General features: G+C 43.6%; 54 protein-coding genes and 1 tRNA gene (1 of these 55 cut by a window edge). 8 read left to right on the top strand and 47 right to left on the bottom strand.

Features of this window, described 5'->3' with window-relative positions; genetic code table 11:
• Positions 1 to 60: 60 nt before the first annotated feature.
• The 8 genes from eno to MHB66_RS15925 form a co-directional block, all read right to left on the bottom strand.
• Positions 61 to 1,353: a phosphopyruvate hydratase gene (eno, locus tag MHB66_RS15890; protein ID WP_003212752.1), complete on the bottom strand. Its 1,293-nt coding sequence runs from the start codon at positions 1,351 to 1,353 to the stop codon at positions 61 to 63.
• A 31-nt stretch (positions 1,354 to 1,384) separates the two neighbouring features.
• Positions 1,385 to 2,920: a 2,3-bisphosphoglycerate-independent phosphoglycerate mutase gene (gene gpmI / locus MHB66_RS15895; RefSeq protein WP_034280952.1), complete on the bottom strand. Its 1,536-nt coding sequence runs from the start codon at positions 2,918 to 2,920 to the stop codon at positions 1,385 to 1,387.
• A complete protein-coding gene (tpiA, locus tag MHB66_RS15900) occupies positions 2,913 to 3,674 on the bottom strand; it encodes a triose-phosphate isomerase (RefSeq protein WP_017359213.1) in 762 nt (253 codons plus the stop codon). The genes gpmI and tpiA overlap by 8 nt, the downstream gene beginning before the upstream one ends.
• Before the next feature lie 30 nt (positions 3,675 to 3,704).
• Positions 3,705 to 4,889 carry a phosphoglycerate kinase gene (locus tag MHB66_RS15905; RefSeq protein WP_024426073.1) on the bottom strand — a complete coding sequence of 395 codons (1,185 nt, stop codon included), beginning with the start codon at positions 4,887 to 4,889 and terminating at the stop codon, positions 3,705 to 3,707.
• A 213-nt stretch (positions 4,890 to 5,102) separates the two neighbouring features.
• Positions 5,103 to 6,110 (bottom strand): type I glyceraldehyde-3-phosphate dehydrogenase, encoded by a 1,008-nt coding sequence (gap, locus tag MHB66_RS15910; RefSeq protein ID WP_007500174.1) that lies wholly within the window; start codon positions 6,108 to 6,110, stop codon positions 5,103 to 5,105.
• 31 nt (positions 6,111 to 6,141) lie between these two features.
• Entirely contained in the window at positions 6,142 to 7,179 is a 1,038-nt protein-coding gene (locus MHB66_RS15915; RefSeq protein WP_034280955.1) for a sugar-binding transcriptional regulator, read from the bottom strand.
• 309 nt (positions 7,180 to 7,488) lie between these two features.
• A complete protein-coding gene (locus tag MHB66_RS15920; protein WP_046313496.1) occupies positions 7,489 to 8,862 on the bottom strand; it encodes an amino acid permease in 1,374 nt (457 codons plus the stop codon).
• Positions 8,863 to 9,001: 139 nt separating this feature from the next.
• Complete coding sequence (locus MHB66_RS15925) at positions 9,002 to 10,195, bottom strand: ornithine--oxo-acid transaminase (protein ID WP_046313163.1); 1,194 nt, start codon at positions 10,193 to 10,195, stop codon at positions 9,002 to 9,004.
• A gap of 209 nt (positions 10,196 to 10,404) precedes the next feature.
• On the opposite strand from MHB66_RS15925, the gene MHB66_RS15930 reads away from it, so the two are divergent.
• Positions 10,405 to 11,844 (top strand): sigma-54-dependent Fis family transcriptional regulator, encoded by a 1,440-nt coding sequence (locus MHB66_RS15930; RefSeq protein ID WP_046313160.1) that lies wholly within the window; start codon positions 10,405 to 10,407, stop codon positions 11,842 to 11,844.
• A 30-nt stretch (positions 11,845 to 11,874) separates the two neighbouring features.
• Here MHB66_RS15930 and MHB66_RS15935 read toward each other — a convergent pair whose 3' ends face one another.
• Complete coding sequence (locus tag MHB66_RS15935; RefSeq protein WP_046313158.1) at positions 11,875 to 12,612, bottom strand: FadR/GntR family transcriptional regulator; 738 nt, start codon at positions 12,610 to 12,612, stop codon at positions 11,875 to 11,877.
• Between the two features lie 172 nt (positions 12,613 to 12,784).
• A complete protein-coding gene (gene rpoN, locus MHB66_RS15940) occupies positions 12,785 to 14,083 on the bottom strand; it encodes an RNA polymerase factor sigma-54 (RefSeq protein ID WP_046313156.1) in 1,299 nt (432 codons plus the stop codon).
• Positions 14,084 to 14,153: 70 nt separating this feature from the next.
• On the opposite strand from rpoN, the gene yvfG reads away from it, so the two are divergent.
• Complete coding sequence (gene yvfG, locus MHB66_RS15945; RefSeq protein ID WP_024423509.1) at positions 14,154 to 14,369, top strand: protein YvfG; 216 nt, start codon at positions 14,154 to 14,156, stop codon at positions 14,367 to 14,369.
• A 20-nt stretch (positions 14,370 to 14,389) separates the two neighbouring features.
• Here yvfG and MHB66_RS15950 read toward each other — a convergent pair whose 3' ends face one another.
• The 19 genes from MHB66_RS15950 to MHB66_RS16040 form a co-directional block, all read right to left on the bottom strand.
• Positions 14,390 to 15,715: an MATE family efflux transporter gene (locus MHB66_RS15950; protein ID WP_046313155.1), complete on the bottom strand. Its 1,326-nt coding sequence runs from the start codon at positions 15,713 to 15,715 to the stop codon at positions 14,390 to 14,392.
• A gap of 140 nt (positions 15,716 to 15,855) precedes the next feature.
• Positions 15,856 to 16,671 carry a nickel import ATP-binding protein NikE gene (gene nikE, locus MHB66_RS15955; RefSeq protein WP_046313152.1) on the bottom strand — a complete coding sequence of 272 codons (816 nt, stop codon included), beginning with the start codon at positions 16,669 to 16,671 and terminating at the stop codon, positions 15,856 to 15,858.
• Positions 16,672 to 16,684: 13 nt separating this feature from the next.
• Positions 16,685 to 17,500 carry a nickel import ATP-binding protein NikD gene (nikD, locus tag MHB66_RS15960; protein WP_200896499.1) on the bottom strand — a complete coding sequence of 272 codons (816 nt, stop codon included), beginning with the start codon at positions 17,498 to 17,500 and terminating at the stop codon, positions 16,685 to 16,687.
• Positions 17,501 to 17,504: 4 nt separating this feature from the next.
• A complete protein-coding gene (nikC, locus tag MHB66_RS15965) occupies positions 17,505 to 18,338 on the bottom strand; it encodes a nickel ABC transporter permease subunit NikC (RefSeq protein ID WP_046313150.1) in 834 nt (277 codons plus the stop codon).
• Positions 18,335 to 19,279: a nickel ABC transporter permease subunit NikB gene (nikB, locus tag MHB66_RS15970; RefSeq protein ID WP_041115631.1), complete on the bottom strand. Its 945-nt coding sequence runs from the start codon at positions 19,277 to 19,279 to the stop codon at positions 18,335 to 18,337. Before nikB ends, nikC begins: the two co-directional genes overlap by 4 nt.
• 18 nt (positions 19,280 to 19,297) lie before the next feature.
• Complete coding sequence (gene nikA, locus MHB66_RS15975) at positions 19,298 to 20,920, bottom strand: nickel ABC transporter substrate-binding protein (protein ID WP_046313147.1); 1,623 nt, start codon at positions 20,918 to 20,920, stop codon at positions 19,298 to 19,300.
• Between the two features lie 149 nt (positions 20,921 to 21,069).
• The gene (locus MHB66_RS15980; RefSeq protein ID WP_041115629.1) at positions 21,070 to 22,248 is read right to left on the bottom strand and encodes an aminotransferase class I/II-fold pyridoxal phosphate-dependent enzyme; all 1,179 of its coding nucleotides are present in this window, start codon (positions 22,246 to 22,248) and stop codon (positions 21,070 to 21,072) included.
• Positions 22,248 to 22,934, bottom strand: coding sequence for an acetyltransferase (locus MHB66_RS15985; RefSeq protein ID WP_046313145.1), 687 nt, complete (start codon positions 22,932 to 22,934; stop codon positions 22,248 to 22,250). Before MHB66_RS15985 ends, MHB66_RS15980 begins: the two co-directional genes overlap by 1 nt.
• A complete protein-coding gene (locus tag MHB66_RS15990) occupies positions 22,897 to 23,490 on the bottom strand; it encodes a sugar transferase (RefSeq protein WP_080943491.1) in 594 nt (197 codons plus the stop codon). Before MHB66_RS15990 ends, MHB66_RS15985 begins: the two co-directional genes overlap by 38 nt.
• A gap of 20 nt (positions 23,491 to 23,510) precedes the next feature.
• Complete coding sequence (locus MHB66_RS15995; protein WP_041115628.1) at positions 23,511 to 25,025, bottom strand: MATE family efflux transporter; 1,515 nt, start codon at positions 25,023 to 25,025, stop codon at positions 23,511 to 23,513.
• A 28-nt stretch (positions 25,026 to 25,053) separates the two neighbouring features.
• Positions 25,054 to 26,076 (bottom strand): polysaccharide pyruvyl transferase family protein, encoded by a 1,023-nt coding sequence (locus MHB66_RS16000; RefSeq protein WP_041115919.1) that lies wholly within the window; start codon positions 26,074 to 26,076, stop codon positions 25,054 to 25,056.
• Positions 26,077 to 26,087: 11 nt separating this feature from the next.
• Positions 26,088 to 27,110, bottom strand: coding sequence for a glycosyltransferase (locus tag MHB66_RS16005; protein ID WP_041115627.1), 1,023 nt, complete (start codon positions 27,108 to 27,110; stop codon positions 26,088 to 26,090).
• 27 nt (positions 27,111 to 27,137) lie between these two features.
• The gene (locus MHB66_RS16010; protein ID WP_034280988.1) at positions 27,138 to 28,241 is read right to left on the bottom strand and encodes an EpsG family protein; all 1,104 of its coding nucleotides are present in this window, start codon (positions 28,239 to 28,241) and stop codon (positions 27,138 to 27,140) included.
• Between the two features lie 14 nt (positions 28,242 to 28,255).
• Entirely contained in the window at positions 28,256 to 29,386 is a 1,131-nt protein-coding gene (locus MHB66_RS16015) for a glycosyltransferase family 1 protein (RefSeq protein WP_041115625.1), read from the bottom strand.
• Positions 29,379 to 30,218, bottom strand: a complete 840-nt coding sequence (locus MHB66_RS16020; RefSeq protein WP_046313141.1) for a glycosyltransferase — start codon at positions 30,216 to 30,218, stop codon at positions 29,379 to 29,381. Before MHB66_RS16020 ends, MHB66_RS16015 begins: the two co-directional genes overlap by 8 nt.
• Positions 30,211 to 31,359 carry a glycosyltransferase family 4 protein gene (locus MHB66_RS16025; protein WP_046313137.1) on the bottom strand — a complete coding sequence of 383 codons (1,149 nt, stop codon included), beginning with the start codon at positions 31,357 to 31,359 and terminating at the stop codon, positions 30,211 to 30,213. Before MHB66_RS16025 ends, MHB66_RS16020 begins: the two co-directional genes overlap by 8 nt.
• Entirely contained in the window at positions 31,325 to 33,199 is a 1,875-nt protein-coding gene (locus MHB66_RS16030; protein ID WP_046313135.1) for a nucleoside-diphosphate sugar epimerase/dehydratase, read from the bottom strand. The genes MHB66_RS16025 and MHB66_RS16030 overlap by 35 nt, the downstream gene beginning before the upstream one ends.
• A 165-nt stretch (positions 33,200 to 33,364) precedes the next feature.
• The gene (locus MHB66_RS16035) at positions 33,365 to 34,048 is read right to left on the bottom strand and encodes a CpsD/CapB family tyrosine-protein kinase (RefSeq protein ID WP_024423527.1); all 684 of its coding nucleotides are present in this window, start codon (positions 34,046 to 34,048) and stop codon (positions 33,365 to 33,367) included.
• A complete protein-coding gene (locus MHB66_RS16040) occupies positions 34,038 to 34,769 on the bottom strand; it encodes a Wzz/FepE/Etk N-terminal domain-containing protein (protein ID WP_024423528.1) in 732 nt (243 codons plus the stop codon). Before MHB66_RS16040 ends, MHB66_RS16035 begins: the two co-directional genes overlap by 11 nt.
• Before the next feature lie 257 nt (positions 34,770 to 35,026).
• Here MHB66_RS16040 and MHB66_RS16045 point away from each other — a divergent pair, with 257 nt between their 5' ends.
• On the top strand, positions 35,027 to 35,497 hold the full coding sequence (locus tag MHB66_RS16045) for a helix-turn-helix domain-containing protein (RefSeq protein ID WP_024426096.1): 471 nt from the start codon (positions 35,027 to 35,029) through the stop codon (positions 35,495 to 35,497).
• A gap of 86 nt (positions 35,498 to 35,583) precedes the next feature.
• Here MHB66_RS16045 and MHB66_RS16050 read toward each other — a convergent pair whose 3' ends face one another.
• The 4 genes from MHB66_RS16050 to MHB66_RS16065 form a co-directional block, all read right to left on the bottom strand.
• Positions 35,584 to 35,808 (bottom strand): phage holin, encoded by a 225-nt coding sequence (locus tag MHB66_RS16050; RefSeq protein ID WP_024423530.1) that lies wholly within the window; start codon positions 35,806 to 35,808, stop codon positions 35,584 to 35,586.
• A gap of 144 nt (positions 35,809 to 35,952) precedes the next feature.
• The gene (locus tag MHB66_RS16055) at positions 35,953 to 36,852 is read right to left on the bottom strand and encodes an iron-hydroxamate ABC transporter substrate-binding protein (protein ID WP_080701164.1); all 900 of its coding nucleotides are present in this window, start codon (positions 36,850 to 36,852) and stop codon (positions 35,953 to 35,955) included.
• Between the two features lie 20 nt (positions 36,853 to 36,872).
• On the bottom strand, positions 36,873 to 37,874 hold the full coding sequence (locus tag MHB66_RS16060; protein WP_046313133.1) for an iron ABC transporter permease: 1,002 nt from the start codon (positions 37,872 to 37,874) through the stop codon (positions 36,873 to 36,875).
• The gene (locus tag MHB66_RS16065; protein ID WP_200896498.1) at positions 37,871 to 38,899 is read right to left on the bottom strand and encodes an iron ABC transporter permease; all 1,029 of its coding nucleotides are present in this window, start codon (positions 38,897 to 38,899) and stop codon (positions 37,871 to 37,873) included. The genes MHB66_RS16060 and MHB66_RS16065 overlap by 4 nt, the downstream gene beginning before the upstream one ends.
• Positions 38,900 to 39,222: 323 nt before the next feature.
• Between MHB66_RS16065 and MHB66_RS16070 the strand changes: the two genes are divergently transcribed.
• Positions 39,223 to 40,632 (top strand): polysaccharide deacetylase family protein, encoded by a 1,410-nt coding sequence (locus MHB66_RS16070; RefSeq protein WP_046313130.1) that lies wholly within the window; start codon positions 39,223 to 39,225, stop codon positions 40,630 to 40,632.
• A 216-nt stretch (positions 40,633 to 40,848) separates the two neighbouring features.
• Here the strand turns inward: MHB66_RS16070 and abc-f are convergent, their stop codons facing one another.
• The 8 genes from abc-f to MHB66_RS16110 form a co-directional block, all read right to left on the bottom strand.
• A complete protein-coding gene (gene abc-f, locus MHB66_RS16075) occupies positions 40,849 to 42,408 on the bottom strand; it encodes an ABC-F type ribosomal protection protein (protein ID WP_200896502.1) in 1,560 nt (519 codons plus the stop codon).
• Positions 42,409 to 42,740: 332 nt separating this feature from the next.
• Complete coding sequence (locus tag MHB66_RS16080; RefSeq protein WP_046313126.1) at positions 42,741 to 43,511, bottom strand: dipeptide/oligopeptide/nickel ABC transporter ATP-binding protein; 771 nt, start codon at positions 43,509 to 43,511, stop codon at positions 42,741 to 42,743.
• Positions 43,505 to 44,323 carry an ABC transporter ATP-binding protein gene (locus MHB66_RS16085; protein ID WP_046313123.1) on the bottom strand — a complete coding sequence of 273 codons (819 nt, stop codon included), beginning with the start codon at positions 44,321 to 44,323 and terminating at the stop codon, positions 43,505 to 43,507. The genes MHB66_RS16080 and MHB66_RS16085 overlap by 7 nt, the downstream gene beginning before the upstream one ends.
• Positions 44,286 to 45,173 carry a nickel/cobalt ABC transporter permease gene (gene opp1C / locus MHB66_RS16090; RefSeq protein ID WP_034281011.1) on the bottom strand — a complete coding sequence of 296 codons (888 nt, stop codon included), beginning with the start codon at positions 45,171 to 45,173 and terminating at the stop codon, positions 44,286 to 44,288. Before opp1C ends, MHB66_RS16085 begins: the two co-directional genes overlap by 38 nt.
• 5 nt (positions 45,174 to 45,178) lie before the next feature.
• Positions 45,179 to 46,108 (bottom strand): nickel/cobalt ABC transporter permease, encoded by a 930-nt coding sequence (gene opp1B, locus MHB66_RS16095; protein ID WP_034281013.1) that lies wholly within the window; start codon positions 46,106 to 46,108, stop codon positions 45,179 to 45,181.
• A 15-nt stretch (positions 46,109 to 46,123) separates the two neighbouring features.
• Entirely contained in the window at positions 46,124 to 47,764 is a 1,641-nt protein-coding gene (gene nikA / locus MHB66_RS16100) for a nickel ABC transporter substrate-binding protein (protein WP_046313120.1), read from the bottom strand.
• Between the two features lie 119 nt (positions 47,765 to 47,883).
• Entirely contained in the window at positions 47,884 to 49,053 is a 1,170-nt protein-coding gene (locus tag MHB66_RS16105; protein WP_342490561.1) for a macrolide family glycosyltransferase, read from the bottom strand.
• A gap of 634 nt (positions 49,054 to 49,687) precedes the next feature.
• A tRNA-Arg gene (locus MHB66_RS16110) sits at positions 49,688 to 49,763 on the bottom strand.
• A 253-nt stretch (positions 49,764 to 50,016) separates the two neighbouring features.
• On the opposite strand from MHB66_RS16110, the gene clpP reads away from it, so the two are divergent.
• A complete protein-coding gene (gene clpP, locus MHB66_RS16115) occupies positions 50,017 to 50,613 on the top strand; it encodes an ATP-dependent Clp endopeptidase proteolytic subunit ClpP (protein ID WP_024427684.1) in 597 nt (198 codons plus the stop codon).
• Between the two features lie 57 nt (positions 50,614 to 50,670).
• On the opposite strand, the gene MHB66_RS16120 is transcribed toward clpP, so the two are convergent.
• Complete coding sequence (locus MHB66_RS16120; RefSeq protein ID WP_041107909.1) at positions 50,671 to 51,249, bottom strand: TIGR00730 family Rossman fold protein; 579 nt, start codon at positions 51,247 to 51,249, stop codon at positions 50,671 to 50,673.
• A gap of 137 nt (positions 51,250 to 51,386) precedes the next feature.
• Between MHB66_RS16120 and MHB66_RS16125 the strand changes: the two genes are divergently transcribed.
• A complete protein-coding gene (locus tag MHB66_RS16125; protein WP_034281021.1) occupies positions 51,387 to 51,728 on the top strand; it encodes a MazG-like family protein in 342 nt (113 codons plus the stop codon).
• 27 nt (positions 51,729 to 51,755) lie between these two features.
• On the opposite strand, the gene MHB66_RS16130 is transcribed toward MHB66_RS16125, so the two are convergent.
• The gene (locus MHB66_RS16130) at positions 51,756 to 53,378 is read right to left on the bottom strand and encodes a SulP family inorganic anion transporter (RefSeq protein WP_024423544.1); all 1,623 of its coding nucleotides are present in this window, start codon (positions 53,376 to 53,378) and stop codon (positions 51,756 to 51,758) included.
• A 37-nt stretch (positions 53,379 to 53,415) separates the two neighbouring features.
• The gene (locus MHB66_RS16135; RefSeq protein ID WP_041115915.1) at positions 53,416 to 53,997 is read right to left on the bottom strand and encodes a carbonic anhydrase; all 582 of its coding nucleotides are present in this window, start codon (positions 53,995 to 53,997) and stop codon (positions 53,416 to 53,418) included.
• A 553-nt stretch (positions 53,998 to 54,550) separates the two neighbouring features.
• Between MHB66_RS16135 and MHB66_RS16140 the strand changes: the two genes are divergently transcribed.
• Entirely contained in the window at positions 54,551 to 55,528 is a 978-nt protein-coding gene (locus tag MHB66_RS16140; protein WP_046313109.1) for a D-glycerate dehydrogenase, read from the top strand.
• 178 nt (positions 55,529 to 55,706) lie between these two features.
• Entirely contained in the window at positions 55,707 to 56,195 is a 489-nt protein-coding gene (locus MHB66_RS16145) for a ribonuclease (RefSeq protein WP_024423547.1), read from the top strand.
• A gap of 53 nt (positions 56,196 to 56,248) precedes the next feature.
• On the opposite strand, the gene MHB66_RS16150 is transcribed toward MHB66_RS16145, so the two are convergent.
• The 3 genes in view from MHB66_RS16150 to whiA are tightly spaced (at most 38 nt apart) and all read right to left on the bottom strand, a layout consistent with a single transcriptional unit that may run on beyond the window.
• Entirely contained in the window at positions 56,249 to 56,992 is a 744-nt protein-coding gene (locus tag MHB66_RS16150; protein ID WP_046313107.1) for an arylamine N-acetyltransferase, read from the bottom strand.
• A 38-nt stretch (positions 56,993 to 57,030) separates the two neighbouring features.
• Positions 57,031 to 57,288, bottom strand: a complete 258-nt coding sequence (locus tag MHB66_RS16155) for an HPr family phosphocarrier protein (RefSeq protein ID WP_024423549.1) — start codon at positions 57,286 to 57,288, stop codon at positions 57,031 to 57,033.
• 26 nt (positions 57,289 to 57,314) lie between these two features.
• On the bottom strand, positions 57,315 to 57,671 hold the 3' end of the coding sequence (whiA, locus tag MHB66_RS16160) for a DNA-binding protein WhiA (protein WP_034281025.1). It continues 594 nt past the right edge of the window; the window shows 357 of its 951 coding nt (coding positions 595-951); its start codon lies off the right edge, out of view; the stop codon is at positions 57,315 to 57,317.

Here is a 57,671-nt window from a genome sequence, read left to right on the forward strand (position 1 = left end):
ACACAAAAAAACGCTGCGTCCCGCTCTCATGAAAGAACGGAACGCAGCGCATAGCTGACATTATTTATTCAAGTTATAGAATGTTGCAATGCCGTGATATTGTGCTGTTTCAGCCAATTGATCTTCGATGCGAAGTAATTGGTTGTATTTCGCCACACGGTCCGTACGAGACGGAGCACCTGTTTTGATTTGTCCAGCGTTTGTTGCAACAGCGATGTCTGCAATCGTGCTGTCTTCAGTTTCACCAGAACGGTGAGAGATAACAGCTGTATATCCTGCGCGTTTTGCCATTTCGATTGCATCAAATGTTTCAGTTAATGTACCGATTTGGTTTACTTTGATCAGGATTGAGTTACCAACGCCGTTTTTGATTCCTTCAGATAGCTTCTTCGTATTTGTAACGAACAAGTCATCTCCTACTAGCTGAACCTTGCTGCCAAGGCGCTCAGTTAATAGTTTGTGACCTTCCCAGTCGTTTTCATCAAGGCCGTCTTCAATAGAGATGATTGGGTATTTCGATACCATATCTTCATACCAGTCAACCATTTCAGCAGATGTTTTCACAACACCTTCGCCTGATAAATGATATTTACCGTCTTCTTTGTTGTAGAACTCAGAAGATGCAGCATCCATTGCAAGCTTCACTTCTTCACCTGGTTTGAAGCCAGCTTTTTCGATCGCTTCAACGATTGTTTGAAGTGCTTCTTCGTTAGAACCAAGGTTTGGAGCGAATCCACCTTCGTCACCTACAGCTGTGTTTAAGCCTTTTGCGCTTAATACAGATTTCAGGCTATGGAAGATTTGAGCGCCCATGCGAAGTGCTTCACGGAAGTTCGGTGCACCTACAGGCATGATCATGAATTCTTGAATGTCTACGTTGTTATCCGCATGCTCTCCGCCGTTGACGATGTTCATCATCGGTACTGGAAGCGTTTTGGAGTTGAATCCACCAAGGTATTGATACAGTGGAATTTGTAAGAAATCAGCAGCCGCACGTGCTACAGCGATAGATACACCAAGGATTGCGTTTGCGCCTAATTTCCCTTTGTTTTCTGTTCCGTCAAGTTCGATTAACATTTTGTCAATCGCTACTTGTTCTGTTACATCAAAGCCTAAAAGCTCTGGTGCAATGATTTCGTTTACGTTGTTTACAGCTGTCAGAACACCTTTTCCAAGGTAACGGTCTTTGTCTCCGTCACGTAGTTCTACTGCTTCATATTCACCAGTAGAAGCACCACTTGGAACAAGCGCACGGCCAAAGCCGCCAGATTCTGTGTAAACTTCTACTTCAACTGTTGGGTTACCGCGAGAGTCTAATACTTCGCGTGCATATACGTCAACAATGTATGGCATGTTTAATTTCTCTCCTTTTGAATCAATTTTTTTATTTCTGAATTAATGATGTTCCTGTCATCTCTTTTGGTTTCTCAAGACCAAGTAAGTCTAAAAGCGTTGGAGATAGATCGGCTAAAATACCGCCTTCTCTAAGCGTCGCACCTTTTTTCGTCACGATGACTGGTACAGGATTCGTTGTATGTGCAGTATGCGGCTTTCCTTCTTCGGTAATGAGCACGTCTGCGTTACCGTGGTCTGCCGTGATGATGGCATGTCCGCCTTTTGCCAGGATTGCGTCGACTACAGCTCCTAAGCACTCATCTACTGCTTCAATAGCTTTGATTGTTGGCTCAAGCATACCTGAATGACCAACCATATCCGGGTTAGCAAAGTTCAGGATGATCGCATCATGCTTGTCAGCATTGATGTCTGCAACAAGTGCATCCTTTACCTCATAAGCGCTCATTTCCGGCTTGAGGTCATAGGTTGCCACATCTGGTGAATTGATTAAGATGCGGTCTTCACCAGGAAATTCTTCTTCACGTCCACCACTCATAAAGAACGTCACGTGAGGATATTTCTCTGTTTCAGCAATCCGCAGCTGTTTCAATCCGTTTTGAGAAAGCACTTCTCCTACTGTGTTATCCAAATTCACTGGTTTGAAGGCAACATAACCATCAACCGTTTCACTGAAGTGTGTGAAGCAGACGAAGTGTAAATTCTTCGGATGAGCTTCTCCGCGGTCAAACGAGCGGAAATCTGCATTTGTGAAAGTGTTCGAGATTTGGATGGCACGGTCTGGACGGAAGTTATAGAAAATCACAGAGTCACCGTCGTTTACTTTGGCAACCGGCTCACCATTTTCTCTCGTAATGACAGATGGAATAACGAATTCATCGTAGATTCCATTTTCATAGGAGTCATCAACGACATCATAAATGTTTTGATAACTTGGGCCTTCACCATATGCCATCGCGCGGTACGCTTTCTCCACACGATCCCAGCGTTTGTCACGGTCCATTGAGTAATAGCGTCCAGAAAGTGTTGCCACTTCACCGACACCGATTTCTTTGATTTGATCTTCCAGCTGTTTCAAGTACACTTTGGCTGTCTTCTGACCAACATCACGTCCGTCCAAGAAGCCATGAATGTATACCTTTGTTAAGCCTTCTTTTTTCGCCAGCTTCAGCAGGGCAAAAAGATGCTGGATGTGACTGTGCACACCGCCGTCTGACAAGAGTCCAAATAAATGAAGCGCCTTGTCATTCTCTTTTGCATAAGTCATTGCATCTAGGAACGTTTCGTTTTTCTCAAATTCCCCTTCACGGATGGCAACATTCACCCTTGTTAAGCTTTGATACACAATACGTCCTGCACCGATGTTCAAATGCCCAACTTCAGAGTTTCCCATTTGACCTTCTGGGAGGCCTACTGCCTCACCTGAAGCCGTTAAGGTTTGATGCGGAAATTCATTCCAGTAGCGGTCAAAGTTCGGTTTTTTTGCTTGTGCGACAGCGTTACCGACTGTTTCGCCTCTTAAACCGAACCCGTCTAAGATGATTAATGCAGCTGGTTTCTTACTCATATTGACCTTCCTCCAATAATTGAACGAAAGACTGAGGTTCTAAGCTTGCGCCGCCTACCAAAGCACCGTCAATATCGGATTCTGCCATATATTCTTTAATATTTGCCGGCTTCACGCTTCCGCCATATTGAATGCGAAGGCTGTCTGCCGCTTCTTGACCAAATTCGCTTGCAACGGTTTGGCGGATGTGTGCGCAAACGTCGTTTGCATCTTTCGCTGTAGAAGATTTTCCTGTACCGATCGCCCAGATTGGCTCATATGCAATCACAGATTCAGCGACTTGCTGCTTCGTTAAACCAGCTAGTGCTTTCTTCACTTGATCAGCGACAAGTTCATTTGTTTTGCCAGCTTCACGCTCTTCAAGCGTTTCACCTACACAAATGATTGGAACGATGCCATGCTTGAATGCAGCATGTGCTTTTTTGTTCACTGTTTCATCTGTTTCAGCAAAGAATTCACGGCGCTCTGAATGCCCAATCACTGAATAGCCGATGCCTAAATCTTTTAGAGCAGCAGGGCTGATTTCACCAGTGAATGCACCATTTTCTTCAAAGTGCATGTTTTGTGCACCAATTTTAAGGTCTGTTCCGTTTGAAAGGCTGTTTAACTTTTCAAGGAAAAGAGCTGGCGCACAGACAATGGATTCCACTTTGTCAGGAGATGGAATAGATGACTTGACTTCTTCAACGAAGCTGACTGCTTCGCCAAGTGTTTTGTTCATTTTCCAGTTCCCAGCTATAATTGGTTTTCTCATGATTGACACTTCCTTATAGCAGTTTTGGTCTTATTTATCGTTTAATGCAGTAACACCAGGAAGTTCTTTGCCTTCCATAAATTCAAGTGAAGCGCCGCCGCCTGTAGAAATATGGCTCATCTGATCGGCAAGACCAAATTTCTCAACAGCTGCTGCTGAATCTCCACCGCCAATGACAGAATATGTATCTTTTGCTTCTGCCAGTGCTTCTGCGATAGCTTTTGTTCCTTTAGCGAATGCATCGATTTCAAATACACCCATTGGTCCGTTCCAGACAACAAGTTTGCTGTTTTTAATAACGTCAGCATACTTTTCTCTTGTCTCTGTTCCAATATCAAGTGCTTCTAGATCACTTGGAATTTCAGAGATTGGCACAATGCTTGTATTCGCATCATTTGAAAAGTCGTCGGCTACCAGAACATCTGTTGGAATCAGGAAGTTCACGCCTTTTTCCTTTGCACGGTCCATAAAGGATTTCGCTAAATCTACTTTGTCTTCTTCTAATAGAGATTTCCCTACTTCGTGGCCTAATGCTTTCACAAATGTGTAAGCAAGTCCGCCGCCGATGATGAGGTTGTCCACTTTATCAAGAAGACTTTCAATCACACCGATTTTATCCTTTACTTTTGCGCCGCCGATAATCGCTGTAAATGGGCGATCAGGGTTTGAAATGGCTTTTCCTAAAACCTCAAGCTCTTTTTGCATGAGGAAGCCTGAAACAGCCGGAAGATAAGCTGCAATACCAGCTGTCGATGCATGTGCACGGTGTGCAGCACCGAACGCATCATTGACATACACATCGGCTAAATCAGCAAATGCTTTTGATAATTCAGGATCGTTCTTTTCTTCACCAGGATAGAAACGAACGTTTTCAAGCACTAGCACATCTCCTTCTTTTAAGTCAGAAATTTGCTTTTTCACGTTGTCGCCGTAAGCTTCATCTGCTTTTTTCACTTCTTTTCCAAGAAGCTCTTGCAGACGTTTTGCCACAGGTGTCAGACGCAGTTCTTCAGTAACTTGACCCTTCGGACGACCCAAATGACTAGCTAGCAGTACCTTTGCGCCTTGTCCTGTTAAATACTCAATTGTTGGTAATGCTGCGCGGATACGAGTATCATCCGTCACTTCTCCGTCCTTCATCGGAACGTTAAAATCTACGCGGCAGAACACAACTTTACCTTTTACGTCAATGTCTTTTACTGATTTCTTATTCATGCTCGTCAGGAGATCCTCCTTTATTCTGGTTTCCTTACGCATTGGACAAGACTCTCTTTATCCTTTTCCCATTTTGCCCTCATCAAAACGAGAAATCGTGCAGAACGGATAAAAACAGAGAAAAAGGGAAAGGGATGCTTCCCCTTCCCTTGTCCGTCTTCATTATATCGTGTCTCTAGGAAAGAACCAAGTGAGTTCCTTCAGTGTGAGAAATTAAAGACCTTGTTTTGCAATGTAAGCTGCAAGGTCAACAACGCGGTGAGAATATCCGCTCTCGTTATCGTACCAAGAAATCACTTTCACCATGCTGCCTTCCATTACCATTGTAGAAAGAGCATCGATTGTTGAAGAGTTTGCATTACCATTGTAGTCACCAGATACTAATGGCTCTTCGCTGTAGCCAAGGATTCCTTTAAGTTCTCCTTCAGCTGCTTCTTTAAGTGCTGCATTTACGTCTTCAGCTGTTACATCTTGGTTTAATTCAGCCACAAGGTCAACTAAAGAAACGTTAGGTGTTGGAACACGCATAGCGCCACCGTTTAATTTACCTTTAAGTTCAGGCAATACAAGTGAAACAGCTTTCGCAGCACCTGTAGAAGTTGGGATGATGTTTTCCGCAGCTGCACGAGCACGACGGTAGTCTTTGTGCGGAAGATCAAGAATTTGCTGGTCATTTGTGTATGAGTGAACAGTTGTCATCATACCGCGTTTGATACCAAATTTATCGTTAAGTACTTTTGCAAATGGAGCTAAGCAGTTTGTCGTACAAGATGCATTAGAGATGACATCGTGGCTAGCTGCATCGTATTTGTCTTCGTTTACACCCATAACGATTGTGATATCTTCTTCGTTAGCAGGAGCAGAGATGATGACTTTTTTAGCGCCAGCTTCTAAGTGTTTCGCAGCGTCTGCACGTTTTGTGAAGAATCCAGTAGATTCAACAACGATTTCTACGCCTTGTTTACCCCAGCTTAATTTCGCAGGGTCACGCTCAGCTGATACTTCGATTGTTTTACCGTTCACTACTAAGTTTGTACCGTCTACAGAAACCTCTGCATCTAGTTTTCCGTGAACAGAGTCATATTGTAAAAGGTGTGCAAGCATGTTAGCATCTGTTAGATCGTTAACCGCTACTACCTCAACTTCAGGATTATTTAATGCTGCACGAAATACGTTACGTCCAATACGTCCAAATCCGTTAATACCGACTTTTACTGCCATGATGTTTCCTCCTTTTATAGGTCACAATGTTTTATATTGAGGGATCAATTGACTCCCTTAATAACTCTTTTGCGGCTCCTTCGTCTGTGACGAGAACCGTTCGGCGCGGTTTTTTGAAATAAGCTTCAATCGCCCCCGCCTTTGATGATCCACCTGCAACAGCAATGATGTGTGGAATGCTTTCTAGATCATCTAGCTGCATACCGACGGAGTGCACTTTGTGTACGACCTCACCATCACGATTAAAGTAATAGCCAAAGGCCTCTGTCACTGCGTCATGCTCATCAATCTTTTTTAAATCTTCAGCTGGTGTATTTCGTCTCATCGCCATTGTTTTTGCTTCACCAATACCATGAATAAGCATCGTGGACGATTTAATCGTTTGAAGCACTTCTTTGACGGACGGCTCTTCAATAATGGAAGAGTAAGCACCTTCTGACAGCTGCCCTGGAACAAACAGCAGTTTGTAAGTACCGGAAGCTTTTTCAGCCATGTGGGCACAAATGGTGTTTGCCTGATTTTTTACATTCTCCCCAAGACCGCCTCTCGCAGGGACAAACATCATATCGCGGTTTTTGGCATCAGGGGTCATCATTTCGGCAACGGCTTCCATCGTCGTTCCGCCAGTGACGGCGACGATATTATTTCCAGTAAACCTTTTTTTCATGCATTGGACAGCAGCTCTTCCCATTTCTTGCTTCACCCACGGGGATTCGTCACTGTCACCAGAAACGATCATGACTTCTTCCAGGCCTAACTTTCTCTTTAATGTATTTTCCAAAAAGGTTAAACCTAAAACGTCCTTCATCATTCCTTCAAGCATTTCAAGCAAAGCGTGACCCTCACTCGTCAGCATCATGCCGCTCGTTTTGACATCCAGCAGATTTTGTTCTTTTAAAAACTGAACTTCAGCACGTAAGATGCGCTCGCTGAGACCAAGACTCGTCGCAAGGCTTCTGCGGCCAATTGGTTCAGCTAATCTGATGTACTGCAAAATGTCGTAGCGTTTTTGCATAACAATGAGAAGATCTGGCAATAATTTTTTTTGAGCTTCCAATAAATGATTCATGGCTAACGACCCTTTCTTTTCACGTTGGACCAAAAACGTCCCACTGTGACAAAAAACGTCCCGCCACAGCCAAAAAAAATCAATCCCTGCTTTCTTTAATTATTTTAACAGGATAATCTTGCATTTTCAACTCTTACAAACACATTTAGACAAAAAATAGACACATTTTCACCGATAACCTGCTTGTCATCAAGGTTCTTGCTATGATATTTCTTTTCAAAATATTTATTTTCTTTTATATAGAATGTATTCACGATGCAAAATGTGCATGCTGGTGAGATCAGCATGCACATTTTTTTCAGGATTTGCTTATGTTTTTGTGATGGTTCCAAACTGTTTTGCCTCTTCTTTCGGTTTGATTTTGAGATAATAAATGATGTAACAGGCAGCCATGAACGGAATTCCGCAATAAAGACCGATCCGCTGATCCTCGATAAAAAACAAGCTGATGAGGACAATGCCAAATGCGATAAAGCCTGCTAATGGGACAAATGGATAGAGCGGTGTTCGGAAGACGAGATCCTTTACATCTCCGCCCGCCTTTATGAATTGTTTTCTAAAGAAATACTGGGACAAGCAAATAGACATCCACACCACAACAAGAACCATACCAGAAATAGAAATGAGCCACACATACACCGTTTTTGGTGCCACAACACTTGTCAGCAGAGATAGTGCAGATACGCCCATTGTGACCAATAGTGCATTGATCGGAATTTTACGCTTGGACAGCTTTTTCGTAAAGTCAGGTCCTTTCCCGTCTTTCGACAGTGCCCAAAGCATACGTGATGATGCATATAATCCAGAGTTTGCTACAGATAAGACCGCTGTGATGATGATAAAATTCATGATATCTGCAGCATACGGTATACCGACCTTGTCCAGCACGACGACAAACGGGCTGTCGACGGTGCCTGCTGTCTGCCATGGAAGAAGTGCGGCCAGAACCGCAATGGATAAAACGAAAAAGACCATCGTTCTCCAAATAATATTTCGTATAGAACGAGGCAATGTTTTTTCAGGGTTTTCACTCTCTCCTGCGGCAATCCCTACAAGTTCTGTTCCTTGAAAGGAGAAATTGACCGTGACCATGGTTAATAAAATAGCAAAAACGCCGTTAGGAAATAGTCCGCCATGATCCGTCAAATGACGAAATAGAGGGGCTGGTTCTCCATCTTTTAGATCAATCATTCCGAAAATTGCGCCAATTCCAATGATAATAAATAATAGGATGGCAGCGACCTTAATGGCCGAAAACCAAAACTCGGTTTCAGCAAAGCTGCGAGCTGAGATGGCATTCACGGCAAATAAAATCACACTAAATGCAAGACACCAAAGCCAAACAGGGATATCTGGGAACCACCTTTGGAGCAAAATGCCTGCTGACGTAAACTCCAGTCCTATTGTACATGCCCAGCTAAACCAATAAAGCCAGCCGATCATAAAGCCTGTGGACGGACCTATATATTTGGTTGCATACTCCTGAAAGGAACCCGCTGTCGGCATCGCCACTGCTAATTCTCCAAGACAGAGCATCACCAAATACATTAACAATCCGCCAATGATAAAGGATAGAATGGCTCCCCCGGGTCCAGCCTGATGGATAATGAGTCCTGACCCAAGGAAAAGACCAGTACCAATGACGCCGCCTAAGGCAATCATAAAGAGATGCCTGCTTTTCATGGAACGTTCTAGTTCATTATGCTGCTCTTGCTTCAAATCATTTTCCCCACTTTCACTCTTCTATTCATCATCCTTTGACAAAATTCGCTGTTCGTTGAAAGGGAAAGGGAGAAAGTGAAGGTTTCTCCCCCTTTGACATTTATGCTTGAAATAATGCTTCAATATGACCAATCGCCCAGTCTAAATCTTCTTTAGAAATCGTGAGAGGCGGTGCAAAGCGGATGACGGTCTCATGGGTTTCCTTACATAACAGTCCTGCTTGTTTCAGCTTTTCACAATATGGTCTCGCTGCCTCTGTCAGCTCCATGCCGATAAATAATCCGCGGCCGCGCACTTCCTTGATGACAGGACTTTGAATGCGCGTGAGTTTGTCTTTTAAGTATTCGCCAAGCTCCATAGAACGCGCTGCAAGGTTTTCGTCGATTAAGACATCCAGTGCAGCCAGCGATACCGCACACGCAAGAGGATTTCCACCGAAGGTAGAGCCGTGAGATCCAGGGTTAAACACACCTAATATATCGCGGTTTGCGACCACACACGAGATTGGGAATACACCGCCGCCTAAAGCTTTCCCAAGAATCAGCATATCTGGCTCAATGTCTTCCCAGTCACATGCAAACATCTTTCCTGTTCGCGCTAATCCGACCTGAATTTCATCCGCAATGAACAGCACATGTTCCTTTTCACAAAGCGCCTTCGCTTCCTTCAAGAAGCCTTCTGGCGGCATGACAATTCCCGCTTCTCCTTGAATAGGTTCGATCAGAAAAGCCGCTGTTTGTGGTGTGATGGCTTCACGTAACGCTTCAATATCTCCGTAAGGAATCAGTTTAATGCCTGGAAGCATTGGACCGAAACCTCTTTGATATTCTGCTTCAGAAGAAAGGGAAACAGCCGTCATCGTTCTGCCATGGAAGTTACCGACGCACGCAATGATTTCTGCGCGATTGTCTTCGATTCCCTTGACGTCATAGCCCCAGCGTCTTGCTGCTTTGACAGCTGTTTCTACAGCCTCAGCTCCAGTATTCATCGGGAGTGCCATCTCTTTATTCGTCAGTTGACAAATTTTCTCATACCAAGGACCAAGCTGATCATTGTGAAAAGCTCTTGAGGTCAGTGTTACCCGGTCTGCCTGTTTTTTGAGCGCCTCAATAATGCGGGGATGGCGATGCCCTTGGTTCACTGCGGAATATGCACTCAGCATATCCATATATCGATTGCCTTCAGGGTCTGTCACCCAAACCCCTTCAGCCTCTGAAATCACAATTGGCAGTGGATGATAGTTTGCCGCACCGTATTGTTCGGTTTGTTGAATCAATTCATTTGTCTGTTTCATCGTCTATTCCTCCTTCTATAAGCTAGCCTCTTTTTCATTAGGTTCATCTACACACATATGATATGCAAGGATCGTGCCAACTTTCTGCCTGCATTATGGCGGTGATTGATCTGGTTTTTTATGCAAAATATTTTTGCATCCGCCAAATTTTTTAGAGGAAACCGCAAAATTTTTCATGTAAAATAGAGGTAACGTCTGGAGGTGGCGCAATGAAAGAAGATTCGTATACTGCAAAGCTCGAAAATGAGATTGATCTGTATAAACAAATGCTCGATTTAATAGATGTCGGGGTTCATGCAATTGACGAGAATGGCAACACTGTTGTCTATAATAAAAAAATGATGGAGATTGAGTCTTTGAAACGCTCTGATGTTCTCCATAAAAATGTATTAGACCTCTTCGTCTTCCAAGACGACATGCACAGTACGCTTGTCCAAGCGCTGCGTACTGGGAAACAAACCGTTCATGCAAAGCAGACGTATCATAATTACAACGGAAAAGAAATCACAACGATTAATCATACATACCCGCTCGTTCGAGACGGCCTCATCCAAGGAGCGGTTGAAATTTCGAATGATGTGACCAAGCTGGAACGGCTGATCCACCACAATATGAAGAAAAAAGGAAGCACACGCTTTACCTTTGATTCCATTATTGGACAAAGTCCTGCGTTTTTAGAGGTAATTGAGCATGCAAAACGAGCGACACGCACCTCTTCCTATGTGCTCATTGTTGGAGAAACAGGGACAGGAAAAGAACTATTTGCGCAAAGCATTCATAACGGCAGCAGCCGGTCATCTGGACCATTTATTACCCAGAATTGCGCGGCACTGCCTGATAATCTCATTGAAAGTCTGCTCTTTGGTACACAAAAAGGGGCTTTTACAGGCGCAGCTGATCAGCCCGGCTTATTTGAACAGGCGCAGGGAGGTACACTGCTGCTTGATGAGATCAACTCATTAAATCCTGGTCTTCAAGCAAAACTGCTGCGTGTTTTACAGGAGAAGCGTGTGAGAAGGCTTGGCAGCACAAAAGAAATCGCTGTTGATGTAAGAGTCATTGCCAATATGAATGAGGATCCTGTAGATGCAATCGCAGGCGGACGCATGCGCAAGGATTTATTTTATCGGCTGGGTATTGTCACATTATTTATTCCGCCGCTTTCTGAGCGAAAAGAAGACATTCCTACGTTTGTCAGTCATTTTATTCAAAAATATAATGAGCTGTTTCAAATGAAGGTGAAAGCGGCTGACGAAGAGGTACTAGCCCTTTTTCAAGCGTATGATTGGCCGGGTAATGTACGAGAACTGGAGCATGTGATTGAAGCGGGGATGAATATGATGATGGATGAGGATTACTTAAGCCTGCATCACCTTCCATATCATTTTAGATTTAAGCATGGGGAAGGGCGTCCTGCAGCGCAATTACAGACGAATCCTTTGCATCATACCGCAGCAGCTGACACGTTTATTTATACAAGCCAAGAACATACGACTGATTTTCAAACCCAAATGGAACGATTCGAAAAACAATACATCGTCCATTACTTAGAAAAAATGGACGATAATATTTCACAGACTGCAAAGATACTGGGCATGAGCAGGCAAAGTCTGCAATATCGCATGAAAAAACTGCATATTTCTCGTTAATAATAGAGCTGTGCCCTTATTCGGCACAGCTTACTGTGGTTCTGACTCTTCTGCCGGTTCTTGAATCACGTCACTCAGCAGTTTTTCTACATTTTTTAAATGCGTGAGCATCGCTCTTTCTGCTTCTTCTGGCTGTCTTGCCAAGACGGCTTTGTAAATGTGTTCATGTTCTTTGTAAAGCTGCCGAATGGAGGCTTTTTTTGAAAACAAGACGGCTTTTCTCGTCTCACGCATCGTTTCTACCAGCAAGGTGGAGACCTGATTCATTAATGCTTTTAATAAATCATTCTTTGAGGCTGTGGCTATGGCGAGATGGAAGGAGAGGTCTGCCTCTTCACCAGTTTCTTTATGTGCTTCTGCGAGTTTCATTTGTTCGAGTGCCTCACGCAGCTGATGAAGGTCATCGTCCGTTCGGAGCAGCGCTGCCTTTTTGACAGCACCCGTCTCAATAATGGTCCTTAATTCAAGGAGCTGCGTGACATCATGCTGCTTCATCAAAAATGCAGGAGACAGACTAAATGTGAGCTGTTCAGGATCGAACTGCTTCACATATGTACCTTCCCCTTGCTTCATCTCTATTAATCCGATCGCTTTGAGAGCAGACAGCGCCTCTCTTACAGCAGAACGGCTGACTTGAAAGCTTTCTGAGAGCGCTTGAACCGAATCTAATTTTTCCCCCGGAAGAAGCTCACCTGTACGAATGGATTCAATTAATGCATCCGCAATTTCTTCATATATTTTTTTCGTTTTGATTTGTTTATATTTCAATTGGTCTCACCTCATCACTGTTGTCTATCCCTATCGGCTCATGCCCTATCTTATACTTTACCCCAAAATTTCCGATCACACGTCTCCCCTCTTTAATTTTCAAGAAATCTTCGGGCTGCCTTGCTTTCAACAAAAAAAGAAGCACGTGCCATGTTCTGGCAAGTACTTCTTTTTAATCGTATCGCTTCCGCAGCGTAGAGGACGGAAGATTCATTTGTTCGCGATATTTTGCAATGGTTCTGCGTGACGCCCGGATGCCAAAGGTTTGCTGAAGCAGCGTCATGATTTGCTGATCTGAATACGGTTTTTTCTTATTTTCCGTTTGGATGAGTTCTGCAATGTGCGTTTTGACAGTGTAGCTGGACGCCTCTTCTAGTGAATGCCCTTCTAATTTTGCTTGGAAAAATTGTTTCATTTCCATGAGACCATAAGGGGTTTGCACCATTTTCCCTTTTACAGTCCGGCTGACTGTTGACTCATGCACTTGCAGTATATCTGCAATCCGCTTCATCGTAAGCGGTTTCATTTTATGTTTCCCTGTTAGGAAAAAATCTGTCTGATGTGAGATAATCTCACGAACGACATGAGTCATCGTTTGCTTTCTTTGCTTCAGCGCTTGGACAAGCCAATTGTACTGCTGCTCTTTTTCCTTTAAATACGTGTATGCTTCATGCCGCTTTTGTTCTTGAATCATGGCGAAGTAGCCTTCATTCATTTCAACGTCTGGAAAAGCGCGCTGATTCAGCTCAAATGTGATGTGATCCTGCATCACAGTAATCGTCACATCAGGCTCTATATACAGATGCTCTTCATCATATGAGAAATGAAGGCCTGGTCTTGGTTCAAGCTGAGACACTACATCTTGTACCGCTTGGAGTGTTTTCATTGAAACACCTGTTTTCGCCGCAATTTCCTTCCAAGCCTTTCTGGCAAAAAGAAAGAAATGCTCTTCGATGATCAGCTCGGCTTCATACCAGCGTTCCTTTTTTCTTCTCAGTTGAAGGAGGATACATTCCTGCAATGATCTTGCGCCAATACCGGCAGGCTCTAGGGATTGCAGCTGATGAAGGACGGCTTCTACTTCTTCAGCTGGGACCTCTAAGACAGCTGCCATTGCGTCAATCGGTTCATTTAGATAGCCATTGGAATCAATGGACTCAATCATAAAGTAAAAGATTCTTTGATTCTTGTCACTTAAATTTAAATCAATCGCCTGTCTCTTTAAGAACATTTGCAGGCTTTCTTTTTGATGCGTTCGATACGGCTCTGTCATTCGATCGTGTGATTTTTTATGATAAACTGGTTGGTAGCTGTCCGTGTCTTTCCGCTCAATCAGAGGGTTCTCAAGTGCTAACTGGTCAAGATACTCGCCGAGCTCTGTGCAATTCAGCTGCAGCAGCGTAATGGCCTGCCTGAGTTCTGGTGTGAGCACCTGCTTTAATACCTGTTCTTGTTGCAGTTTAAGGCTCATTGTCTCCCCTCCCTCTCATCATTTTACATGAAGATTGACGGACCGTATATACGAAATAGGAGTGATTTCTATGTCTGAACTTTTTTCCGTTCCATACTTTGTCGACAACTTGAAACAACACATCGCCATGAACCAAAATGAAGACAAGGTTCATGCCATGAATGCCTATTACCGCTCCGTGGTGTCAACGCTTGTTCAAGACCAGCTGACCAAAAATGCGGTTGTATTGAAGCGAATTCAGCATCTTGATGAAGCCTATCAAAAGGTGAAAAAGGAAAGCGAATGAACGAAAAAGAACACCCTTTGTCAAGATGGCAAAGGGTGTTTATCATGTGCGAAAAGTTTCTGATCCAGCCTCGATTTATACATCATCAAAAAGCCAGACCGCCCGACAGTATAAATGATAAAGGCAAACCATAGGCCATGATTGTGCCAAAGGGGCGTGACCGCGGTTTGAACGACGATAAACAAAATCATCGCAAACAGCATCGAATTTCTAACAGGGGCAATTTCTGTCGCACCTGTAAATACGCCGTAAATGACCAAACCGAAACAAGCCGCAAACGGATAAAGAACGAGCCAGTCTGCATAGCGTAATGTCACATCAAGCAGATGAGGGAGATTGGTAAACAAGCTCAATATCGGCTCTTTTAATAGAAAATAAACCGCCGCAATGACACATGCCATGACAAGTGCCCACTGCCTTGAAAGGGTTAAGGTTCTTTCATAGAGGGTGCGGTCATTTGCACCAACTGATCGGCCAACAAGGATGCTGGACGCATTGGCAAAACCATCGAACAAATAAGCCATGATGTAGTGAATTTGAAATAAGATGGCATTGGCTGCCAGCAGCTCTGTACCAAAAGAAGCACCTTTTGCGGTAAACATGTTGATGACCACTAGCAGACAGATCGTACGAATAAACAAATCCTTATTCACATGAAACATTTTCTGCACTGCCTGTGTATCCATGATTTTCTTAATGGAAGGCATCTGGAATCCGTTTGACGAATGCTTCATGATGATCCATGCCCCTAACACAAAAGCGGTTAGTTCAGATATCAATGTCGCCGCCGCAACTCCTTTGACTGCAAACGAAAACACATGAACAAGCAGAAATGCGAGCGCCATATTCATGACATTGATCAGGATTTGTAATGAAAGAGCTTCTTTCATTTTTGCCATCCCCATCAGCCAGCCCAATATGACATAATTCATTAAAGTAAATGGCGCTCCCCAAATGCGAATATGAAAATAGTCTGCGGCAAATTGACGGACATCAGCATCAGGAGAGATGACTAGAAAAGCAGATTGAATGATCGGCCATTGCAGAGCAATAAAACAAAGTCCGACGATGACGGCGACGAAAAAAGGTCTTAGAAAAGCAAGAACGCCTAATTCCTCATTCTGCGCTCCGTTTGCCTGGGCGGCAAAAGCAGATGTACTGACCCGCAAAAAACCAAACAGCCAATATAATGTACTGAAAATGAGACTGCCAACCGCAACGCCTCCAATATAAGCGGGATTTGCGAGCTGACCGACAACCGCTGTATCAACAGCTCCCAGTAATGGAGTGGTCATCGTTGAAATTGTTAAAGGAATGGCCAAAGCTAAATACGCTCGATGGTTCACACTGCCACCTGCCTTTCATGAAAAAGCCTCTTTCCTAAAAGAGGCGCAGATTGCCTGCAAAGGGCCAAAATCTTTCTTTTCGCCCTTTGTCTTTTTTTCAGAGTGAGACCTACACGCTGAGGCATTGATAAAATGAAGATTTACCGAACCGGTCTGCCAATCGTTCGTGACAAAGGATGGTCTGCGAGCATTGCATTTCTCATTTTCCGCACCGCTTCCTTTTCTGATGAAAAAAATTCATCCTTTGATTGAAACTGGGCAGCAAGCTCTCCTTGATCAAGAATCGCCAATTGATCACATAAGTGATAGGCTGCTGTTATATCATGTGTAATAAATAAGTAAGCCACACCCAGCTCCTTCTTTAATTCTACTAATAAATCTAAAATGACAGCCTGCGTCACCATGTCTAAGCTGCTGACAGATTCATCAAGCACAATGAGCTTTGGCTGGAGCAATAAGGCTCTAGCGATGTTGATCCTTTGCAGCTGGCCGCCGCTGAATTGGTGCGGATATTTAGACAAATCCTTTTCACCGAGCCCGACTCTTTCCAGCCAGTGAATCAGTATGTTTTTACGTTCCTTCCGGCTCATAGATTCATAGTTTTCAAGCGGCTCAGATAAAATTTGTTCGACTGTCCACCTTGGATTTACCGCCGAATAGGAATCCTGAAACACCGCTTGCACACGCCGGCGAAAATGCTTACGTGTTGGCTGATCTGCACGATAGACATCCTGACCTTCAAAAAGAACCTGTCCAGCTCTTGGTTTCTCTAAACCAAGTATGATGCGGCCAAGTGTACTTTTTCCTGCACCGCTTTGTCCCAGCAGCCCAAGGCAGGTGCCTTCTTCAATAGTTAAATCGACGCTTTTCAGGACAGGAGCTGCGCCTTTATTTCTCATTAGAAACGACCGGCTGTTGTATGCATGACTGACTGCTTTCACTTCTAATAAATGCAAGGGACTTCTCACCTCAAATCGGACAAACAGCTGGGATGGATGGACGAGCTGCTAATAGTTTTTTTGTATAATCATGCTTTGGTTGTTCAAAAAGTTCAAGAACTCCCGCCTTTTCAACTATTTCTCCTTGTTTCATGACGACAACTTGATCTGCCATTTCAGCAATGACACCAAGATCGTGCGTAATGAGTAAAATGGCCGTTCCATGTTCATGACGAATTTGGTTCAGATGCTGAAGCACCCGTTTCTGATTGTGTACATCTAATGCGGTTGTCGGCTCATCTGCAATGATGAGGGGCGGGTGCATACAGGCAGCCATGGCAATCATGACACGCTGCAGCATCCCTCCGCTTAATTCAAAGGGATACTTATTGAACAGCTGGTCTGGCTGCGGCAGGTTCATTTTCGCTAACGCATCCATTGCCTGTGATCGTGCCTGCCTTTTACTGACAGCAGTATGCCGGCGAATCGTTTCAACCAGCTGATGGCCGATTGTCCATACCGGCGTAAAGCTGTTCATTGGATTTTGCATAATATACGAGATGTCTTTGCCCCGAATGGAACGCATATCCTTTTCACTTATACCGATCAATTCTCGTCCCTGTAATGTGATACTGCCAGTGACTTCAGTTGTTTTTCGATCAAGCATACGTAAGATCGACATACTTGTTACTGTTTTCCCGCAGCCGCTCTCACCGATTAATCCAAGAATTTGACCACGCCCTACTTCAAACGAGACTTCTTGAATAAGAGGGGTTGTCCCTTGAGGAGTTTTCGTCTGCACATGCAGGTTCTCTATTTGTAAAATGGACTCTTGCACATTGATCATTCCTTTACACACGGCGTTTGATGCCATATTTCTCTGAAAGGGCTTCTCCTAGTAAATTAAACAGAACCACCACAGCCATGATCACAAGACCTGGGTACAGCATTAACTGAGGATTCGTTTGAATGTACGACTTTCCTTCATGAATCATCGCTCCCCATTCAGGCATAGGAGGCTGAACCCCTAATCCGAGGAAAGACATCGCAGAAATGTCCATAATCGCCCAGCCCATTTCAAGTGTTCCAATGACGGCTAATGGCGGCAGAACATTGGGAATCATATGCTTTCTCATAATGTTCCAATGCGAGGTCCCACTGATTTTTGCAGCTGCAATAAAGTTCTGTTCTTTTAAACTCAGCACCATTCCTCGGAAGACGCGGGCATAATACACCCATTGCACAAGCATCAAGGCAAGTACGACTTGAGGAAGTCCCGGACCGAAGATGCCGACTAATCCAAGGATCAGCACCAGGTTGGGAAATGCCATGACGCCGTCACAGATTCTCATCAATACGTGATCGATCCAGCCGCCTTTGTATCCTGAAAACAGGCCGACAATTAAACCAATGAATAACGAAGAAAGAAAGATTAATAACGCACAGCCGAGCGAAACGCGCGCACCATATAAAATACGAGATAAATTGCACCGCCCTAATTGATCTGTCCCAAGAGGATACTCCCACGAAGACCCCTTTAGCTTCATCGCTAGATTGACAGCTGCCGGATCATGCGGAGCGATCCATGGTGCACATATTGTCACAATCAGCAGGAGACCGAGCAGCAAAGCGCAGATCGAGATCATCTTTTGATGAGAGAAGAGATGTTTTACTTTTGTCATCATTGCTGGCGGCCTTCCTTTCTAGAAATACGGGGGTCAATGATCAGCTGAACTAAGTCAACGATCAAGCTGCTCAAGATAAAAATACAGGCTGACATGAGGACATAAAATTGAATGACAGGCAGATCCCGGTTAAAGATCGCTTCAATAAAAAAGCGGCCAAACCCCGGCCATGAGAAAACGGCCTCTACAATAATGGTTCCGGTTAACAGCTTGCCAAGGTTCACCCCTAGTCCGGTCAGCATCGGCGATATCGCCATTCTGAACACATGCTTGAACATGATCGATTGTTCCTTCAATCCTCTGATTCTCGCATATTGAACGAAAGGCTCTTGAAGCGCCTCACTCACACTTGACCGTAACAGCCTTGTATACGTAGCAATTAAAGGGACTGCCAGTGTGATCGACGGCAGAATGAGATGCTCCCATGTTCCAATCCCTTCAACTGGTAAGAGGTCAAGCTTCACTGAAAAAAAGAAGATGAGCAAATACCCCAAGACAAACGTCGGGATAGATGCTCCTAAGAAAGAAATGAGCCGGCTCACATGATCCACGGCACCATTTTTCCTCATGCCGCTGAAAAAGCCGAGCGGAATGCTGACACAAATAGCGATCAGCAGACTGGTAAGCGCCAATTGAATTGTCGCCGGTATTCGATAAATCACCTCATCAACGACAGGCTGATTGGACATATACGACCGGCCGAAATCAAGGTGAATGACTTTTTCAATGGTATGAAGATACTGCATATAAAACGGCTCATCTAAGCCGAATTCACTTCGTTTTTGCGCTAATATTTCATCCGTAGGCTGGATATGAGCCGCTGCTAAATATGCCTCAGCCGGGTCAACTGGCGAGAGGTGAATCATACCAGTTGTGAGCAGTGTAGCTAATAAAAATACAGGAATAATTGATAGCACTCGTTTGACGATATAGCGGCCCATTTCCTTACCTTCCTTCTGTTACTTCAGCTTAATGCCTGTGAAAGGATGTTCATCACGATTTGCAGGGAATTCAAAGTCCTTCACAGCTTTTTGATAAACGGCTGTCTTTTTAAAATAAGAGATTGGCACAATTGCCCCTTGATCCTGTAAAGAGGATAAGACAGACGAATACAGTGCTTTGCGTTTCTTTTCATTTGTTGTGGATGGAATTTCCGTCATTTCTTTGATCAGCTTTTCCTTATTTGGGTAGGCTGAAATGGCTTCTTTGAATCCAAAACCATCTGATGAGAGAACGTTCATAAATGTATGCGGATCATACGGCGCTCCGTAGTTGCTAAAGAAGTTCATATCAAACTTATTGGCTTTAAAGCGCTGAACCTGTGTGGCCAAATCCACACCCTCAAGCTTAACGCCGACACCAACGGCTGCCCATTCTGCTTGCAGCGTTTCTGCCATCGCTTTTTGAATCGATTCCGCTGAGTCATACATCATACTAAACTCAAGCTTTTTCCCATCTTTTTCACGAACGGATTTTCCTTTTGGAAGTGTCCAGCCCGCTTCATCCAGCAATGCTTTGGCTTTGTCCACATCATATTTGAAAGACTTCACTTGAATGTGTGACGTATACGGCATGTTAGTCGGCAGGATGTGATCTGCTTCATCCTCTAAACCTGAGGTGACCCCTTCTACCATTGATTTTTTATTGAAGGCATATTGAAGGGCATGACGCACTTTCTCATCTGACAGCTGATCCACTTTTGTGTTCATAACAAGCTGTCTCGTTGCAACAGGCTCTGACATTTTCGTTTCATACTTGCCGCTTGCCTCAAGCTGTTTGTAGGAATCAAGGCTAATGGTTCCTTCTCCGTAAAGTAAATCCACATCACCTTTTTCAAATGCCATGACTCTCGTTTCCGCATCTGGGATGACCTTTACCTTGATTTCTTTTACCTTTGGTTTTTCTCCCCAATAATGATCGTTTCGTTCGAAAATGGCATAATCATCTTTCTTATATGTTTTTAAAACCCAAGGGCCTGTCCCCACTGGTTTTTCAATTCCTTTTGACGTATCTCCGTTTTTAGGGAAACCTGCTTCACCTAAGAAACGAACTGGACGAACAACAGCTAATTCTTGCACAGTTGGATAATAAGGTGCTGTTAATGTGAGTTTAAATGTCTTTTTATCAACGGCTTCTGTCTTTTTGATTTTCTTAATGACACCTAACCAGCTATGTAAATCTTTATTTTTTAAAATCGTATCGAAGTTCTTTTTGACAATGTCCGCATTAAATTTAGAGCCGTCTGAGAATGTCACTCCATCTCTTAAATGGAACGTATACACCCTGCCATCCTTTGAAACATCCCATGATTTCGCTAATTCAGGTTTCAGCTTACCATTCTTTTGATAGCTGACCAATGGCTCATAAATCATTGATTGCGCAAATAATTGTGATGGGTTGTATACGTGTGGATTCATTTCACCAATATCTCTTGGCCACGCCATTGTGATCATATCAGGATGATCCTTATTGCCTTCTGCTCCATTGTTTGTTTGAGAGCATCCTACCAGTAAAAAGAAAATAAGCAGGAATGGTAATACTGAATTTATTTTAATTTTCGGAAAATTTCTCCAAATAGACATAAGTTGTTCCTCCTAATTGATGCTGATAATCATTTTCATTTTAAGGAGGAAGGCACCTGTTGTCAATATCATATTTGATACGAAATGACAACACTTATTCCTATTTATTCCACAAATTGAGGGATTTGATAGAAAGAGAGGCAGGCTGCTTACAAATGAGCAGCCTGTGAAGAGGTAAATGTTTTTTCTCGCAGCATGTCATGGAGTATATGGATGATACGCTCCTGATCTGCATCTGTCATGATCGTTCCAGACGGAAGACAAAGCCCCCGCTCAAATAACAGCTCAGATACAGGAGTGGCTTTTTCCGCAGTATAAAAAGGGCAATGACGAAAGAGCGGCTGCTGGTGCAGCGGCTTCCATACACGCCTTGCTTCGATTTGTTCTTCTTCTAAAGCACCAATGATATCTGCTGGAGACAATTGTGTGTCACGATCAATGGTCAATGCCGTCAGCCAGCGGTTGGATTTCGTTTCTTGATATTCTGGCATCAAATGAAGACCCTCTGATTTTGATAAAGCGTCCTGATAACGCTGGAAAATGCGGCGCTTTTGTTCAACACGCTCGTCCAGCACTTCCATTTGAGCAATCCCGACCCCTGCTAATAGGTTGCTCATGCGATAGTTGTATCCCATCTCTTGATGCTCATAGTGCATCGCTTGTTCTCTTGCCTGTGAAGCAAGAAAGCGGCATCGTTCAATCGCAGCTTCATCATCACTCACAAGCATTCCGCCCCCTGATGTTGTAATGATTTTATTTCCATTAAAAGAATAGATACCGAACCTGCCCATTGAGCCGCTTTTTCTTCCTTTATAAAGCGCGCCTAACGATTCAGCCGCATCCTCAATGACTGGTACATCATATGCTTCACACAAAGCCATGATCTCGTCCATTTTTGCACTTTGCCCATATAAATGGACAACGATGACCGCGCGAGGTTTTTTACCAAGACGTTTTGATTCAACAAAGGCTTTCTCTAAAGCAAGCGGGCACATATTCCATGTCTCCCTTTCAGAATCAATAAAAACTGGCTCAGCTTGTTCATATAAAATCGGATTTGCCGTTGCAACAAACGTGAGGGTGGAACAAAAGACAATGTCTCCTTTTTGTACACCTATCAGCTTTAAAGCAAGGTGAATCGCTGCTGTTCCTGAGGATAAAGCCGCTCCTGACTTCACTCCTGCATAGTCCGCCACTGCCTGTTCAAAATCATTCACAAGCGGTCCAAGCGGCGCAATCCAGTTGCTCTTGAAGGCTTCCTCTATTTTGAGAGACTCTTTTCCGCTCATATGCGGAGGAGATAAGTAAATTCGCTTCCTTTCTTTCATCACTTCCCACCTTCTCTCCGGTCTTTGATTTCAATTGCAGGAATTCCTACAGCGACCTTATGATCATGTATATCTCTTGTCACAGCCGCTCCAGCGCCAATGACCGTCCAGCTTCCGATCGTTGTACCGGGTGTCACCACGGCACCAGCCCCAATATGGGCACCTTCCCGCACGGAAACACCGCCAGTCAGCACCGCGCCTGGTGACAGGTGCACAAACGATTCGAGTTTGCAGTCATGCTCGACGATAGACCCTGTATTTATAATCGTATGCTCACTGATGGCTGCATCTGCTTGAACCACTGCCCTTGCCATCACGACAGTCCCCCTTCCAATGACAGCTGACGGACTCATCACCGCCTCTGGGTGAATGAGTGTGGCAAATGCTGTATTTTCAAATGAGAGGCGTTCCTTGATGAGCTGTCTGATCTCATTTTGTCCGATCGCAATCAGCCATTTCATATGAGGCATTGTCTCTCTCAGCTGCTCACTCATGGAGATCGGTCCATACAAAATCCCGCTTTGAGTGACCGCCTCTTCAAATTGATCATCTAACACCGCACATAATGAGTAATCGGCATGTGCAAAAATGAGATCTTGGATGACTTTGCTATGTCCTCCGGCCCCAATTAAACCAATGGTTTTCTTCTTATATATCGGTTCCTTTGAATTTTTCAGCTGTGGCATGATCCGGCTGCTGCACCCCCTCTGTTTTCATGACCTTCAGCAAGGTCATCCATAAAATTTTCATATCGAGCCAAAACGATTGATGCTCGACATACCAAAGATCATAGGTGAATTTCTCCTCCCAGGTAAGCTTGTTCCGGCCGTTCACCTGTGCCCATCCTGTTATGCCTGGCTTCACAAGATGACGCCTTGCTTGTTCTTCTGTATACATAGGCAAATACTCCATCAAAAGCGGTCTTGGCCCTACAAGACTAAGCTCTCCTTTGAGTACATTGACAAGCTGCGGCAATTCATCAAGACTAAGCTTTCGAATCAAGGCGCCGGTTTTTGTTAATCGCAGATGATCTGGCAGCAGCACCCCATGTTCATCGCGTTCATCGGTCATCGTCCGAAATTTATATAGCATAAAAGGCCGGCCATACAGACCAGGCCGCTTCTGCCGAAACACCACAGGCGTTCCAATTTTCCATCTAATCAGTCCATAGATGAGAAGAAAAAGAAGACTGCCTGCGATGAGCAGCGTCAATGCCACCGTCACATCTATCATTCTTTTCATCATTGCATCTCCTTTTCATATTAGCGGGAGACCGCATGTTTTACCTTACGCATCAGCTGCATCCGCTCTCGTTTCGTTCCTGCAAACAGATACAAGTAGCCCATATAGAGAATGAAACAAAGTCCGCCAATACAAAACAGCTCCCACCATGAAGTCACGTTATATACCGCCTGAATCCCCGCACAGATGCCCCAAATAAATAGCCCTCCAGCAAGTGGAACCAGTGTATGCTTGTAAAAGATAGTGCGTTTCTGATTCGTAATCCTGGCCGTATAAAATGGCAGAAACACAATATTTTTAATCAATAAAACCATTGCCCCTGCTGATGCAATGCCATATAAACCAAGCTGCAGCATATGAGTCAATCCATAGGCAAAAAGCACATTAGAGACACCTAATATAAGGGTGACAACCGCAGGAATTTTCAATCGATTAAACACAGTCGGCACATATGTGAGCGGTAAAAACATCAAGGTCAAACATAAATAAGCCGCATGAATCATGAGAAGCCATTTCAGCTCTTCAAAGGCAGGCCCAAGCCATAAAAGCATGAGCGGACCAGCGAGACCTCCTAGAAGTGCGGCTGGGAACGCAACAAATAAGCCGCTCCACTTAATGGCATTTGCAGCATATTGAATGAGTCCCTCTTTGTCCTGATCCGAATAAAATTTCGTGATCGTTGGGGCAAACACAACGGCCAGTGTCCCTGCCAGTGTGCGTAATAATAATGGAAACTGTAAAATTGCCGCATACTGGCCCGTCGCTTCAGCTCCAATGAGCAAGTTGGTCATCAATAAATCAATTTGTAAAAACAACAAAATCCCCATTTGCTCAAATGAATGCCAGACCCCTGATCGAACAAGCGTGAGACTAGACGATAATGAGACGTGCCGCCACTTGAACGAAAACCATGGGATGAGTTTCTTAAAATAATAGATACCGATTCCCATAGCCGCTAAGCTTCCAATGACGGCCGCAAGCGGGATATGCCAAATGGCTGGTGTCGTCCATGTAAACAGGATGACAATCATCAGCGCCCTCAAAAACATTTGAATCGCCTGTCCAACACTTGATACATAGAGCTTATTTGCATAAAACGGTGCAGCCCCAATGCCAGACATGACGAAATTGAGCATAAATAAAAGACCCCCTAAAATAAAGGCGGTCTGTGTGTCTTTCGCGAGATGAACAGGCACATGAAGCCACTCAACCAGCTGTTGAGACATGAAAAGACAAAGCAAAAAGAGACTGATCGATAGTAAAAACGAACTGACGAAATAGGAAGCGAGATAGCGCTGCGCCTTCTCCATCTCTCCTTTATGAGCCGCTACAGAAAAAAATCGCACAACAACCGCACTTAACGAAGCCGTAATGACCGATAAATAGTTGATCATATTTTGTGTCAGATGGATTAAGCCGAATGCTTCCACCCCAAGCGTATGAACAATATAAGGTGTTAAACATACAGACATAAGCATCATTAGGACAAACGTGATTAAGTTCGCACTGGCATTGTAAAGAAACGCTCGATTCATTGTGCTTTCACGCAGCGTTTAAGAGCCCTCATCCAGCTTCCTCTCCCTTTTGACCGCTTGTTTTCATCAGCTGATGAACGGCCTCTTTCACAGCTGCCTCATTTGGTTCTTTTAAAAGGGTCATAAACGGAAGGTGAGCCACCCACTCAAATCCCTCCATCACCTTATGATCAAACGATCTAAGGACAACACACGGTGTATGAGTGATCGCACAAAAGATCATGCCATGCAGACGATCTGTCACGACGACCTGCGCTTGTTTTAACTCCGTCCACAAAGACGTTAACTCCTCCAAGCGAGTCGTTCGATCGACTCGTCTGCCAATTGTCGTTGTGATTAAACCGACTTGATCATATGTCTCTTGGATATGCTGCTGCAGCTGCTGGCGCTCCTTCTTTGTGAGATACGCTTCTTGATCCTCACGCAGACAAAGCAAAACCCCTTCACGTGTTTCATCCTTTGATAATTCGTCTAATGACAGCACCATATCAGGCTGTTTCCACACATCTTGATCAGGAAAATGTAGCTTCATCCATTCATAGGTTGTTTGATCTCTTGCCATGAGGAGCAGTCTTGGATGCTGACTATACGTGTAAATGGCGCGGCGCTCCTCTCGTTTCCCTCTCTTTGTTTCTGTAAAATGTACAGTAGCAGGCAGCTGGATCATGGGATAGGACTTGAAGGTCTTGATGATAAATTGTCTCGTCCATTCTTCGTACCGGTATAAATCCCCCATATTGCCCCCGCCGATCATACAGACGATGTCTTCTGGATGCCGGCTGCGCTTTAGCGGACGGGCAAGGCGATAGATCTCTTTCATGTCCACTTCTATGATGTCATAGGCTGGAAAGTGTTTCTTTAAAAAACAATAACTCGCATAGGCAATCGCATGATCCCCTAAATTATCATGGCCCGGCAGCAGCGTGAGAATGATTTTCTTCTGATGACTCAGCTCTGGCAGCCTTTGGCGGCTCAGTCTATACTCAAGCGGATATTTGACCTTTAAGAGCAGCCACTCTGCGGTTTTTGCCTTCAATTGCTGCACTGTCAATCCCATCACCCCTATTTCCTTGTCTGATATTCGATCCATTTTTGATAGCTAGAAGCCGCGGCAGAAAGCGGATAAACCAATCGGCACTTAGCAAGAAATAAAATCATTCGCTTTCGAACCGTGAGCTTCGATAGTTCCACCTGTTTGACGGCATGCTGAAAAGCAGCATGTGTGACCATTTCACGCATGTGATCAAGCTTTTCCTGAATAGAGAGATCATTTTGGCTCTTCCATTCGTTGAGCATACAATGAAGCGTATGATTGACGATAAAAAAGTCTAATGCTTTCTCATACAGAGAGATGTCATCATGCTCTTTTAAAAAAGAGCGCTGTGCATGATAAAAGGTCAGTCCATGATGAAAATACTGCTTCTGATATCGCTGCACAATAGATGACAGATGAACCCTGTAATAATAAAGAGGCTCATGAACAAAGGCGATGCTGCGTGATAAAGAAAAACAGCGCAGCGTCACATATTGATCTTCAATGTTCTCAAGCTCACCCCGCAGCGGAAATCGAATGTGGTGTTCCTCCATAAAGGCACGCCGATACAGCTTATTCCATGAGAATCCAGTCAAGTCTCCGTGTAATAACGCTTTGATTAAATCCGTTTTTTCGGCTGAGCGCTTGTCTAACAGCGTCGTTCCTATCGTTCGCTTTGACTGTTCAAATTGAATCCAATACTCGCTCACAATAAGATCTGCCCCGGTCATTTCGGCTTTTTCATACATAGCTTCACAGTAATGAGGAGCGAGAATATCATCTGAATCCACAAAGGCGAGATACGTCCCCTTCGCTTCCTCGATGCCCCGGTTTCTCACAGCGCCTAACCCTTGATTGGGTTGATGGATTACCCGGAAACGCTCATCACGCTCAGCAAATGCTTCAAGCCATTCACCGCTGCGGTCGGTCGATCCATCATTGATAAGAATGACTTCTATATCAGAAAAGCTTTGATCTGCAATTGATTGAAGACATTGCTCCACATATTGACTCGTATTGTAAACTGCGACCAATAGACTGATAGCTGGCATTACAGCATGCCCCACCTTTCTTCAAATCTACTTTGTAAATATCGTTCTATACGGCAAAACCGAAGAATCAAACGGCATCAGCATGATGCTGTACAGAATATAGCAAACAGCAATCCCTACATACATAAACACATTAGACCGCTGATCAAAAATGCGTGTGAAATATGGCAGTAAAATGAGCTGATACAAGCCAAAATAAATATGAAATCTTGCATAAATGACATCCTTCGTTGCAAGGATGCCAAACAAGAAACCAAGCAAACAAAAATTCACAATGTAATCACTCTCAGGCGTCAGCTCACGAAGTCGTTTTCGATAAAAAAAAGCAAGCAGAAGCGGCAAAATCAAGACACCGATTTTTGTCACATTCATTCCATTCGTATTCGTTGTGAGCCATTCCTCGTAATGACCATATGAACTGCCTTGCAGCATCACGACAAACACTGAGACAAAACGGTCATAAAGAGCGGTTAAGCCTAAGAACACCAGGCATAAGACCAGCATCATCCAAGACCAAGCCTTTGTTCTCACAATAAAATACACAGGAATCATGATGAGAGCGGATGAATGAAACAATGAACATACAAGGACGAGCGGAAAATACAATTTCCACTGTCCATTGATCACCAACCGGACGGCATAAAAAAGAATCGCTGCCACCATATACTGACGCATGCCATTAAATGACGCATAATAATGAAAGGTCCCAAGAAAAAGCAGCATACTCAGCTCAAATGGACGGCCATATTGAATAAGCGTCTTGATGATAAAAAAATAAGTAATGGCCCCGACTGAGATATACATGATTTGCGGATCATGAGACAGTTGATTAAGCATCCATAAAATAAACGTAAACCCTGGATCCGTTGCGGCCTTATCCACACCGAATCCAAATATATGCCAAGGCTTTTCGTAATTGATGGAGAACTCATACATCTGGCCATATGTGACAAAATCGGTTCCTACTTTATACCGAATACCAGCTACGATACAAAGAAACAGAAACGGAAAAAACACCAGAAGCTTATTAGGCCGCCATCCGCTTTGAATGGTATCATCACGCCTGCCGTAGAATGCGGCAAAGCTCGACCATAAATAGACCATGATCATGTTCACCAAATAAACCGCCATCTGCTCTTCCTTCCTTACAGTCCGTATAGATTCATCACACGTGTAATATTCTGTTTCACATCAAATCCTCTTTTTTCAAGCTGAGAGGTAATGGTCTCTTGAAGAGGAGGTTCTGCATGATATGCTTCAAGCACCGCCTTCATCCATTCATGCGCGGAATCTCGCAGCGACTTCCTTTTCACAAGCCCGCAGCCTAAATCTACTTCCTCTGTAATATGATCTGAAATCACACAAGGCAGACCAGACGCCTGGGCTTCCACTAATACAAGCGGAAGACCTTCAAACAAGGAAGGCATCACAAATACATCAAATGCTTTCATATACTGCGGAACGTCTGATACGACGCCTGTAAAGACAACGTCATCCATCAAGCCTGCCTTCTCTGCATACGATTCGACTACTTGCTTCAGCGGTCCATCTCCTACGAGGACAAGCTGAAATGAAACCCCTTGCTTCTTTAAGGTCTGTGCCAGCTCCATAAAAAAAACATGATTTTTTTGCTCATGGAACCGTCCAATATGACCAATGACCATGTTTTTTTCGCGAAGATGGAGGTGCTTTTTGATCTCCGCCTTTTCTTCTGGATTGGGCTGAAAAAAAAGGGATAAATCAATCCCATTTGGCAGCACCTCAACCTGCCCGTTCTGCATTTTTTTCTGTCCAAATAAAAAGACACCGGCATCCTCGCCGCATGCAACAAGCTGTGTAGAGAATGTAAAGATCAGCTGGCGAAACCCTTTGAGCATCATATGATCCAGCCAGTTTGGCGACGGCTTCCACGCTGTATTATGTGAATGGCAAATGCGCACCTTCACCCCCGCTAGTTTGGCAGCAAGTGCGGAGAAGCCTGTCTGAAAATCCGTATGTGCATGCACTGCCTGATAGGGCCCTGTTTGCCTAATTGTCTTGGTCAATGTTTTCACAAAAGCAACCGGAGAGGACGCCCCAATACTTGGGACGTAAAAGATGCGTCCCCCAAGCCGGCGAATTTCCTCATCATAATCACAGACGTCCTGCCGGTGGGTAATGAAATCAAATTGAAGGACATTCCTGTCGAGTGCACGATAAATGTTCATAATCATCGTTTCAGCTCCGCCGCGGTTCATCCCGCCCACAATATGAAGCACGCGCTTTGGCTCACTCATCCCGAACCGCCCTCCTCTTCAGCATAGACGACGCCAGCTTCCGGCGATGATAAAGCTTCATGATCTTCGGTGACAAGCAAGCACGGACCACTGGCTTTAGAGCAAATAAATAGTCAAGCGGCGACAGCTTTAATAGCCAGCATGCTTTCAAAACGAGCCAGGCATTATCTATCGAATATCGAAACTTCCGCCGCTGAAAAGCCGCATCATCCTCTCTCACCAGATATAACGGCTCTTGTAAATTAAAGCCTTTTCTCCCAGCAGCAAAAAAGCGGATCCAAAGATCGATATCTTCCATCCGCCTTGTTGTTTTCACAGAGCGATATCCATGTAAAGCCTTGTAAGCAGAAGCCCTCATCATAATGGTCCCATGACAAAAAGGAGTCCCTCTTGCCATCACCTTCCGATCGGGCTCTGAAACAAGTGCCCGCACACCCTTTGTTCCAGATTCATCAAAAACCGTCATCGCCGTACCGACCACATCATATTCAGGATATGTATCGAGGAAATGAACCTGTTTTTCTAAACGAACAGGCACTGATAGATCGTCGCCATCCTGCCTTGCAATCAACTCTCCCCTCGCTTCAGCCAGGCAGCGATTGAGACTGGCAGCGAGTCTTTGATTTTGTTTATTGCGGATCAGGCGAATTCTTTCAGGATGTCGTTTTGTATAAGACAGCACTTTCTCATAAGTGCCATCTGTTGATGCGTCATCACATATGATGAGCTCCCAGTTTTCATATGTTTGATGAAGAATAGATTCAATGCTTTCTTCTACTGTCTCTTGGCAATTGTAGACGCCCATGATCATAGACACCTTTGGTTTATGCATGCTGTATCACCTTCTCTGCTTGATCCATATAGATTGTATAAATTTCTTCCATTGCACTGACCGTCTGCTCCTGTGCAAATGCATGAGCCATAGAGCGTCCCGCTTTCCCCATGAGGGGCAGCTGATCTTTTTTGTCGTAGAGCTGCTGCAAGTAATCAGCTAAACTATTCACATCTTGCGGTTTAACTAAAAAACCATTGACGCCATGTTTGACAAGCTCACAATGTCCTCTATTCTCCGTTGCAATCACAGGTTTTTCTGCCGACATCGCTTCAAGCAGGTTCATGCCGAGCCCTTCTCTCAAGCTGGTGGAAACACATACATCGCTCATATGCATCCATTCCTCTATTTGTTTGCAGAACCCAGCAAAGTGGACATGATTTTCAAGATGGAGCTGGCGGGTAAGCTTTTCATAGTTCGGCCTCATTGTCCCTTCCCCCGCAAACACGATTTTTATATTTGGTATTTTCCTAGACAGCTGCGCACATGCTTTGATGAGCATCCCTTGATTTTTATTCGTATTTAATTCACCAGCACACAGCACGATAAAATCTTCCGAGGAAAAGCCATAGGCTGCGCGAAGGCGCTGCTTCTCTTTTTCATCGACAGGTGCGAACCGTTTCATATCCACACCCATACCGGGCACATAATAAACAGATGTCCGCTCTTTGGATAGACGGTCGGCTCTTTTAAAATCTTCTCCATTAATGGTGATCAGAGCGTCTGTATAGCGGGCTAGAAATCTCTCTATTGGATAATAGAGCAGCCAGTTTTGAAGCGGCGCCCCCTGCCAAAAGTGAAAGCCATGTGCCGTGTAGAGAACCTTCGTTCCTTTTTTGCGCGTACCTTTGGCTGCGAGCCTGCCAATGACACTTCCCATTGGTGTGTGGCAATGGATGAAATCATAGTGCTCTTTTGCTAACAGGTTCTTCAGTTCTACATACGCAAGCCGGTTGCGTACATGAAAAGGAGAGCGCTGAATCGGAATTGAGTGAGCTTGATTCACATAGGGCAGCTTCAGCTGGCCGTTTGCCGCTGTATGCACTTCCCATCCTTGTTCCTGAAACCACCGGAAATACGGAAGATGAAAGGCTTTAAAGTGATAATCAACCGTTGCGCAAAACAAGACTTTTTTCTTCATTGACAAGCGGCTCCTCCTCTCGTTTCATCTGTTCGGACAACATATCATGTGACTCAATGGCAGCAAATAATGCTTGTCTCATCTGCTCTTCGCTCATCATGTCAAATTCATGGATAAAGCGGTTCAGCACATATGGGTCACCATCCAGCGCATGGCCGATATGAATTTTCGGGAAGATTTGCTCCTGTGCTTTTTCATGCTGGTTGAGTAATTCCTCGTACATTTTCTCTCCAGGACGAATGCCTGTGAAAGTGATCGGAATCTGGTCTGTGGTGTAGCCTGAGAGGTGAATGAGGTTTTCTGCGAGGTCCACGATTTTCACTGGCTCCCCCATATCTAAAACAAAAATCTGTCTTCCTTCTGCCAGTGCACCTGCCTGAATCACAAGCCTTGATGCTTCTGGGATGGTCATAAAATATCTTGTCATGGCTGGGTGCGTGACCGTCACCGGCCCGCCTTGCTCGATTTGTTTCTTAAAAATAGGGATGACGCTCCCTCTGCTTCCGAGTACATTTCCAAATCGAACGGCAACAAATTTTGTTTCGCTGCTTGCCCCCATTTGCATGATCAGCATCTCAGCAAACCGCTTTGTGGCTCCCATCACATTGGCAGGGTTGACCGCTTTGTCAGATGAGATGAGGACGAATGTTTCAATGCCGTGCTCGTGTGCGGCTTCTGCGACATTTTTTGTCCCGATAATATTGTTTTTCACAGCTTCTTTCGGACTGATCTCCATGAGCGGGACATGCTTATGTGCCGCAGCATGATAAATCATATCCGGCTGAAATTGACCAACGATTTCACTCATTTTCTGTTTATCTTGAATATCCGCAATTTGTGGATAGAGTCTGATGCTGCCTCCATATAATTCTTTCAGCTCTAGTAAAATAGAATGAATGCTAAATTCTCCATGTCCCACAAGTACAATCGCTTGAGGAGCAAACACACAAATTTGACGGCAGATTTCTGATCCAATTGATCCGCCTGCCCCTGTGACCATGATTGTTTTTCCCTTTAAATGAGCAGATAGACGGCTCGTATCTAATTGAATCGGTTCTCTCCCTAGTAAATCCTCTGGCTGTACATCCCGTAATTGATTCAGCGCATGGGTTCCTTTTAAAATCTGCTCCATTTCCGGCATGATCTGTGTTTTGACTCCGGTCGCGACACATTCCTTATACAGCCCTTTTAAGGTGTGGCTGCTTTTGGACGGAATGGCGATGATGATCTTCTGAATATCCATCATGACGACAGCCGTTTTAATTTGTTCTTTTCCTCCTATGACAGGCAGACCCATAATTTCAAGCCGATGTTTCGTCTTGTCATCATCGATGAAGGCGACTGGCTCAATATGTACATCACTCGATTGCTGAAGCTGACGAACGAGCATGGTCCCCGCTGATCCGGCGCCAATAATTAATGCCCGCTCTTTTTCTGCTTGAAGCCGTTTTGCCCCGTCATGAAATAGCCTAGAAGCCATACGAGATGCACCGATGAATAAGATATGGAAAAGCCACACGATGAATAAAAACCGAAATGGCCATGTCTGCACGAAAAGGTACAGCATCGTCATCGAAAATAAAAAAGAACACACAAAGGTCTTCATTAAAGAAAATAACTCTCTTACTCCTGTATAAGCCCATACTTGCTTGTACACATGAAACATGCAGGCAAATATATGGTGCCCAATGAGCAGACTGAGTGAAGAAATGGCGAGCATTTCAAATGTATAAACGGTTAAAGCCGCCTCTTGGACAAATTGAAAACCAAAAAAGACGGCAACTAAGATGAGATATGAATCTAGTGCTACGATGATTGATAATCTTTGGGCGTAAGTCAACGCTCCTCCCCCTTTTTAAAGCATCACTATTCTTACGTAACATGGGCATCAAACCCGTCCTCACATCCCACTACTGATGACGAGCATCTAAGGCACCGGTTATGCCCACAGCAGGATCGAGTGCCTCCATTGTTAAAGATTAGGAGACATCACCTATCAATCTTTTTAATACATATACAGCCTGCCCTTTTTCTCTTTCTTGCCATTTAGCATAGCTCCAAGCAGTTTACTTGTTGTTCCTTCTAATACTTCTTTTGATTTCTTCACAGCAGCAATCTTTGTTTTGCCGCTTAAGACAACGAGAATGCTCCCATCCGTCCGGTTCGCCAAGATCTTTGCATCTGCAACTGGCAGAAGCGGCGTGGAATCAACAATCACCATGTCATATTGCTGTTCAATCTCATAAAAGAGCTGCTTCATCACAGAAGAGGAGAGCAGCTCAGCTGGATTCGGCGGAATGGTTCCACTCGGAAGCAGCTCTAAATGCTCAATCGGTGTCGGTAAAATGGCTTCTTCCAAGCTGCAATTATTTAATAGCACATTCGTCAAACCGGTATGATGACTCAGGTCAAAATATTCATGGACGGCCGGCTTTCGCAAATCAGCGTCCATGAGCAGCACCCGCTTGTTCTGCTGTGCAAAAACAGCTGCTAAGTTTGCAGCCGTAAATGATTTCCCTTCCTTCGGTAAGGAGGAGGTCACTAATATCGATTTCAGCCTTGTTTGGATCGATGTGAATTCGATGTTTGTTCGGATCGTACGAAATTGTTCCGCAATGACAGAGTGAGGATTTAATACAGAAATACAGGATAAATCTCTCTTTTCTCTTTTCTTCCTCTTAAAGATCAATGTTCTGTCCTCCCGTTATGACGGACTGCTTGTCTTTTTTGGCCCTCCTGTCTGCCTGCATCTGATAGACACTGCCAAGCGACGGCAATCCGATCTCTTCTCTTATTTGATGTGTTCGTTTTACAGTATCATCGAGTAAATTCATTAAGAAAATGAGTGTCATGCCTCCTAATAAAGAGGCGCCTAGTGCCAGAACGATATGAACGAATTTCCTTGAATTCATCAGAATCGTGTTGGACAGCTTGGCTTCAGACAAAACATTAATGCGATCCATATTCATTGTTTTTTTGATTTCTTCTTGCAGCACCTCTGTTGCGGTATTCGCAATGGCGACTGCCTTCGCGCGATCCTCATCTTGTACAGAAATATTGATGACCTCAGACTCATTTTCTGTACTTGTGGCAATTTTGTGCTTTAGTCCTTCTGCTGATTCTGTGAGATGGAGTGTTTCTTTTACTTTTTCAATGACGATTGGGCTTTTTAATAAAACTTGAAAGGTACGTGTATATTGAAGGTTCATCTGAATATCGTTTAAATCTGCTTGTGCGTCATTGCTGCGTTTATGAACAAGAATTTGAGTGGTTGCCTGATATACAGGAGTCGAGACATAGAACTGATAATAGGCTGAAATGCCCGTTACGATCAGGACAATCAGGATCAGAAGGGCCATTTTCTCTTTAATGACAGAAAACAGCTGCTTAAAACCTATATTCTCATTCATAGATACCTCCCGATTTCATCATAAAAAGGTTATATATGGTTTCTTTTTGTTAATGATTGGATTATAAAAGATAATACCCGCAAAGAAAAATGTCATAATAGGTCTTATAGTTCTTTTTAAAGAACGAAATCGTTCGTTTTCTTTTGTTTACTTCCTGATTCTTACGTTTTTGAATTTTATAAAGAACAATTTATTTCTTATAATGAACGAAAAGGTCGCAGAACTATTCGCCGGGGAGAAGGGAGATCATTGATCGAATGATAGGCAAGGTGATACGCATTTACCGAAAGAGAAAAGGATACTCGATTCAGCAGCTGGCTGAGGATGCTCATGTCTCTAAGTCATATTTGAGCAAAATTGAGCGTGGTGTCCACAGAAATCCATCTGTCCAGTTCTTAAAAAAGGTATCCTCTTCATTAGAGATCGATTTACAAGAGCTGTTTGATGCAGAGACGATGATGTTTCATTATGCTGAGGGTGGTGAACACGAATGGCGGGAGCATATTGTGAGTGCCGTCCAATCAGGCATGCCTAAAGAAGAGCTCTATCAGCTGCTCCAAACGTACCGAAAGGAGCAGGAAGAAAAGTCGTTACATGTCACCCATAGAAAGCTGACTGATTCAAATATCGCAGAGTGGAAGCGTCTAATGAGTGAAGCGAAGGCAATTGGTTTAAGCATTGAGGAAGTAAAAGCTTTCCTCAACAACATGGGAGAACGCCGGGCGTAAGCCTTTCAGGAAGAATGATTGCGGGGAGAGGCGTTTGACGCTTCGATGAAAAAGAGCCTTTGATTCATGAAAGGCTCTTTTTTCTGTTATTCTTCTTTTTTTGTTCGTGCTTTTTTCGTTATATCATTGTTTTTCCAATAGGCCCATAGTGATGTAATTCCCAGAAAGGCCAGTGTGATGAATTGTTGAACGCCTTCTTCATCAATAGGAATTGGGCTTTTTCCTGCAGCAGTTAGCGCACTGTTAACAAGCGCCAGTAAAAGCAGCACAAGCCTTGCAATTGTACCTGCACTAATTTTTTGAACCTCCAACTGTAACCCCTCCCTTTCCTCTTCTCACGGGCGGTATTGCTCGTTCTCTCTCATATGTATGCATCAGCCGAATGAATAGAAGAACGAATCAAAAAAAGAGACATCATTCCTATATGCGGAATGATGCCTGATTTCATTTGCTATTTATTTAGAGAACATCTCTTTTGCTTCATCCAATGCCATTTTATTGCCTAGAGCTGAATAATCGAGCCACGGCTGATCGGCAATCGGATAGACTTGGTTTTTCTTCACTGCTTTTAGACCCTTCCAAATCGGAGTCTTTTCTAATTGCTTGAATGCCTGCTGCGCTTTATCATCACGGTTGACAACGACAAAGATCGCATCAGCATCATAATCAGGAAGAACCTCTTGAGAAATCACTTCAAATGGGCGCTTGCTGTCCAGCTTTTTCACACCATCGACAGGTGTCAGGCCTAAATCCTCGTATAAAATAGGACCCATTGGGCGCTTCATGCTAAATACACGAAGCTCCTTTGCTGTCACACGGATCGCCATGACTTTTCCGTTTCCAATCTTTTTCTTGATGAGCGATTTGACTTCTTTTGCTTCTTGATTGTAATTCTTAATATATTGATCCGCTTCTTTTTCTTTATTGACGTGTTTGGCGATTTTTTTCAAATGATCCCGCCATGTGCCATCATTTAAATTAAACACTTCTGTTTTAGCGATCTTTTTATATTTCGATAAGTCTTGTCCGGCTAATTCTTCATCAACATAAATGACATCTGGTTGTAACGCAAGCAGTGATTCCATATCTGGATCAGCTGCAATGCCGAGCTTCTTCGTCTGACTCAGCTGCTTTTTCGCATGTGGAAGGAAATCTTTTAAGTCTCCTCCTACAACAGAGCCCGCCGGCTTGATACCTAGTGCTAATAAGTCATTTGTTAAATGAATAGACAAGGAAGCAATCTTTGGTGTTCCATTGGTCTTTTCATTTGTTGTATTCTTTGTTTCCTGTTGTCCGCCGCAAGCGGCAAGCAGCAAGAAACAGAGCGTTAATCCAAACACTAGTAATTTTTTCATGATGAGTTCCTCTTTCGTGTTTATTTCGTTTTAGTTAATAAATAAAGAAAATATGGGGCACCGATAAAGGCCACGACCACACCCGCCGGTATCGCATTTGGAGCAAAGATGGAACGTCCGATTGTATCGGCACTGACCAAAATCAACAAGCCAAGCAGCGCACTAACTGGTAAAAAATACTGATGCAATGAACCGACAAGCCGTCTAGCCAAATGCGGGGCGACGAGGCCTATAAAGCCAATACCGCCTGTCATCGAAACACTTGCACTCGCGAGGCCTACCGCTAAGGTCAGCAAAAGGAGACGTTTACGCTGGACACGTACACCTACACTTGAGGCGACAGCATCTCCTAATGTCAATGCATTGAGCGTGTTTGACTGCATCAGCGTAAGCGGTACAAGGCATACAATCCAAGGCAGAAGCGCCAGCACATGAATCCAGTCTCTCCCCCATACATTGCCCACAAGCCATCTTGAAGCAAACGTATATGTATCTTCATCGAGCTTCAATGACAAATATAAGGTGAGTGCACTAAATCCCGCAGCAACCGCAATGCCAACTAAGATCAGCCGGATAGGAACAAGCCCTTCATGCCGGTCATATGCAAGAAGCATGATGACCGCTGCCGCGAGCAGTCCGCCGCCAAACGTAAAGAGCGGAATAAGAAGAGACGGATTGCCTTCAAGTGCGTGAAAATATGTCACAAACACAATTAAGCCAAATGCCGCCCCTGCATTCAGTCCAATTATCCCAGGATCGGCCAGCGGGTTACGGGATAAGCTCTGCAAAATGCCGCCAGCAATGCCAAGACCAATACCAGCTAACATCGTCACCACAATTCGAGGCAGACGATAGTCAAACAGCACCGTTTCACTTTGAAAATCCCCAAAGCCAAATAACGTCTTGACGACCATGACAGGGTTTAGTTTCAGCGTACCGGTATTTAAACTATACAGCACAACAGCCGCACTCAGGCAAAGCAAAACGACTGTCACGACAAGAGCACGCTGTTTCTCTCTCATGACAGGTTCCTCCCTTCTTTTCTGGCAATGTATAAGAAGAAAGGAACACCAACAAGTGCCACCATCACGCCAATGGCAAGCTCTCTTGGCGGATTGACTGTACGGCTGGCAAGGTCTGCAAAGACAAGCAGCATTGCGCCTAATATCGCTGACATTGGAATGACGAAACGATAGTCTACACCAACAAGCTTTCGTGTAATATGCGGGATGACGAGACCGACAAACCCAATCGATCCAACTGCTGATACAGAAACCCCTGCTAATAACACAGCAGCGGCCATTCCTAGTATTCGCACTTGTCGTGTTTTGACCCCTAAATTTGCCGCTGTATCTTCACCGAGCGATAGTAAGGAAAGTGACCGGCCTAATAGCATGGCCCATACGATCACAATCAGAATAACCGGGGCGAGAATCGTCAGCTGCGGCCATTTCACACCAGCTACCCCGCCTGCATACCAAAAAGCCAGATCCTGACTCAGGTCAAAATAAATCGCGATCCCAGAGCTGAGCGCATGAAGCAATGCAGCTACAACCGCTCCTGCTACAGTGAGGCGCAGCGGCGTCAATACGCCGCCAGCCGCTCCAATCGCAAAGATCAGTAGCGTACTGAGCACAGCACCAATAAAGGAAAAAAACATCAGTGCTGAATAAGGCATTCCTGGGAAAAAAGCAAAACAGAGAGCGACCACAAACATCGCACCGCCATTAATGCCCAAAATCCCCGCATCTGCCAGTGGATTTCTTGTGATGCCCTGCATAAGAGCACCCGCAACGGCAAACGCCGCTCCCACTAGTGCTGCCCCTAAAACACGTGGAAGTCTTAATTCATGGATGATCTGCTGCTCTGTAACATTTGACTGGTAGTCAAATACAGCTGTCCAAACCGTTTGCAGAGACAATGTTTTTGCACCGTATGACACAGCAAAAAACATGGCAGCCGCTAAACCAATGACGGCGAGAAAAAATATCAAAAAGAACAGAATATGTGATGGTCGTTTTTGTTGAGGTTTTCGCTTATCCTGCAAAATCGGTGTCATCCTTTTCTTCATTAAAAGTCAGTTTGAAAATGAGAATCATAATCAACAAAATTATAGCCGCCAGCCTCTAAAAAATCAATGTACACCCCTTTTTTTAATTAATGAAGGTATGTGCGGAGCATCGGGGTGGGAGGTTCTTTTTGCCGCTCAGTACGGCCTATCATTTTTTCTCATAGTTTAATAGGAAAATAGTTGACATTTCGCATGAATATCCCCTAAAATTACAAAAGTAAGTCAAATGTTATAAAAATATTACAAACAGATGTCAAACTAATAAAGAATGACCCGTCATGAGAGGAGATTTGAAAGTTGTGTCAGTAAAGGGAAAATGGAGTATCGTCCTATTTGCGCTTGCAGTCGTCATTGGAGCAGTTGCTTTCTTTCAAAATCAACAAGCAAGCGGTACAGAGAAGAAAAATGTAAAGCAGGATACGAACTATAAAAACGTAGAAATTGTCACTCTCGTAAATGACGGGAAATTTATGAGATATGCAGTCAACTATCCTCTTTTTCATCAAAAAGAGCTAGATGATAAGATTCAAAGCTATGCCAATTCAGCATTAGAGCATTTCAAAAAAACATTCAGTGAAGCAAAGGATATCGATGAACATAAACGCTATGAACTGAATATTGATTATGAAATGGTGCATTATGCGAAGCAGTCTGCTGCCATTCGTTTTACGACCTATACGTATACTGGCCAGCAAAGTGGAACCACCAATCATCTCACGATTAACTTTGATTTTCAGAAGAAAACCTTTCTTGACACCAAAGATTTATTTCTGCCTAAAACCAATTATTTAAAGAAATTATCCTATATTACATATACAGAGCTTCGGAAGGACAAAACCTTATCTAAGGATCAGCCTCTCCTTCAGAAAGGAACAGCCCCTGATGCTCAAAACTTCAGTCAATTTGCCTTGAAAGACAAATATGTAGAATTTTATTTCCCTGCATCTCAAGTAGCCGCAGAGGATCTTGGTCCGCAAACACTCGCAATCAAAAAGACATTGCTGAAGGACATATTAAAGCCAGAATATATGGATAAACTCAAAAATAAAAATGAAATGAAAGAACCGAATCCAAAAAGAAAAGCCGTCAAGCTGCCGCAAAAATCAAAGCTTGACCCGAATAAAAAAGCCATCGCACTCACATTTGATGATGGACCGAATCCAGCGACAACCACAAAAATTTTAGATGCGCTGAAGAAAAATAAAGGACATGCCACCTTTTTCGTATTGGGCAGCAGGGTGCAATATTATCCTGGAATGCTTGCCGATATTTTAAAAGGCGGGAATGAGATCGGAAACCATTCCTACAATCACCCTTTATTAACAAGACTGTCTTTAGATGAAGCGGTGAAACAAGTGAAGGACACCCAGCAGCTGATTGAGAAAGCGAGCGGATATACACCTACGCACTTTAGACCGCCATATGGCGGTACAAATCAAGATATCAATCATGCAATTGGGATGAAGGTCACTTTGTGGGATGTTGATCCTGAGGATTGGAAAATCCGCAACAGCCAGCAGATCACAAACCGCGTTCTCTCACATGCAGCCGATGGCAGAACAGTGTTAATGCACGATATTTATGAAAGCTCAGCCCAAGCAGCCGTAAAGATCATCCATGAACTCACCAAACAAGGCTACCAGCTCGTCACAGTGAGTGAACTTGAACAATTAAAAGAAGAACGACATGAACAAACCCCTGTAGAGTAAACAGGGGTCTCAGATTGTTGACAAAGGGCTAAAATGATCTTTATTTTAGCCCTTTGTCTTCTTTTCAGCGTGATGGAAAACCTTTAAAGTCTAGGAAGGACGAGTACTGGAGCGGAGCGAATTGTACATTCGTGAGCACCGGCACGCAGGACTGACAAAGAATGCGAGGGTTTGTCCGCGCGCTGAAACCCCTGTAGAGTAAACAGGGGTTTTCTTTTATGACTCCAAAGACTTTTTTTGTTTCAATAATGCTTGAAATGTCTCTTCAAGCTCTTGCGACGGCTCAATACTTAAACGGCTGAGCACTTCAGACAGCTGCATATCAATTAACAGAAGCTCCTCTTCTCTATTTGTCACAGCTGGTTTTTCTTCCTTTTGTTTATAGGCTTCATATGTGCCGTCAAATGCTTCAATACGTTCCTCATGAATATGGAAAATACGAGTGGCAACCTCTTCAATCAGCCTGCGATCGTGGGAAACAAACACAACGGTACCTGGGTAATCCTTCAATAGACCTTCAAGTGCTTCAACTGCCGCCAGATCTAAAAAGTTCGTCGGTTCATCCAGCATGAGAACATTGGCATCACTGACAAGTAGGGACGCAAGCATCGTCTTCACCCGTTCTCCCCCGCTTAATACCTCAACAGGCTTGTGCACATCATCCCCTCTAAATCCTAGTCTCGCCAAAACCGTTCGAACCACCGTCTCATCTTGAACCGCCTCTTTGAGCGCATTTTGTAAAATCGATTCATTTGCCTTCAGTCCTGAAAGATCCTGACGAAAATAGGCTAGCTTGACAGCCTCTGAACGAGTAACTCCGAGGTGTCCATTCACTAACATGCGGAGAAATGTCGTTTTGCCGCTCCCGTTCTTTCCGATAATGGCAACCTTGTCTCCGCCCCTCACTTCCACATTCGCCTGCTTCCAAAGCACTTTATCGCCCGCCTTGCCATCTACATTTTCCACTCGCAAAATGGTACGGCTTGCTACTTCCTTCATCGTATGCTGAGACATTTGAATCGGCTGAATGTCCTTTACCTTCTCCACCTTTTCTAATTTCTCCATCCTTGTTTCAATGGATTTGGCTGTTTTTTGCAGCTTTTTTTGCTTATTTGCATAGTAGGGCTTTGCAATTTTAGGCCCTGAGGATTTCACCTTTTGGGAGGGCTTTGTCGCTTTGTCCGCCTTTTTCTTTTTCTTTTCCAGTGCATGCTCTAACTGTTTTTTCTTTTGTGTATAGGCTTCATACGCTTCCACCTGCTGACGATGTGCCAGCTCTTTTTGCTGTGCAAAATGTGTGTAATTGCCTTTGTAATGATGAAGCTTCCCATGATCCAGCTCCCAAATCTCTGTACATATTGCATCTAAAAAAGCACGATCATGTGAAACAACAATGAGAGCTCCTTGATAATGACGCAGCTTATCTTCCAGCCACTCAATATGCTCCGTATCCAAATGAGTGGTCGGTTCATCTGCTAATAAAAGGGCAGACGGCCGGCTTAATGCTCTTTCAATATAAGTCTGGGTCATTTCACCGCCACTCTGTCTGCCGTCTCCTTGTTTCAATTGAGGAAGCAGCGTACAGACCGCTGTGGCGGCAACCGTGCCGCTGTCTGGTGTTTCCTGCCCCGCCAGCACATGCAATAAAGTCGTTTTCCCGCTGCCATTTGTCCCTACAAGGCCAATGCGATCACCTTGATGGATGGCGAGCTCCTCAATATCAAATAACAAGCGATCTTTTCGAAATACCTTTAACTGATTGGCTTTTAATAACATCCAATCCTCTCCTTTCATATTAGGAGACATGAAAAAGCCTCCCATTCTCAGAATAGGAGGCAAAATGGTGTACAAAAATAAGCGGATTGATCCAGTATGGAGTGCTGTTCCTATTTGAACACACACATCCCGCGTATCAATCACTTCATTTTTTGATTCCCAAGCTGTACCATCCTATTCCGAAGCTAAAAAATGAAAACGCAGCAAACATGGCAAACGGATCGTTTGCTCACTGCCTTCGTTCGTTCATTTTGCTTACAGGTCATAGGATTAGTACTTCATTGCATTGGGTCACCCTTCCGTCGTTTGTTACGTATACGATAAAAGATTGGTTATTTTTTGTCAAGCTGAAATGGCATAAGTGAGTCAATTAACTGGAGTGTAAATGGATGGGACACTTCAAACAGTTCGTCCTTTTTGCATTCTTCCACTAGGCTTCCTTCATGTAAAAATAGGAGGCGGTCACATAGATACACCGCTGCTTCTACATCATGAGTAATGAGAAGCATGGTCATGTCTAGCTCTTGTTTTAATGTCTCAAGCAGCTCCATTATTTGTACTTGAACAGAGACATCCAGTGAGCTCAAGACTTCATCTAGTATGAGAATGGCTGGATGCGTCGATATGGCTCGTGCGATGCACACTCGCTGGAGCTGACCACCGCTTAGCTGATGAGCATATTGATTCAGTACAGACGAGGGCAGCCTGACTTGCTCAAGTAATGACAAAACCTTCTGATCCAGATTCTGATTCTGCTTTAACAAATACATCGGTTCTGCTATGATCTCTTTCACCGTAAAGGAGGGATGAACAGAAGATAGATAATCTTGAAAGACAACACTCATTTTCCCCCGATTCATCCTCCGCCATTTGTCAGCTGGCATACCATCTATCTGTACCTCGCCCCCGTCTATTTTTTCTAAACCGAGCAGGATACGTGCCAATGTACTTTTGCCACTGCCGCTCTCACCGACTAATCCGGCACATTGTCCTTTTTCGATTTGAAACGAAACATTTGATATGCGGTCTTTTGGTTTCTTTTGTTTTGAAAAAAGACCTTTCTTCTCACCGTGTTTGACTAGATCGATAGCTGTGATCAACATGGAAACGCCTCCACTCTCTTCTGCTGCCGCAGTGCTTCAGTAGGGGCAGATAATCGAAGCCTCGTCTCAAGTAAATGCTTTGTTTGGGGATGCTCGGGTGATGTGAACACTTCCTTGGCTGACCCATGCTCAAGCATTACTCCTTGGTGCATAACCATCAATTCATCAGCGATTTCCTGAACGATGCCTAGATCATGCGTTATGACGATTAAGGTAACACCCGTTTCTTCCTTTAAACTGTGTAATTGTCTGATGACTTCACGCCGATTAAAGGCATCAAGTGATGCAGTTGGCTCGTCTGCAATGATCACATCTGGAGAAAGCATCATCGTGATGCCAATCATCACACGCTGAAGCATTCCTCCAGACAGTTCATACGGATATTTTTTCATCAAATCATATGGATTTTTTAAATGGACACGTGTAAGCCCAGCCATAGCATGTGCTTTCCCTTCTTTCCCTCGTAAGCCCAAATGCTGCTGAAATGTTTCCACCATTTGATGACCAATCGTTTCGATAGGGTTGAATGCATTCATGACATCCTGTGAGATGAAACCTATTCGTTTCCCCCGCCATTGATGCGCTTCTTGATTTGTTAATGTTTTGCCGTCAAAAATGATCGTTCCTTCCACTTCTAGCGAAGGAGCGACAAGATCAATTAACGCTTTGGCGACAGTTGATTTTCCACTGCCACTTTCCCCAATGATGGCTAAACAGCGTTGTTGATGTAAAGAAAATGTGATATTCGTCACTATATTCTTTTGCTGCTGTGGATCATGTACGGACAGATTTTTTACGGCGATTAAAGGCAAATGGCCTCACCCCTTTCTTTCTGGTATGATGCATGGCAGGATTCGCGGCATGCTGAAGGCTGTCTCCTAAAAAGCTCAACGCCATGACCACAAACAAGATGGCAAGTCCAGGCGCAAGCATATGAGCTGGATGTGTCACCATGACATTCTTCGCCTCGTTGAGCATCATGCCCCATTCTGGTGTAGGTGCACTCACACCTAATCCAAGAAAAGACAGTGCTGATATATTTAAGATCACCCAGCCCGCATCAAGTGTCGCAAAAACAGCCATTTCTCCTGAGATGCGAGGAAATAGATGTCTCCTCAATATGTAAAGGGGTTTGCCGCCTGTCACCTTTGCAAATTGAACAGAAGGTTCATTCGCATATTGAAGGACAGACGACCGAATCATTCTTGTATACCAGGCCCATTTCGCTAGGACATTGGCCAAAATAATATTGAATAGTCCAGGTCCGAGTATTCCCACAACCGCAAGAATCATCACCTCTGCTGGAAAGGACAGCATGACATCACACAGCCTCATCAAAACCCCATCCACCTTTCCTCGAAAGAAGCCTGCCATGAGTCCAAGTGCGCTGCCAATGAGCATCGTGATACACATCGTCAGCATAGCAGCAAGCATTGTTGTCCGAATGCCATATAAAAGCCGCGATAATACACATCTCCCCAGATGATCCGTTCCGAGTGGGTAAGTAAGACTGATACCGGCATATTTTTGAAGAATGTTCGTATTTGTTGGGTCATGTGGTGCTAACATTGGAGCAAACAGTCCAGCTAATGCGACAAGCGCTAACAGCCAGATTGAAAGAATCGCCATACGGTCTTTTCTTAATTGATGCCACCCTATCATTGTTGTCATACCTCCTTTCGCAATTGCGGATTCATGGTCATTTGCATCATATCAGCGATGAGATTGCACATAACAAACAGGAACCCCATCACAAACAAATAGGCTTGAATAATAGGGAAGTCAGCATGGAAAATAGCCGTTACACACAACCGGCCAACCCCTGGCCAAGCAAAAAGGTTCTCAATAATGACGGTTCCCGCAATGAGCTTTGGAATAGACATGCCAAGTGCTGTTACCGCTAATTGCAGGGCATGCCTCATGACTTTCAGTTGAACGGTTCGTTCCTTTAAACCACGTGCTCTTGCATAAAAAACAAAGGGCTCGTGCTGAAATTTTAGAATTTGATTACGTATGAGTCTCACATAGGTCGATAAGTAGCCTAATGATAATGTGACAGCTGGAAGAAGAATCGATTTGAACCCTTCCATTCCACTCGTATTAACCCAATTGAATTTGACAGAAAAAAGCCAAATCAACAAAATTCCCAGCCAAAAACTAGGCATTGAAGCGGCGATAAACACAAAGGCTCTCAATAAACGGTCCACCCAAGTGTGAGCAGCATATGCACAGATCCCCCCGAACAATAAACTGAGCACTATGATAAAAAAGAGCGCTGCTCCTGCAAGCTGCAATGTCGCAGGCAGCGCCTCCATGATAAGATCAAAAACGGGCTCCTGCGTGACATAGCTCCTGCCAAAATCACCTGTTAATCCATTTTTAAGCCATGTCGCATATCGGATGAAAAATGGCTGGTCTAAGCCTAACTCCTGCCGCATCGATTCAATCATTTCTTCTGTTGGAGTGACTTGATTCACCCGCAAAGCGACCTCTGCTGGATCACTTGCCCGCATCGTCAGCAGTACAAAAGCAAAGAAGGTGATGAAGATCATAAGCGGGAAAAGCATCATTATTCGTTTTAAGAGATAGCGAGTCATGTCTCTACCTCCGTTTTATGACGCAAAATACATACGGTCAAATGGGATTTCATACTGAGACACATGAAAACCTACGCCTTTCAGGCGCTTATTATAAACAGCCTTTGTCACAGAATAAGAGATTGGGAGGTAGACATTTTCATCATGGATATACGTTAATATTTCTTGATACATTTGTTTCCGCTTTTGCTCATCTGGTTCTACTAATACTTCCGTAATCGTCTCGTCCAGCCACTTTTTCTTTTTCAGTCCTAATTGAGCTTGATAATCAGCATGGGATGCTACACGGAATGAAGAGACATAAGTTTGTGGATCATAAGGAAGCCCCCAAGACAGCGAGTACATCAGATCGAACTTTCCTGTTTTTTGGCGATCTAAGAATGCCTGTTTTTCTTCTCCTCTAATATCCAGCTTGATCCCCACCTGCTTGAAGTCTTGTTGAATCGATTCACTGATCGTTCTTTCCCCTGCATTATCGGAATTATAGTAAATAGCCACACTCAGCAGTTTGCCATTTTTATAGCGATACCCGTCTTCTTTCATCCTCCAGCCTGCCTCATCCAATATTGCCTCTGCTTTCTTCTTTTGATAAGTTTTCTTTTTCAGTGGAATATCTGCGTAAGGGACAGAAGGAGCAAGCAATGTGTGTGCCACCTTTTCCGTTCCATTTAAAATGCCTTCAGTGATCATGTCCTTTTGAATGGCGTATTGAAAAGCTTCTCTTATTTTCGGATCTTTTGTGATTGTCTGGTTTGAATTAATCACAATCGATCTTGAACCAACAGGAGGGCTCATGGTGACACCATATTGCCCTGCTTCTTTTAAAGCCTGGAATGAGTCTCCATCAATCATGTCACCATCTGCTCCAAATAAAAGATCAATCTCTCCTTTTTGAAGCGCAAGTAAGATGGTTTGGTGATCCGGCATGACTTTCCATTTCACAGTTGAAATTTTCGGCTTTTGCCCCCAATAGTGGTCATTCATTTCAAAAACGGCATATTGATTTTTCTTATGTTCCTTTAGTACATAAGGACCTGTACCTGCATAGCTTTTAACTCCTTTTGCAGTCGTTCCATCAATGAAGCTTTTTGGAGAAATAAAACGGAAGGGGCGTGTTAAGCCCAGCTCTTCTAACGCAGGATAATAAGGCTCTTTCAACGTGAGAACAAATGTATCGTCATCTACCGCCTTTGTGGATTTGATTTCAGATACGAGATTAAGCCAAGCGTTCTTTTCAATATTTTTGACGACAGCATCAATATTCAATTTCACTGCCTTTGCATTAAAAGGCTCACCATCTGAAAAAGTCACACCTTTTCGAAGATGAAAGGTGTAGGTCCTTCCATCCTTTGATATGTCCCAGCTTTTCGCTAAGGCAGGCTGAACGCCCTTCTCTGTATTGACGACAAGCGATTCAAACACCATATTTTGAGCAGCCATCTCTCCGCCGTATAGATGGGGATTGATGTCCCTGATATCTTTTGTACTTGCATACACGAGCTCATCTTCTTCTCTATCATTGCTGGAAGATGCTTTGTTTTCAGAGCATGATGCCAATAAAAAACAAGCCATCACTGAAAACAGCATCAAGGTGTATGTCACATAGGGATGCCTTTTCTCATATTTCTTTTTTATGTAAACAGGTTGATCCTTCATATGTACTTCCCCCAATTCAACATTATCGTAATCATTACGATTATTAATCGAAATGATTACGAATTGAATATTAGCATACAGAAATGGGAAATACAACGTCTTTTCATAAAAAAACAGACTCATGATTGAGTCTGTTTCGCTTGTATGAATTGGTCGATCACCTTTAATGCTTTTTCTGTTCCACCTGCTGCTTGGAAGCTTTCTTCAATTTTCTCAATCCCCGCACGGTACGTGTCACTGCCTAAAACCTTCTCAACAGATTCTCTTAGCTGCTTTGGTGTCAGCTGATCTTTATCAAGTGTACAGGCAGCAGATAATTCGGTCAGTCTTTGTGCCACCATCGGCTGATCTTTATCGACTGGAATGACGACCATCGGAACGTGGTAATGAATCCCTTCATTGACACTATTCATCCCGCCGTGCGTTATAAACACATCTGTCAGTTCGAGCACTTCAAGCTGCGGCACATAAGGCTCGATCAGAAAATGAGCAGGCGCCTCTTTTAAAAGAGAACGATCTACTTTTTCACCTGTTGCGATAATCACTTTTCCGTCAAAGTCTTCGAAAGCATCTATACACATATTAAAAAATGCTTCTGTATCCCCAAGAACGGTGCCCATGGAAATAAAAACGACTTTTTCTTGCTCAAGTGCTTCCAGCGGGAAATCATGCTGGTCGGCTCTTTTTAGAAAGCTCGGTCCAATGAAGACAAACGAATCGTTCAATGAATCAACAGAAGGCTGGAAATATTCACTTGTATAGACGATATTCAGTTCTCCACGGTTTTTCATAAATTGCATCAAACGCGTCGGCTGAACGCCAAAACGCTCTTGTATCTTTTCTAACAGATGATCGGCTTTCTCATCCTTTCTGTATAACGGTGTATCAAAATGCGCATCTTGCAGCACAAAAGATGGGTTGGAACCGATGCTTGGAATGTGCAAGTAATCTCGAACAAGCTCTCCTGCCCCAAACATATCAAAGTAGACCAAATCAAATGAATGTTTCCCGGAAAGTGTTTCCACCACCTCTAAAATATCATAGGATGTTTGCAGCATGGCATGAAAGAACGGCTGCATAGAATCTAAATCTCCTTCTTCCACATGTAATGTCCGAATATAGTCTGGATGTATATGTACGTGAGCGCCTAAGCGTTTGATTCGTTCCTCATAATGTACAGTTGTGACCGCATGCACTTCATCGCCTCGATCCGTCCATGCTTTAATCATTTCTAACATAGGGTTCACATGTCCTTCAGCTGGAAACGTAATCAATAAAATCTTCGCCACAAGAAATTCCTCCTCATTGTCAATTCCCTTCCATGTTAATCATATACAGCAAGCCGGCTCAACAAATACGCCTGAAAAGGGAAGAAATGAGTCTTACGTCCAGTATTTCATGGAGGGACATGAACCTGATAAGATTGTTACGAAGCATATAATGCACTTCTTATACGAACATCCAACATAACCCTTTATTATTCATTTTTGTATAATTAGTATATTATTTATAGATTCATATTGGAGGGATATTTTGTGAAAGTCTTGGAGAAATACAGTTATTTAATTATCATTCTTTGTCTAGCGGCAATGATTGTGACAAACTTCACCGTGAATGACAATACAATAAAAAATACTGTATCCGTGATTGGATTTGTCATTGTTCTTCTTACAATTATACCTGCGGCTATTTACAGGAAAGGCCAGAAAGGCAGGTAACTCCTTTATAGCAATAACCCCCATTCTTATGTTAAGAGTGGGGGTTATTTTATTATATTCGGATAGATGTTGCTGGCTTGCAACCAGATCATTTTTTCACTTCCCTCACCCTAGTGAACGATAACCCGAATGAAAACAAAAAAACCTCTCTCCATATGAAGAGGGGTTCATGAAAGACCTTTAACATCGTAAGCAAGGTCAAGTACGCGCTCGGAGGGATTCGAACCCCCGGCAGACGTGGTACCGGAAACCACCGCTCTATCCAACTGAGCTACGAGCGCACGATATGTTTTTTGAACGTCAGCATATCAAATTATAAGGGAAATGCTGCAAGAAAGCAATGATTAATCATTCGTCATGATGATGTATTTTCTTACTTTGTATTCATACACTAATATGATGGTTTGAAGTGGAATGATTTTGGGGAAAATGGATAGGGGTATTTGAATTTAGGTCAGCGTTTTGTTTGACCTTTATTGACCAAAAATGTATCATTGAATTACATACTTACCTAAAAGGTGAAGGAGGAACATTATGAATTTAATACCTACAGTCATTGAGCAAACAAATCGTGGGGAAAGAGCTTACGACATTTATTCTCGTCTTTTAAAAGACCGTATTATCATGCTTGGTTCTGCGATCGATGACAATGTTGCCAACTCCATCGTGTCACAGCTGCTTTTCTTAGAAGCTGAAGATCCAGAAAAAGATATTTCTATCTACATTAACAGCCCTGGCGGTTCAATCACAGCTGGTATGGCCATTTACGATACGATGCAATTTATTAAACCAAAGGTATCAACTATTTGTATTGGTATGGCTGCATCTATGGGTGCGTTCCTGCTTGCTGCTGGTGAAAAAGGTAAGCGTTATGCTCTTCCAAACAGTGAAGTCATGATTCACCAACCACTCGGCGGTGCCCAAGGTCAAGCAACTGAAATTGAAATTGCGGCAAAACGAATCCTTTCTTTACGCGATAAACTGAACCAAGTACTTGCTGAACGTACTGGTCAGCCAATTGAAGTCATTGAGCGCGATACAGATCGTGACAACTTCAAAACAGCGGAAGAAGCACTTCAATACGGACTCATTGACAAAGTCTTGACCCGTAATACAGAAGACCAAAAATAATCATCACAACAAAAACCGTCTGTTCCTGAACAGACGGTTTTTTGTTTTCATCATACTTTAAGACAGCTCCGTCCATTTCTGCTGAAGAGACGGTGTTTGATAAGAAGCCATCTGCGTGATTAATTCCTCCGGTTCACTCGAAGCATGTAACAATTGAAGGTGAGATTCATTCGAAAAACCTTCCTGTACACTGAATTTCACCATGTCTATGAGCGGGTTGAAGTAGTCATTCACTTGATACAATCCAATCGGCTTTTGATGGATGCCGATTTGTGCCCAGCACAGCACCTCAAATAATTCTTCATATGTACCAAAGCCGCCTGGCATCGCAATAAACCCATCGGCCAGCTCGCTCATTTTCGCTTTTCGTTCATGCATGCCTGTTACCTCAATTAGCTCTGTCAGCTCTTGATGCACGACTTCTCCTCTAAAAAGCCCCTTAGGCATGACCCCGATCACTTGCCCGCCATGTCTCATGACCTCATCGGCAATCGCGCCCATTAACCCAATACGCGATCCGCCGTAAACAAGACGAATGCCCTGCTTCGCCATATAAGCACCCAGCTCTACAGCCTTTTGTTTGTAGACATCATTTACACCTGGATTCGAACCAGCAAACACACAAATCGTTTTCATCAAAACAGCTCCATCTCTCTCTATGATTTCTTCACCCACTCATTCTACTATAATGATTTGTAAAGAAACAGCCGTTTCTTCTATATATAGTGTAAAATCAAAAGAGTGAACACCATATAAGGAGCTGTATAGAGAGAATGCAAACAACTGAGATGGAGAAGTGGATCAAGGATTTTTATCAAACGAGAAACTGGACAGAATACGGACCGTTTATCCGGTTAGGCTTCTTAATGGAAGAAACGGGTGAACTCGCTCGCGCTGTTAGAGCAATAGAAATCGGACGAGACCGGCCTGATGAGCAGAGACAGGAATCATCTGAGCTGAAGAAAGAACTCATTGAAGAAATGGGAGATGTTTTAGCAAATCTCCTCATTTTAGCGGATCAATATGATGTCACAGTAGAAGAGGTCTTCAGCGCTCATCAACAAAAACTCAACAAACGCTTTTCTGGAGAAAAAGAGCCAGTAAAAAACACGTGACTAAGCTGTCACGTGTTTTTTTACGCCTTAAAGATGCTGTGGTGAGATGTCATCCGTTCGTTCAAAGAAATGCTGTTTTCCGATATGATGGAATAGACCTGTTCGATGCAAAAGCTCCTTAGGCTGTGATTGAAGTCCAACGATCATCAGCTTCCCATTATGATGCTTTAACCGATTGGAGATATTCATGAGAACCGCTTCTGCCGATGTGTCCATGTAATTGACTTTATTCATAAGCAGAATGAGCGTTTTCGGTTTTGTTTGAACATGATCCAATATCGAATTTTCTAATGAATCTGTTGTTCCGAAAAAGAGCGGCCCTTCAATGGAATACATACTGATCCCTTTCTCCTCTGTCTGTTTTTCTAAAGCAGCTGCTGTTTCCATTTGAGGAACAGCGACATTGGTATGAATATTGGTCGTCTGGCTCATTTTTTTGATAAAGGCGATAAACGCTAAAATGAGACCAGCAGTGACGCCAATAATCAAATCACCGATGACCGTGAGCAGGAAGGTCACGACCAGTACAAGCGAATCAGCGTTTTTCACTTTCAAAATATTGATAAACTCTTTTCTCTCACTCATATTCCAAGCAACAAACATTAAAATCGGTGCCATTGCAGCAAGTGGAATCATCGACGCATACGGCGCAAATACCATTAAGATCAGCAAGACGACAACGCCATGTACAACACCAGAAATCGGACTAGCCCCGCCATTTTTTATGTTCGTGGCCGTTCGGGCAATAGCACCTGTCGCTGGAATTCCTCCGAAAAGCGGTGCCGCCATATTGGCAATTCCTTGCCCCACAAGCTCTTTATTGCTGTCATGCTTAGAGCCTTTCATATTATCAGCGACCATTGCGGATAAAATCGATTCCACGCCGCCTAAAAGCGCAATGACAATTGCTGGAGGCAGGAGGTATATCATTTTTTCAATCGTCAATTCAGGAAAAGCGAAGGTTGGCAGCTGACGAGGGATTTCACCATATGCAGAGCCAATCGTTTCAACTTGTCCTTGAAAAAAGAGAACGGCTAGAAACGTAGAAGCCAATAAACCTAATAGAGCACCAGGTATTTTGGGAATGTATTTTTGTGCCGCCAAAATCACGATGAGCCCGATGACGGCTGTGATAATGGCGAGACTGTTTGTGGTACCAAGATGGACCACGATTTCTCTCATATTGAGGAAAAAGCTTTCATGTTTTTCAACACCCTTTAATCCGAGGAAGTTGGCAATCTGTCCTGAAAAAATAATGACAGCAATGCCAGCAGTAAAACCGATGATAACCGGACGAGGAATAAATTTCATGAGCTTTCCTAGTTTGAATATTCCGAATAATACAAGCATACAGCCTGCCATAAAACCGGCAATGAGCAAGTTTTCAATACCGTACTGGCTGACGATCCCGAATAAAATGGGAACAAACGCCCCGGTCGGCCCGCCGATCTGATACTTTGAACCACCAAACAATGAAATCAAAATGCCGGCAACGATGACTGTGTATAATCCATATTCTGGTCCGACACCAGATGCAATGGCAAATGCCATGCCTAAAGGAATTGCCACAACGCCCACGACAAGCCCAGCGATTAAATCGCGTCTAAACTTTGATGAATTGTACCCTTCAAATCTTCCATAAAAACGCATGGTATGTGTTGGCCTCCTTCAAGTATGTGTAGATGATTTAGGTATACTGTGGGTCAATTTGTTTGTCTTTCACTACGACATCCAGCTTTCCTGTCGCTGGGTGAATCACCAGTCCATGAACTGCCACATCACTTGGCATCAGTGGATGCTCTTTCACTAATTTCACACTTTGGGCCACGCTTTCTTCAACTGAATCAAAGCCTGTCAGCCAGCCCTTTAAATCAACTCCTGAGTTTTTCACAATGCTTAAGCATTTCTCTTCGATTCCGCGTGCTTTCGCCTTTTCAAGTAAAGGGTCCGCCGCAAGACCTGCCATTCCGCATTCATGATGCCCTACAATGCATACTTCCTCTGCCTTTAGTTCATAGATGGCTAGCAGGATACTCCGCATCACACTGCCGAACGGATGTGTCACGATGGCGCCTGCATTCTTAATGATTTTTGCATCCCCGTTGCGCAGCCCCATAGATTGCGGCAATAATTCCAAAAGACGGGTATCCATGCACGTTAAAATAACCAGTTTTTTCTCAGGAAATTTCCCCGCTTTGTAAGGCTCATAATGTCTCTCATTCACAAACTCTGAATTGTGCCGAAGAATCTGTTCTAATTTTGACTCCATTTTGCCATCTCCCATCTTTTTTTAAGTAACGTAAGCTCGTGCCTGTCCTCCTTTTCTTTCTTGTGTTCTCAAGAATAGAGAAGAAAAATGATAGAAAAAAAAGAAAAAAATGAGAAAACGATGAGAAGAAATATCATCATTTTCTCTATTTTACGCTGCATCCCAACGGCTTCGCGGGTTTGTTTTCAATCTATTGTTCTCATCACACCAAAAGACAATAAAATGGTTTAGTAGAAAATGACCATCCCGTTTAATACATTTCAAATATAATAAATTTCCTATCAAAAAGTCTCGATCTATTTTCCAGTTTGTCAGATAATCTCTCGTAAAATTTTGCAATTTCACATGTCTCATCTACTATCAGCTTATTTTTATATAGATAAAAAATGCATCAGATGGCATAAGAATCTACTTTTTCACTAAGAAAATGTCTTTCTTTACCGTTATTTCAGTATATTAAATATTGAGCTGCTAACATTCAAACGTGTTCTGCCGAAATCGTTGCTATATAATAAAAGGAGTAAGATGACCATGTGAAAGGAGCGAATTGACTGTGACACCACACATTTTTGTCGCCAAACCCTTACCTGCCTCTTTTGAAGAAATGCTAAAGGAACATTGTACATACGAAGTTTGGCAATCCAAAGACCCTATTCCAAGAGACATGTTGTTTGAGAAGCTGCAGCATGCTGATGGTCTTTTAACGTCTGGAACAAAAATCGATCAAGAGCTGTTAGATCACGCACCAAAACTCAAGGTGGTGAGTAATAACTCTGTCGGCTATGACAATTTCGATATAGAAGCGATGAGGCAAAGAGGCGTGATTGGTACGCACACTCCTTATACCCTCGATCATACCGTGGCTGACCTTGCCTTTTCGCTCATTCTCTCCTCTGCGCGAAGAATCGCCGAGCTTGACCGTTTTATCCGTGAAGGAAAATGGACGAAATTCGTACAGGAGGAAGAGATCTTTGGCATCGACGTACATCACCAAACGCTCGGTATTATTGGCATGGGGCGTATCGGAGAACAAGTGGCCAAACGGGCAGCACATGGTTTTGATATGAACGTTCTTTATCATAACCGAAGCCGGAATGAAAAGGCTGAAACGGCGTATGGCGCTGTCTATTGTGCACTTGATGAACTTTTAAAACAAGCTGATATCATCGTGTTGATTACACCGCTGACCGAGGAAACATATCATATGATAGGGAAACGAGAATTGAAGTTAATGAAGCAAACGGCTTTATTTGTAAACATTTCCCGCGGAAAAACAGTGGATGAAAAAAGCCTCATTCAAGCACTTCAGGAGGGATGGATCAAAGGCGCTGGTCTTGATGTGTATGAGCAGGAACCGCTTCAAGAGGATCATCCTTTCAAAGAGATGAACAATGTCACCCTAGCCCCTCACATCGGTTCCGCTACTGAAACAACAAGGGATCTCATGCTAAAACGAGCCATTCATAATGTGATTCATGGAATAGATGGGAAGGCGCCTGTTGATGTTGTGAAGGAGCTTGCTTCATCTTGAACAGATAAGACGCAGAAACTGCGTCTTTTTATTTATTTCTTTTAGGAGACATCAGGAGAAAAGACTCATTTTAGCAAATATCCTGATTCTTTACATTTCCTTTATGTTCGGGTGCTATAATATGAGCTAGACAAGCATCAAGAGGACGGCATCCGATTTCCTTAATAGGAGGATGAAGATGAAAAGATTGAGTTCGGTTTTTACTATGTTCGCTCTGATCGCTGCTATTCTGTTTTCTGGATTTGTCCCGCAGCAAGCTCATGCAGAAACACCTCTTACACCAACAGCCACAACTGAAACTGCTTCTATTCAGCTCACGCCAGATGTGCGCACCCTTGCCGTCATTAATACGTTTGATGGTGTAGCAGATTATTTAATTCGCTACAAACGACTGCCTGATAACTACATTACGAAATCACAAGCAAGTGCTCTCGGATGGGTGGCATCTAAGGGAAATCTAGCAGAGGTGGCGCCAGGTAAAAGCATTGGTGGAGATATTTTCTCAAACCGGGAGGGACGTCTTCCTTCAGCAAGCGGCCGAACATGGCGTGAGGCAGACATCAACTACGTTTCAGGCTTCCGCAATGCAGACCGTCTTGTGTATTCAAGCGACTGGCTCATTTACAAAACAACAGACCATTATGCGACTTTCACACGTATTCGATAATCAATAAAAAAGACAGCCCTATTTGATCTGGGGCTGTCTTTTCATATGGTGGTTTACGGTATAAGCTTTTTTACGTAATCCTCAAAAGGAATCGGAAGCGGCTTTTTCGATACTTCTTCATGTTCATGTGTGGTGACATGATCCTCAGTAACGATCACACGTCCTGTTGGCGTGAGCTTTGACGCAAGCGGTCTTTTGTTAAATGGAGAGGATTCATTTTCATAAATCTCGTGTCTCATTTGGGCTAATACAGACTCGTCCACCTCATTCAATGTGAAAGCATAGCCTGTTTCAGTGCCATCTCCCTTATCTAATTGGAGCAGATGTGTCCCTTTTTCGGTTTCCTTTGCTTTGACGCGAAACCGAATAGACGCTCCTTCCACCCAATCTTCTGTAAAAGGCACAGGCTGGAGAGGTAAATTCACACCAAATCCCGCATCAATGAGAAAGCGTTCGTTATGATGTTTCAACATGATGGCTACATGCGTGCCATCAATGGCCCACGTATCCGCTTCTTTGATATACACTGTTCCTTGAAGAAGCTGTACAGAGAGCCCAGCCTCTTTTAACACATAGTATAAGAGAGGATTGAGATCGTAACAAAGACCTCCTCTGTTTCCTTCAAGTAGATGCTGCTTCAACCCTTCTTGATTCAAAGCGTAGGATTGTTTGTTCAGAACAGCTCTATTTTCAAACGGAAAGGTAAAGGCCATTTTTTTTAATACTACAGGCAAGTCATCAAAGGTGATGGACTGGCCTTCATATCCGATCTTCTGTAAAAAAGCTGTTTGAATCATGACATTCCCTCCTAAAAAAACTGAGCCTTTGAAGAGACTCAGTTTTCTTGATTGATAAAATCCGTTAACGCCTCAATGGCTTCTTGCTCATCCGCACCATCTGCAATCAGTGTGACAGTAACCCCAGAGCTGATCGCAAGACTCATGAGACCCATAATGCTTTTCGCATTGACTTTTTTCCCATCTTTCTCTAGAAAAATATCAGCACCAAAGCGATTGGCTTCTTGTACGAACAAAGCAGCTGGACGTGCCTGCAAGCCTGTTTTCAGCTGGATGGTGACCGTTTTTTCCACCATATGATCTGCCTCCCTTTTTCATTCTCCTATTTGAGTGTAACAGCTTGTCCGTTTCGTAATTGTTCTGCGATTTGATCTAGCTTTCTTAAACGGTGGTTAATCCCTGACTTGCTGATCTTGCCGCTTTCCACCATTTCTCCAAGTTCCTTCAGCGTGACCTCTTGATAGTCGACTCGCAGTTTGGCAATTTCACGAAGCTTTTCCGGCAGGGCATCAAGTCCAATTTTTTCATCAATGAATTGAATGTTCTCGACCTGACGCAGTGATGCACCAATCGTTTTATTCAAGTTTGCTGTTTCACAATTGACGAGCCGGTTGACGGAGTTCCTCATATCTCGGACGATCCGCACATCTTCAAAGCGGAGCAGTGAGTTATGAGCGCC

Source organism: Bacillus sp. FSL L8-0167, assembly GCF_038630295.1.
Taxonomy (GTDB): Bacteria; Bacillota; Bacilli; order Bacillales; family Bacillaceae; genus Bacillus; species Bacillus safensis.

Excerpts from the sequence above, each read along its gene's own strand:
- eno (WP_003212752.1), bottom strand. The coding sequence starts at position 1,353 with ATGCCATACATTGTTGACGTATATGCACGCGAAGTATTAGACTCTCGC.
- gpmI (WP_034280952.1), bottom strand. The coding sequence starts at position 2,920 with ATGAGTAAGAAACCAGCTGCATTAATCATCTTAGACGGGTTCGGTTTA.
- tpiA (WP_017359213.1), bottom strand. The coding sequence starts at position 3,674 with ATGAGAAAACCAATTATAGCTGGGAACTGGAAAATGAACAAAACACTT.
- MHB66_RS15905 (WP_024426073.1), bottom strand. The coding sequence starts at position 4,889 with ATGAATAAGAAATCAGTAAAAGACATTGACGTAAAAGGTAAAGTTGTG.
- gap (WP_007500174.1), bottom strand. The coding sequence starts at position 6,110 with ATGGCAGTAAAAGTCGGTATTAACGGATTTGGACGTATTGGACGTAAC.
- MHB66_RS15915 (WP_034280955.1), bottom strand. The coding sequence starts at position 7,179 with ATGAATCATTTATTGGAAGCTCAAAAAAAATTATTGCCAGATCTTCTC.
- MHB66_RS15920 (WP_046313496.1), bottom strand. The coding sequence starts at position 8,862 with ATGAAAAGCAGGCATCTCTTTATGATTGCCTTAGGCGGCGTCATTGGT.
- MHB66_RS15925 (WP_046313163.1), bottom strand. The coding sequence starts at position 10,195 with ATGAAACAGACAAATGAATTGATTCAACAAACCGAACAATACGGTGCG.
- MHB66_RS15930 (WP_046313160.1), top strand. The coding sequence starts at position 10,405 with ATGAAAGAAGATTCGTATACTGCAAAGCTCGAAAATGAGATTGATCTG.
- rpoN (WP_046313156.1), bottom strand. The coding sequence starts at position 14,083 with ATGAGCCTTAAACTGCAACAAGAACAGGTATTAAAGCAGGTGCTCACA.
- yvfG (WP_024423509.1), top strand. The coding sequence starts at position 14,154 with ATGTCTGAACTTTTTTCCGTTCCATACTTTGTCGACAACTTGAAACAA.
- nikD (WP_200896499.1), bottom strand. The coding sequence starts at position 17,500 with ATGATCAATGTGCAAGAGTCCATTTTACAAATAGAGAACCTGCATGTG.
- nikC (WP_046313150.1), bottom strand. The coding sequence starts at position 18,338 with ATGATGACAAAAGTAAAACATCTCTTCTCTCATCAAAAGATGATCTCG.
- nikB (WP_041115631.1), bottom strand. The coding sequence starts at position 19,279 with ATGGGCCGCTATATCGTCAAACGAGTGCTATCAATTATTCCTGTATTT.
- nikA (WP_046313147.1), bottom strand. The coding sequence starts at position 20,920 with ATGTCTATTTGGAGAAATTTTCCGAAAATTAAAATAAATTCAGTATTA.
- MHB66_RS15980 (WP_041115629.1), bottom strand. The coding sequence starts at position 22,248 with ATGAAAGAAAGGAAGCGAATTTACTTATCTCCTCCGCATATGAGCGGA.
- MHB66_RS15985 (WP_046313145.1), bottom strand. The coding sequence starts at position 22,934 with ATGCCACAGCTGAAAAATTCAAAGGAACCGATATATAAGAAGAAAACC.
- MHB66_RS15990 (WP_080943491.1), bottom strand. The coding sequence starts at position 23,490 with ATGAAAAGAATGATAGATGTGACGGTGGCATTGACGCTGCTCATCGCA.
- MHB66_RS15995 (WP_041115628.1), bottom strand. The coding sequence starts at position 25,025 with ATGAATCGAGCGTTTCTTTACAATGCCAGTGCGAACTTAATCACGTTT.
- MHB66_RS16005 (WP_041115627.1), bottom strand. The coding sequence starts at position 27,110 with ATGCCAGCTATCAGTCTATTGGTCGCAGTTTACAATACGAGTCAATAT.
- MHB66_RS16010 (WP_034280988.1), bottom strand. The coding sequence starts at position 28,241 with ATGGCGGTTTATTTGGTGAACATGATCATGGTCTATTTATGGTCGAGC.
- MHB66_RS16015 (WP_041115625.1), bottom strand. The coding sequence starts at position 29,386 with ATGAGTGAGCCAAAGCGCGTGCTTCATATTGTGGGCGGGATGAACCGC.
- MHB66_RS16020 (WP_046313141.1), bottom strand. The coding sequence starts at position 30,218 with ATGCATAAACCAAAGGTGTCTATGATCATGGGCGTCTACAATTGCCAA.
- MHB66_RS16025 (WP_046313137.1), bottom strand. The coding sequence starts at position 31,359 with ATGAAGAAAAAAGTCTTGTTTTGCGCAACGGTTGATTATCACTTTAAA.
- MHB66_RS16040 (WP_024423528.1), bottom strand. The coding sequence starts at position 34,769 with ATGAATGAGAATATAGGTTTTAAGCAGCTGTTTTCTGTCATTAAAGAG.
- MHB66_RS16045 (WP_024426096.1), top strand. The coding sequence starts at position 35,027 with ATGATAGGCAAGGTGATACGCATTTACCGAAAGAGAAAAGGATACTCG.
- MHB66_RS16055 (WP_080701164.1), bottom strand. The coding sequence starts at position 36,852 with ATGAAAAAATTACTAGTGTTTGGATTAACGCTCTGTTTCTTGCTGCTT.
- MHB66_RS16060 (WP_046313133.1), bottom strand. The coding sequence starts at position 37,874 with ATGAGAGAGAAACAGCGTGCTCTTGTCGTGACAGTCGTTTTGCTTTGC.
- abc-f (WP_200896502.1), bottom strand. The coding sequence starts at position 42,408 with ATGTTATTAAAAGCCAATCAGTTAAAGGTATTTCGAAAAGATCGCTTG.
- MHB66_RS16080 (WP_046313126.1), bottom strand. The coding sequence starts at position 43,511 with ATGTTGATCACAGCTATCGATCTAGTCAAACACGGTGAGAAGAAAGGT.
- opp1C (WP_034281011.1), bottom strand. The coding sequence starts at position 45,173 with ATGATAGGGTGGCATCAATTAAGAAAAGACCGTATGGCGATTCTTTCA.
- opp1B (WP_034281013.1), bottom strand. The coding sequence starts at position 46,108 with ATGACTCGCTATCTCTTAAAACGAATAATGATGCTTTTCCCGCTTATG.
- nikA (WP_046313120.1), bottom strand. The coding sequence starts at position 47,764 with ATGAAGGATCAACCTGTTTACATAAAAAAGAAATATGAGAAAAGGCAT.
- clpP (WP_024427684.1), top strand. The coding sequence starts at position 50,017 with ATGAATTTAATACCTACAGTCATTGAGCAAACAAATCGTGGGGAAAGA.
- MHB66_RS16120 (WP_041107909.1), bottom strand. The coding sequence starts at position 51,249 with ATGAAAACGATTTGTGTGTTTGCTGGTTCGAATCCAGGTGTAAATGAT.
- MHB66_RS16125 (WP_034281021.1), top strand. The coding sequence starts at position 51,387 with ATGCAAACAACTGAGATGGAGAAGTGGATCAAGGATTTTTATCAAACG.
- MHB66_RS16130 (WP_024423544.1), bottom strand. The coding sequence starts at position 53,378 with ATGCGTTTTTATGGAAGATTTGAAGGGTACAATTCATCAAAGTTTAGA.
- MHB66_RS16135 (WP_041115915.1), bottom strand. The coding sequence starts at position 53,997 with ATGGAGTCAAAATTAGAACAGATTCTTCGGCACAATTCAGAGTTTGTG.
- MHB66_RS16145 (WP_024423547.1), top strand. The coding sequence starts at position 55,707 with ATGAAAAGATTGAGTTCGGTTTTTACTATGTTCGCTCTGATCGCTGCT.
- MHB66_RS16150 (WP_046313107.1), bottom strand. The coding sequence starts at position 56,992 with ATGATTCAAACAGCTTTTTTACAGAAGATCGGATATGAAGGCCAGTCC.
- MHB66_RS16155 (WP_024423549.1), bottom strand. The coding sequence starts at position 57,288 with ATGGTGGAAAAAACGGTCACCATCCAGCTGAAAACAGGCTTGCAGGCA.